Consider the following 42,750-nt stretch of genomic DNA (forward strand, 5'->3'; position numbering starts at 1 on the left):
CCGTTCCGGCGCGGATATGTCCGTCGAGCTGCGAGGTGACATAAAGAAACGCTTCGGTCTGGCCGTAGAGTTGCTTCAGGTTCAGGCCGAGCGACCGGTAGAACGAGAAAAGGTCCGGTCCAATCGCTTCGCCGGCAGTGTAGGCAACGCGGATGCGCGAGAAGCCGAGGACATTTTTGAGCGGAGCGTAGACGAGCAGATTGCCGAGCGCGTAGTTGATCCGCGCGCCGAAAGGCACCTGTTCCCCATTGAGGATTTTTTCGCCCCAGCGTCGTGCCACACCGATGAAGTGGTTGAACATGCGCCGCTTCAAGGAGCCGGCATCTTCCATGCGGATGGTGATGCGTGTGAGCAGCGCCTCGAAGATGCGCGGCGGCGCGAAATAGAATGTGGGACCGATTTCCTGCAGGTCGGCTTCTGCCGTTTCCCGGCTTTCCGGACAGGCGACGCAAAAGCCGGCAACCATGGCATGGGCATAGTTGAGGTAGTGGTCGCCGACCCACGCCAGCGGCAGGTAGGCAAGCACTTCGTCGCGATCGGTCAGCTTGTCGAATTCGACCGTATCCCGAGCCGCAGCTATCGAGCGCCCGGCGGAAAACAGCACGCCTTTCGAACGGCCGGTAGTCCCGGACGTATAGAGGATGATCGAAATATCGTCGGCGGTTCCACGATCACGCTCAGCGTCTATCGCCGCCGCCGCGGCTGGATCGGCGGCAAGCTGCGTGCGTCCTTTCTCGATGATATCATCGAGGGCGTGCAACTGGCTGTGGTCGTAGTCGCGCAGGCCACGAGGCTCGTCGTAGAGCACCACTTTCAGATTGGGTATCTTATCCTGGATGGTGATGAGCTTGTCGACCTGCTCCTGGTCCTGAACGACGGCAAAGCCGACATCGGCGTGGGCAAGAACATAGGCCATCTCGTCGGCAACGGCGTCGGCATAGACCGGTACCGGGATCGCGCCCAGCCATTGCGCGGCAAGAATTGTCCAGTACATCGCCGGTCGGTTCTCGCCGATGACGGCGATTGTCGCGCCTCGCTCCAGCCCGAGTTGGCGAAGCCCCGCTGCATAGGCGCGGATGGTCTCGGCCATTTCGCTCCAGGTCCACGTCCGCCAGATGCCGAGATCCTTGTGGCGCATTGCGGGCCGGGTGGGCCTGACACGAGCGTGCTCGCACAACAGCTTGGCGAACGTATCGAGTCGCGGCGTCTCACTCCCTTGTGCCAAGGCACGCCTCCCGTTTGTTCCCTTGACGCCGGTGTCATCCCGGCTGTTGGTTGAAGCTCGCAAGCTGGGCCCTCTTTTTCAACCTCCGGCTTGACAGACTCCAAGGCCTCATCCGATATAGGCTACCGGAGTCCGTTTCCCCTCGACAATCCAACTTTCGTTGCCGCCTTGGCTGGACGCGCTGCTATTCACCGTAGCGGCGCAGCCTTTCGAGATTGAGGATGGTGACGCCAGCACCTTCGTTGCGCAGCAGGCCGGCCTTTTCCAGTTCCTGCAAGGTTCGGTTGGCGACCTGCCTGGAAACACCTGCCAGCAAGCCGATTTCCTCCTGGCTGATATCGAGATGCGTGCCAACGGAAGGACTGATGATCGGGTTGAACAGGGAGGCGAGATTACGCGCCACCTTGGCTGTCGAATCCAGCGTCCGATCATATTCGACCAGCGCGATGAACTGGCCAAGCCGCTCATTGAACAGGCGAACCAGAAGCCGGTTGAAGGCCACGCTATTGTCGTAGAGCCACAGAAAAGTTGCCCTGTTCAACAGCGCGACTTGCGTTCGGCGCAGCGCGATCACGTCATACTGGCGCGGCTCGTCCTTGAGCAGGGAACCTTCGCCGAACCAGCACCCTGGCGGCAGGCCGGCATAGGTCACCGCCTTGCCGGAAATGGTGATGGATCCCAGCTTGAGCAGGCCGCTGACTATCCCGATCCAGTTGTCGACGCGGTCGCCGCGGTGGATGAGGTAGGTTCCGGCATCGAGAGTGCGCCATGAAATGCCACGGCGCGCGCGCTCCTGCTCGTCGCGAGGAAGTTCCTGCGCCCAAAACGTCGACGTCAGAAATTGTTCCTCGCTTATCACGCGCGCACCTCTTGCCGGGATGATGGGCGTACACTGTTCGATCCGCAATAGTCACGCATGCTGTCTGGTTCTCCCGTCGAAACAGGCCCAACAGCCGGCAAGCAGTGCCGGATTGTGGAATTTGTGAGATAAGATCAGAAGACATGTCGACATCGTCTAACCACAATAGCCATTCGCCCGGAGGCATCCATGACCAATTCGACTATCTCTGCCCGCAAGAATGCGTCCATTTCGCGCGGTGTCGGCATGACCACGCAGATTTATGCCGATCGCGCCGAGAACTCGGAGATTTGGGATGTCGAAGGCAATCGCTACATCGATTTCTCATCGGGCATTGCGGTGCTGAATACCGGACACCGTCATCCCAAGGTGATGGCGGCGGTCAAGGCGCAGCTCGACCGCTTCACGCATACCTGCCACCAGGTCGTTCCGTACGAAAGCTATGTGCATCTTGCCGAGCGGCTGAACGGTATGTTGCCCGGCAAGTTCGACAAGAAGACGATTTTCGTCACCACCGGCGCCGAGGCAGTGGAGAACGCGGTCAAGATCGCCCGCAATGCTACCGGCAGGCAGGCTGTGATCGCCTTTGCGGGCGGCTTTCATGGCCGTACCTTCATGGGCATGGCGCTGACCGGGAAGGTCGTCCCCTACAAGGTTGGCTTCGGCGCGATGCCGGGCGACGTATTCCATCTGCCGTTCCCGGTTGAACTCCATGGCGTGTCTGTCGCGGATTCCCTGTCGGCCCTCGACCGCCTGTTCAAGGCCGATGTCGATCCGGCTCGCGTTGCAGCGATCATAGTCGAGCCAGTGCAGGGCGAGGGTGGCTTCTACGAGGCCCCGCGCGAGTTGATGAGCGCTCTGCGCAAAGTGTGCGATCAACATGGCATCCTGCTCATTGCGGACGAGGTGCAGACCGGATTTGCCCGTACCGGCAAGATGTTTGCGATGGACCATCATGAGGTCGCGCCGGACCTCACCACAATGGCCAAGAGCCTTGCCGGTGGCTTCCCGCTTTCAGCCGTGACGGGTCGAGCCGAAGTCATGGACGCGCCGGGGCCGGGCGGTCTTGGCGGCACATATGGCGGCAACCCGCTGGGCATTGCCGCCGCCCATGCCGTACTCGACGTAATCGAGGAAGAAAAGCTTTGCGAGCGCGCGGATATGCTGGGCAACCGGCTGAAGCAGCGGCTGGAATCCCTGCGCAGCGATGTTCCCGAAATCGTCGATATCCGTGGCCCCGGTTTCATGAATGCCATCGAGTTCAACGATGTCAAAAAGAAACTGCCGTCCGCGGATTTTGCCAACGCCGTGCGCCTGAAGGCGCTCGACAAGGGCCTGATCCTGCTGACCTGCGGCGTCTACGGCAACGTCGTGCGCTTCCTGGCCCCCATCACCATCCAGGACAACGTCATGACCGAGGCTCTCGACAAGCTGGAAGCCTCGATCAGGGAAGCAAGGGCGTAGAAAGCAATTCCGGGAAAGGTGGAAACCGGTTTTCCGTCCGGAATTTCGCAAAAGCCGACAGCAATCAGGCCGTCGCTGGAACTGGAGTTGCGGCCTGGAAGGCGGCGAGATCGGCCTTGAGCGCATCAGCTCCGGCTGAAACGGCTGCCTTGGTCGGTGAGAAACCGGCGCCGAGCATCTTGCGTCCCATCATGTGATCGGCCGGCCGGTTGACGGATTCAATCGCCACCAGCCGCTCGTCGGCAAAGTGATAGATCGAGAACTTGTTCTCGGTCGGCTCGCCGACTGCCACGTGATTGTCTGCGCCGGTATTCAGGCCGACCATCTGCATCTTGATGTCGCCGATATCCGACCAGAACCACGGCACTGCCGAATAGGCATCAGAATGGCCGACGATCGTGCGCGCGGCCAGGCGGGCCTGATCCGTGGCGTTCTGGACGGACTCCAGCCGGACGTCGTTGCCGGTGAACCAGTGCCGATAAGACGCAACGTCGCCGATTGACAGGATTTCCGGCTCGGACGTCCGCATCTGCGCGTCAACGCGGATGCCGTTGCCGGTGGCAATACCGGCAGCCTCGGCCAGTTCTATATTTGGGACCACGCCGATACCCACGATTACAAGCTGCGCCGGCAGGCGCTCTCCACTTGCAGTGACTGCCGCCGAAACACGGCCGTTATTGCCTTCCAGCCGCGAAACGGTGGTATCGGTTAGGATGCGCACCCCTGCCGTTTCGAGCCGTTGCCTGACGTGGCTTCCAATTGCGGGCGCTACCACGCGCCCAAGCAAACGGTCGGCGGCTTCGACAACGGTGACATTGCGCCCGCCTGCCCTGAGAGTGGCGGCGATTTCCAGCCCGATAAAGCCACCGCCGAGAATGACGACGTCGGTACAGTCTGAACTCAGTTCGCGGATCAACCGTGCATCAGCGATCGAGCGCAACGACACGACGCCATCCAACTCGGTCCCGGCAATTGGCAATTTGCGTGGCCTAGACCCGGTCGCAAGGATCAATCGATCGAAAGCAAGCTGCTTTCCTCCGGAAAGTTCCAGACGCCGTCCGGCCAGATCGATACGATCGATCCACAGACCGGGCCGATAGTCGATTGCATTGCCGGTGTAGAAAGCTTCGCCGCGCAGTGGTTGGGGCTTTGCCTCGGCATCCTTGATGAAGGTCTTGGAGAGCGGCGGCTTGTGGTAGGGCAGCTCGTTCTCGTCGCCAATCAGCACGACGGGGCCTTCGAAGCCTTCTTCACGCAGGCTCGCGGCCGCCTGCACGCCGGCATGGCCGGCTCCGACGATGATCACACCGTTGTTCATGACAATCAGCTTTCCGAAGTCCGAAGAATAGAATTCCCAGCCAAGTGGCGATTGTCTGGTTCCGCCACAAGTATCGTCATTCGGGTCGCACCCGGAATGGCATGGTGTCAACCGGGGCGTTTGGCAGCCGGCGAGCCAAAGTCGGGCTCAAAAACTTGACCATATCAGTTTAGAATAGTTCTAAACTATTGTTTCAATTATCTTTTCCTGACGATTCCGGTTGACTTTGGCAATCGGCGTCGTTTTATGGGGAGAGGGCGCTACGGTGCTCGTCCTTTGATGTCTGGGCCTTTAACCCTTTCGATTGGAGGTAATCGGTGTCTTGCTTGGCCGGCTGCGCGGTATCGCGCCAATCTGGTCTTGTCCGCACTATGTGCGGTTTTCGCGACGACGTCGGTCCACCTTGTCGAAAATATCGGTCAGGCAGGCCATGGAGACCACGTTGACGCGGTTGAATGGTTTTTGGGTGTCTTCGAGGAGATGAGAGCGATGGTCAAATCAAGGGTTATAGTCCGCAACAGAGGCAGGTTGGCCGCAATTGGCGCAACGGCGTTGCTGACGGCTGCGGCATTCGTTCTGCCCGCCAGAGCTGAGACCGATGCCAAGGCGGTCGTGAAGACCTATGCCGACATCGCGCTCGCCAAATATGAGGATTCGCTGACAACGGCCAAGGCGCTTGATGCGGCTGTCGATGCGCTGATTGCCAAGCCTTCGGCGGAGACGCTCAATGCTGCACGTGACGCCTGGAAGGCATCGCGCATTCCCTACCAGCAGACGGAAGTCTACCGCTTCGGCAATCCGATCGTCGATGATTGGGAAGGGCGCGTGAACGCCTGGCCGCTGGACGAAGGCCTGATCGACTACGTCGATGGCGGCTACGGCACGGAATCGGATGAGAATTCTCTCTATACCGCCAACGTCATCGCCAACAAGAAGATCGAGATCGACGGTAAGGAGATCGATGCTTCGAAACTGACGCCGGAATTTTTGTCGGAAACGCTGCAGGAAGCCGGCGATATCGAGGCCAACGTCGCCACCGGCTATCACGCCATCGAATTCCTGCTGTGGGGCCAGGATCTGAACGGCACCGGCCCCGGCGCTGGAAACCGCCCCTACACCGACTATGACACCGCCAGCTGCACCGGCGGCAATTGCGACCGTCGCGCCGAATATCTGAAGTCTGCCAGCACGCTTCTGGTTTCCGACCTCGAAGAAATGGTCGGCAACTGGAAGGACGGCGGCGAGGCGCGCAAGGCCCTTGACGGCGAAGATGCCAAGGCCGGCCTTGCCACCATCCTGACCGGCATGGGCTCGCTCTCATACGGCGAACTGGCAGGCGAGCGCATGAAGCTTGGTCTTCTGCTGCACGATCCGGAAGAGGAGCATGATTGCTTCTCGGACAACACCTACATCTCGCATCTATATGACGCCGTCGGCATCCGCGACGCCTATCGCGGCAGCTACAAGCGTCTCGATGGATCGGTCGTCGAAGGTCCGTCGCTGGCCAATCTCGTCAAGGAAGCCGATCCGGCGCTCGATACCGAGCTTTCCGGCAAGCTGGACACTACTGTCTCCAAGATGGAGGCGATTGAGGCGCGCGCCGTTGGCGGCGAGGCTTACGACCAGCAGATCGCCGAAGGCAATGCCGAGGGCAATGCGACCGTTCAGGCGGCAATCGACGGTCTGGTCGACCAGACCAAGTCGATCGAGCGCGCCGTGGCCGCATTGAAGCTGGACGCGATCGCCTTCGAAGGTTCGGACAGCCTCGACGCGCCAGACAAGGTGTTCCAGTAACAGGAAGCCGTAATTTCCAGCTACGCGGCGCGCAACGCGCCGCCAAGCCAGACCGATAGAAAATGCTTATCTGCCATTGCAACATCATCACGGAAAAGGAAATCGAGCAGGCGATCATCGACCTGCTCGACCAGGATTCGTGGCAGTTGATTGTGCCTGCTAAGGTCTATCATTCGATGAAGAAGCGCGGTCGCTGTTGCGGCTGCTTCCCAAATGTGGTCGAAACGATAATTCGGGTAACCGAGCAGTACCACGCGCGCTCGGAGGCGGGCGCCGTGGACATCGTTTCACACTTGGATCGCGTAAGAGGCTTGCGCGTCCAATACGGGAGCATGACCCATGAAAGGCGAAAGTCAGATCATCGAGCGGCTTAATGAAGCTCTTTTTCTAGAGTTGGGCGCCGTCAACCAGTACTGGGTGCACTACCGCCTTCTCGAGGACTGGGGATACATAAAGCTCGCCAAGAAGGAGCGAGAAGAATCGATCGAGGAAATGCAGCATGCCGACAAGTTGGTCGCGCGCATCATTTTCCTCGAAGGCCATCCGAACCTGCAATCCGTTGCGCCGTTGCGCATCGGGCAGAACGTGAAGGAAGTCCTGGAATCGGACCTGGCCGGCGAATATGACGCGCGAACTTCCTACAAGAGGTCGCGCGAGATCTGTAACGAGTTGGGCGACTACGTCACCATGAAGCTGTTCGAAGAGCTGTTGTCCGATGAGGAGGGTCACATCGACTTCCTTGAGACGCAGCTCGACCTCCTTGCCTCGATTGGCGAGGAAAAATACGGACTGCTCAACGCCGCGTCGGCCAACGAGGCCGAATAGGACATGCGGGAATGCGGCGCATCTTGAATCTTATGCGCCGCGCGCGGCAGGCCCTTGCGGGTCTGCCGTCTCTCCCGGGACCAGGTCGCAGGCTCGCATGGCTGGGCGCGGCAGTTCTTGTCGCGCTCGCGTTGCCGGCTACTGCGCAGGAACCCGTTGGACTTTCGCCCGTCCGAAAGGACCTGACGCCGAAGGACCAACGCCGGGTCGAGTCCGTCACCAAGCCAACTGCCGATTTTTCCAAGCCCGAACAATTTGAGCTCATGCAAGGCGGCGCAGGCACGTCGAAGCGGCGGGTCAATGCCGATTCCTTCTCGCATTCATCGGCCAACATCACTTTTGAGGAAGAAGGCACCTTCAAGCTTGGCAACGCCATCTTCCGCAAGAATTGGGTGTCTTCCCCCTCCTCGACGCAGGCCTCGGATGGTCTGGGGCCGCTGTTCAATGCCCGTGCCTGCCAAAGCTGCCACCTGAAGGATGGGCGGGGACATCCCCCGGAGAACAGTCTCGATGCGACTTCCATGTTCCTCAGGCTGGCGCGCGAGGCGGAGACAGCGGAGGAAAAAGCTGCTGTTGCGGACCATAGGGTCTTGAACTTTCCGGACCCGACCTATGGCAGCCAGTTGCAGGATCTTGCCGTGCCCGGCCTTGCCGGTGAAGGCCGTATGCAGATCACCTATCAGGAACAGCCGGTCACTCTCGGTGACGGCACTGTGGTTTCGCTGCGCAAGCCGACCTATGCGGTGGCTGACCCTGCCTACGGGCCGCTCGATTCGCGCATCACGCTGTCGCCACGCATTGCCAACCCCATGATCGGTCTTGGCCTTGTCGAGCAAATCCATCCGGCGGATATTCTTGCCCACGCCGATCCCGACGACAGCAACGGCGACGGCATTTCCGGCAAGGCTGCAATCGTGCGCGATCCGGCAACCGGCGAATTGACGCTCGGCCGCTTCGGCTGGAAGGCGCAGGCGGCTACCATACGCCAGCAATCGGCGGATGCGCTGGCGGGCGATATCGGCGTATCTTCACCCGAAGCGCCACGGAACTGGGGCGACTGCACGGAGGCGCAAGCCGAATGCCGCGCCATGCCGACCGGCGTCCAACCACGCCTTGGCGACACCGAGGCTCCGGTGCCGGTGATGAATCTGGTTACATTCTACTCCCAGAACCTGGCCGTGCCGGCACGGCGCGACCTCGACAAGCCTGATGTCCTGGCGGGGAAGAAAGCATTCTACGAAATGGGCTGCGTTGCATGTCATGCGCCGAAGTTTGTCACCCGGCGCGATGCACCCAACAAGGCGCAATCATTCCAGCTGATCTGGCCGTATTCCGATTTCCTGCTGCACGACATGGGCGAAGGCCTTGCCGATGGCCAACAGGTTGGCGATGCTTCGGGGAGCGAATGGCGCACCCAGCCCTTGTGGGGTATCGGCCTCACTCAGCGCGTCAACGGCCACACTTTCTTTCTGCATGACGGCCGCGCCCGAAATCTCACCGAGGCCGTCCTGTGGCATGGCGGGGAAGCACAAGGGGCACGCGACAGGTTTGCGGCAGCGAGTGCTGCCGAACGTCAGGCATTGATAAAGTTTCTGGAGTCGCTGTGATGCTGAAGCGTCTCGCATTTGTAGCTTTGCCGCTCGCCTTCGCGCTTGCGCAGCCAGCGCAAGCAACCGTGAAGGCGTCGGACGTCATCGGCCAGGCGGTCGATGGCTTCATCCGCCCTGCTTATGCACAACTGCATGAGCGCGCGACGACGCTTGCCACGAGCGTAAAGGACCTGTGTGTGACACCTGGCCAGGCAAATCTCGTTGCGGCCCGCACCGCCTTTTCGCAAGCTACAAGGGCTTGGTCGCAGGTGGAGATCATCATGTTCGGGCCTGTCCGTGAGGACAACCGCTACGAACGCATGCTGTTCTGGCCCGACCGCAAGTCGATCGGCCTGAAACAGGTGCAGGCCGCTCTGGCAGGCAAGGACCCGACCGCGGCGGACACTGCCCAGTTGGCGGGCAAGAGCGTAGCCATGCAAGGATTTGGTGCGCTGGAATACCTACTTTTCGGAACCGATGCTGAGACCCTTGCCGGTAAGGATGGCGCCTACAGATGCACCTTTGGTGCCGCTGTCGCCGAAAATATCGAGACGATGAGTGGCGACATCAGCGCCGAATGGGAGAAGAAGGATGGCTTTGCGGCCATTTGGGCGACCCCGGGTGCGGACAATCCGGTCTATCGCACTGGCTCCGAGGCCGTGACCGAACTGATGGGCGTTTTCATCAATGGACTGGAGATGGTCCGCGATGTCCGCGTCAAAGGCTTCCTCGGAGGCAACCCGGACATGGACAAGCCGAAACAGGCGATCTACTGGCGCTCGCAAGGCACTGCGGCATCGCTTGCAGCCAATCTAGAAGGTATGGATCGGCTTTTCCAGAGCGCTCATCTGGCGGACGCCTTGTCGCCCGACGCGCGCTGGATTGCGGAATCGATCCACATTCAGCTTGTGAATGGCGTTGCCTCGGCGAGCGACGTCACCGGACCGATAGACGAGGCGCTTGCCGATTCGGAACGGCGGGCCAAGCTTGATCATTTCGTACTGGTGACGAGCAGCCTCTCAAATCTATTCGGTACGCGGCTCAGCGGCGAGTTTGGGCTCACGGCCGGGTTCTCGTCGCTCGACGGGGATTGAATTGTGAAGCGGGTTCTGATCGACCGCCGTGATTTCTTGCGTGCTGCAGGTGCAAGTTTCGCTGCGGCCGTGGCACCCGCCGCATGGGCAAACACGCTGGCTGCGGATGCGGTTTTCGCAACCGCCTTCGTAAGGCGCGACGGCAGCTATGGTGCCGCGGTGTTGTCTGAGGCAGGCAAGGTGCTTCACGCCATCGACTTGCCCGACCGTGGCCATGACGTCGCCTTCGACCCGGTTTCACGCCGCTCGGTGGTATTTGCTCGTCAGCCGGGCACCTTCGCCATGGTGTTCGACCATTCAGGTCGCGAAAAGCCGCGCACCATTTCCAGCATCACTGGCAGGCACTTTTTCGGCCACGGCGTCTTTTCGCGGGACGGCGCGCTGCTCTACGCCACGGAGAACGATTTCGACAAGGCTGCCGGCGTGGTCGGCGTCTACGACGCGCGTTCGAATTTCGAACGCGTAGGCGAGTTCCCCACCTACGGGACCGGGCCGCATGAATTACTCCTGCTCGGCGATGGCCGGACCATCGCCGTAGCCAATGGGGGCATCGAGACACACCCCGACTACGGCCGCGCCGAATTGAATCTCGCCACCATGAAGCCCTCCTATGTGCTCATTGATCGCATCAGCGGCGACATGATTGAAAAGCACGAACTGCCGGCCGAACTGCACCAGCTTTCTATCCGGCACATGGCGGAGGACGGCAACAACACCGTTTGGTTCGGATGCCAGTACCGTGGCCCGGTGACCGACAGGCCGCTATTGGTTGGCCGCGCGACACGTGGCAAGGACCTGTCGCTTCTCGATATGCCGGACGGTGTGCTGAATGGCTTCCGAAACTATATTGGGTCGGTGGCGACCAACCCCGATGCTGGCACGATTGCCGTATCCTCGCCGCAGGGCAATTCGCTGGCCGTGATCGAAGCCGCGACCGGAAATGTCGTTTCGACCGGCAGCCTTGTCGAAGTCTGCGGTCTGGCGCCGGATAGGGCAGGTTTCATCGCGACCACTGGCGGCGGCGCAATTGTGAGGCCGGATGGCCAGACCTCGACCGATCCCGACCATGTCTGGGACAACCACATGCTGCGGATCGAGGCATGAGAATTGGCCTCAGGCTTTCAGCAGCCACTCGTGCTCGGCGGCGTTGTTGAATTTCCAGGTACGTTTCGGCCCCGCCATGACGTTGAGGTAATAAAGGTCGTAGCCGTGGCAGGCCGCGCAGGGGTGATAGCCCTTCGGAACCAGCACCACGTCGCCGTCCTCGATGGCGACTGCTTCGTCCAGCGACCGGTCGTCAGTATAGACACGCTGGAAGGCAAAGCCCTGCGGAGGGTTGAGCCTGTGGTAATAGGTCTCTTCCAGATAGGATTCCGCCGGCAAATTGTCTTGGTCATGCTTATGCGGCGGATAGCTCGATGTGTGCCCGCCAGGGGTGATGACTTCCACTACCAGCAGGGAATCGGCCGGTTGTCCCTCCGGCAGGATGTTGGTCACATAGCGGGTATTGGTGCCCTTGCCGCGCGTCTCCTGGCCGAGTTCTTCTGGGCCGATGACGCGGACGGGCAGGTTGCCGCCGAGGCCCGGCGCTGAGCAGACGGCAAGCTCGATATCGGTCTCTGCCCGCACCCGCCAGTGAGCGCCCTGCGGCACATAGATCGACCAGGGCTTGCCGTCGAATGGCGACATGCGCTCGCCAAGCAGGCCGAAATCGCGGCCATTGGCTTCCACCGTGCCTTTTCCCGAAATGAACACCAGGCAGACCTCGCGATCGGCCATTTCTGCGGCGACCGTTTCCCCCCGCTGCAGCCGATGAAGTTCGAAACCGACGTAAGTCCATCCGGCGCTTTGCGGTGTCACGTTGACAACGCGCCCGTGTTCCTCGCGTTTTGGTCTGACGAGGAGTTTCGACATGGCGACGACCTATTCCTTCGGCTCAGCAGGGGTCGAAGGGGCGTCTTCGCCTGCCGGCTTGTAGGCGTAGAAGAACTGCCAGACCCCATAGGCTGCTGCGCCCAGTGCGATCATGCCCCAGAAAGGCGTGCCGGTGGCAAACTCGATACCCGCCCAAAACAGGCACAACGCGACAACCGCAACGCGTCGCCACAACGGTCGGAAAAAGGGGTGTTCGGAATCTTTGACCATCGAATCTTTCTCGCTCAGTCTGCCGGAAATCCTTCCGCCTCGACGGTATAGCCGGCAGCCGTCATTACGCGCATCAATTCCTTGTAGCCCACCTGCGCCATCTTGAGCGGCGGGTTTTTCCTCGGGTCCTGTTCTGCCTCGACCACGAACCAGCCTTCATAGCCATAGTCCGCGAATTTCTGCACGATAGTTCCAAAATCCAGCGATCCGTCACCGGGAACGGTAAAAGCCCCTAGCGCCACCGCGTCGAGGAACGAGCTTTTCGTCCAGTCGAGCGCCTTGATGACGTCCATGCGCACGTCCTTCACGTGCACATGGCTGATGCGCCGGTGATGATTGTCGATGGCGCGCAGTATATCGCCGCCGGCAAAGGCGAGATGGCCGGCATCGAGCAGCAGCGGAATGCCTTCACCGGAATGGTTCATGAACGCGTCCAGTTCATGTTCGAACTGCACCACTGCGGCCATGTGGTGATGGTAGGATAGTGGCATGCCTTGGTCGGCGCACCATTCGCCAAACTCTGTCACCTTGTGGGCATATGTCTTCATCTCGACGTCTGCGAGCACGGCTTTTGTGGCTAGCGGCTTCGAGCGGTCACCCTGGATCGAGCGGCCTACTTCTCCATAGACGATGCAGGGCGCGTCGACAGCCTTGAACAGTTCGATCATTGGTGCGATGCGAGCCTTGTTGGCCGCCAGATCTTCATTCACCAGCGTGCCCGAAAACCAGCCGCCGCATAGCGTTACGTCGGCTTTCCTGAGAATGGGAAGCATGACGGACGGGTCGCTGGGGAAGCGACGGCCCATCTCCATGCCGGTAAAGCCTGCCGAGCGAGATTGGCGCAGGCATTCCTCCAAAGATGCGTCGTCGCTGAGTTCAGGCAGATCGTCGTTCCACCATGCAATGGGGGACATGCCGAGTTTAGCCTTCACGTCGTCACTCCAGTTTTGGGCTAGTCACCGATATTTTGCATCTGGCGCTTTTGGTCGTAGGTCTTGCGCGCCGCCTCGACCTCTGGACGCGCACTGACTTGCGGCACCGCGACATCCCACCAATGGCCACCTGCTTCCGTCGAAGCCAGGGGATCGGTCTCGATGACGACTACTGTTGTGCGGTCGTTGGCCTTTGCCTTCGCAAGTTGGGTTTCCAGTTCAGCAATGGATGCCGCCTTGACGCCAACAGCGCCCATGCTTGTTGCATGGGCTGCAAAGTCGATGTCGGGCAGCGTCTCGTGCCGGGTGTCTTTCAAGAGATTGTTGAAGTTGGCGCTGCCTGTCGCCATCTGCAGGCGGTTGATGCAACCGAAGCCGCGATTGTCGAGCAGCACTATTGTGAGCCTCAATCCAAGCATCACCGAAGTGGTGATCTCGGAGTTCAGCATCAGGTAGGAACCGTCGCCAAGCATGACGACGACTTCCTCGTCCGGTTTCGCCATCTTGGCGCCAAGTCCACCGGCGATCTCGTAACCCATTGTAGAAAAACCGTATTCCCCATGATACGAGCCCGGCTTGCCTGCTTGCCAAAGCTTGTGAAGTTCACCGGGCAATCCGCCAGCGGCATGCAGGACAGTCGCCTCTGACCCCATGATGCGCTGGACCGCCCCGATCACCTGCGCGTCCGAAGGCAAGGCCACATTTGTCGCGGCGGTGACCCTGGCAGCCTCGACTTGCCATGCCGCTTTGCCCTTCCGTGCATTCTCCGACCAGCTGGCGGGTGCTTGCCAGCCATCCAGCGCCTCCCGCAACTCCTCAAGTCCTTCTCGAGCATCCGCCACCAACGGTAGAGAACGATGCTTGCCGGCGTCGAAAGGCTGTACATTGAGCCCGATGATGCTCTTTGTCTTGGCTTGAAACAGGGCCCAGGACCCGGTGGTGAAATCTTGAAGCCGGGTGCCTATCGCGAGCACCACGTCGGCCTCCGCCGCCAATCGGTTTGCTGCCTCGGTCCCGGTGACGCCAACGGCTGCCATGTTGAGTGCGTTGAGGTCGGGCAGCGAGGATTTTCCACCTTGTGTCTCGCACATCGGAATGCCAGTTGCCTCGACGAATTTTGCCAGTTCAGTAGAGGCTTGCGAATAAAGCACGCCGCCCCCTGCGACGATCAACGGTTTCTTGGCAGCCCTCAGCGTTTTTGCAGCCACCTCAAGTTCGGATCTATCGGGTCGGGGCCGGCGCGGAATCCAGATCCGCTCGGCGAAGAAGCTTTCAGGATAATCGTAGGCTTCGGCTTGGACATCCTGACACAGCGACAGTGTCACTGGACCGCATTCCGCCGGATCGGTTAGCACCTGCATTGCTCGGTTCAGCGCTGGAATGATCTGTTCGGGACGGGCGATGCGATCGAAGTAACGGGACACCGGTCGGAAGCAGTCGTTGGCCGACACCGTTCCGTCGCCGAAGTCTTCAACCTGCTGCAGAACGGGATCGGGAATGCGGCTGGCGAATACGTCGCCCGGCAGAAACAGGATCGGCAACCGGTTGACGTGGGCAAGAGCAGCGGCGGTGACCATGTTGACCGCGCCGGGCCCAATTGAGCTGGTTGCCGCCATGAAGCGTCGGCGGAAATTCGCCTTGGCGAAACCGATTGCAGCGTGCGCCATTGACTGCTCGTTCTGACCGCGAAAGGTCGGCAACCGATCCTTGACGGAGTGAAGCGCTTCACCAAAACCGGCGACATTGCCATGGCCAAAGATCGCCCATACGCCGCCGAAGACCGGTAACTTCCGGCCATCGATCTCGGTCATCTGTGCACACAGGAAACGGGCCAGAGCTTGCGCCATCGTCAGGCGGACCGTTTTTGCCATGATAGCTCCTCTCTGCTGCCTTATGCCGCCTTGCGGTTGCGCGCCGCAAGCCACGCTTCAGTGAGTTGCCGGAAGCGGGAGGCCATATCTAGGATGGCTTCCTCATCGGTCATGCGCCCGGAAAACCATTGCTCTGCGGCATGGATGAAAATGGTGCGGCCAACCGCGAAGCCCTTGACGATCGATGCGCCGGCAGCCGCCGCAAATGCCGTCTCCAATTCCTCCGGTGGCGCTTCGAGACCCAGCAACAAGACGCCGCGGCACCAAGGATCGTTCTCGGTGATTGTTGCTTCGATCTCTGCCCATGCCGCCGCGGATGCCTGTGGTTCAAGCTTCCACCAATCCGGCTTGATGCCGAGCGCATAAAGTTCCGCCAGCGCGCGCGAGGCGGTGCCGGCATCGATCTTCCCGTGCTTGCTGGCGATGATTTCGATCAGCAACTCGCGCCCAATCTTGCGTGCAGCTTCGTAAAGACTGCGCAGTTTCCGCTGCTGTTCGGCTTTGAGTTCGGGGGGGTCGTCGGGATGATAGAAACACAGGCATTTGATGCAGTGTTCCACCGGCCACTCGATCAATTGCGAGCCGATATCCTGCGAGAAGTCAAACCTCAGCGGCCGCGAGCCCGGTAACTCGACCGGCCGGCCGAGCCAATCCATTTTGTGCCGGTTGAACTCGAACATCGCCTTGCGGCCATGCTTCTCGTCAAGCAGCATGCCGTAGCCAGGGCGGACACCGGCGACTTCGCCGGCGGCCTTGACCGCCAGAACCTTGAAGGCCTCGACGCGCGCTAGATCGGTCCCTGCTTTCCTGGCCACCTCTTCAAGTTGGGAGCGGTGGTCACAGGCGAAAGCCATCAGCGAGGGGATTTCGCGTCGCCGCGTTGTTGCCCAATGGATGTGGTTGATTGCTTCGTCCTTGCGCAGTGCCAGATGCCGGCTGCCGTTCTCAAGGAAAGACTGCAATTCCGCGAAGGTTGGATATTCGGGCGAACACAAAAGGCGCGATACCGCGAACGCACCGCAAGCATTCGCCCATGTTGCCGCGACCTTCAGGCTTTCCCCGCTAAGCCAGCCGCGCAGGAAGCCGGACATGAAGGCATCGCCCGCACCGAGCACGTTATAGACTTCGATCGGAAAGCCGTCGCCGACGATACCGCCCTCGAGATCGTCGCTGATTGCGCCGTCATAGACGATGCAACCCATGGCGCCACGCTTGAGGACGATGGTTGCCGTCGACAGCGCCCGGATCGCTTTCAACGCGGCGAGCAGATCGCTTTCACCAGACGCAATCAGGACTTCTTCTTCGGTGCCGACGACAAGATCGCAATCCGGCAGCACGCTTTTCAGGCGTGCCGATACGCGCTCCGATTTGACATAGCGTCCAAACCCTTCGGAATGGCCCGCCAGGCCCCACAAGTTCGGGCGGTAGTCGATGTCGAAGACGACTTTGCCGTGCCTTGCCTTGATCGCCTTGATTGCCTTGCGCTGGGCGGCATCGCTGCTTGGGCGGGAAAAATGGGTGCCGGTCACCACAATGGCTTTCGCCGACTGGATGAAATTCTCGTCGATATCTCCTTCTGCCAGCGCCATATCGGCGCAATCGCTGCGATAGAAGATCATCGGTGATACGCCTTCGTCCTCCACGGATAGTAGCACCAGGGCGGTGAGGCGTTCCGGATCGGTCTTGAGGCCATCCACACAGACGTTTTCGCGCACCAGTTGTTCGCGGATGAAGCGTCCCATCTGCTCGTCGCCCACCCGGGTTAGAAGAGCTGAGCGCAATCCAAGGCGCGCCGTGCCAATGGCAATATTTGCCGGGCAACCGCCGACGGATTTGGCAAAGGAAGTGATGTCCTCAAGGCGCGAGCCGATTTGCTGCCCGTAAAGGTCGACCGAGGCGCGGCCGATGGTGATGACGTCAAGCGGCGCAGCTTGTGCTTCCACGGCTTCGCTCATGCTCAACTCCCGGCAACCTCGTCGGCTGGATGTCGGGCAACCCGGTGGTTGCGCCTTCCAATATGAAATATTAATTCCAAATTGCAGTCAACATGGAATACATGTTCTTTTATGAAATATGAACTGTGTTTCGTCTCAGCTTTCCGTGTTGCTGCGCCTTTTTTCGGCGACGCCAACTGCAAGCGCCATGGCCAGCGCCATGGTTGCGGAAAGCGAACGGAAGCCGGAAAAGTCCGCCTCCGCCACTTCGAACCATACCTTGGCGAACTGCGCCAGCGGCGAAAACGAACTGTCGGTAATGGCGATGACCGGGACGCCTTGTTCGGAGAGGAAACGGGATTCTTCCACGGTGGCTGGTGCATAGGGCGAGAAGCTGACGGCAATGGCCGCGTCCCTCGCTGTAGCAAAGCCTATCATCTCGCTGCTCAGCCCTGCGGCGGATTCGATTAACTGGTTCCTGATCCGAAGCTTGCCAAGCGCATAGGCGATATAGGAGGCGACCGGATATGAGCGGCGCCTTGCTAGGACATAGACCGTGTCGGCCTTGGCCAGCGTCGTGATGGCCTGCTCAAGATGCTCATCGTTGAGCGCGCGGGAAATGTCTTCCAGCGATGTCGTAGCCGCCGCTACGAAGCCGTCGAAAATAGCTCGGTGCCCGCCTTCCTTTTCGGCCTGTGTCCTTAGCGCCAGCAGTCTTTCATCGTAGGATGAATTGCGCTCGCGCAGGCGGTCGCGAAAGACTGACTGCAAGCTGGTGAATCCGTCGAAGCCGAACTGCTGGGCAAACCGCACCAAGGTCGATGGTTGTACGCCGGCAGTAGCCGCTATGCTGGCAGCGGTTCCGAAGGCGATATCGTCCGGATTGTCGAGCGAATAGGCTGCGATCTGCGCAATGCGCTTGGGTAGGCTGTGTCGCCGCTCCAGGATGGTGGAGCGCAATGTCTCGAAATCGCGGGGCACCCGTTCGTCCATGTCCGTTCCACTCGGTTGGTTGGCCCCTCTGTGCCCCATCATAGCGGGCCTGTGCAAGAATGTCATAGAAAATGAGTGATGCGTTCCATTGTGAAATAAAATGGACTATTCAATCCATATTGGGTTCCCGAAACGGAGAGCGGAATGGTTGGCGTGGGCCTTATCGGGACCGGCTTCATGGGCAAGTGCCACGCGATGGCATGGAACGCGGTTGGTACAGTTTTCCCGGAAGCTGGAAAGGTGAAACTCGTGCATTTAGGCGAGGCCAACGAAGAGTTTGCGCGCCGGCGGGCGGCGGAGTTCGGGTTTATCCGGTCATCCGGTGACTGGCGGGCGGTGATTGAAGATCCGGACGTCGATGTGGTGTCGCTGACGACACCCAACCAGTTCCATCCGGAGATGGCGATTGCGGCACTCGAGGCAGGCAAACATCTGTGGTGTGAAAAACCGATGGCGCCTGCTTTTGCCGATGCCGATGCGATGGTTTCGAGCGCACGCCAGTCAGGCAGGGTCGCGATCCTTGGCTACAACTACATCCAGAGCCCGGCTGTCCGTCATATCGGCAAGCTGCTCGATGAGGACGCCATCGGCGATGTCAACCATCTGCGCATCGAGATGGACGAAGACTTCATGGCAGACCCGGAAGCGCTGTTCTTCTGGAAACATGAGGCGGCGTCGGGATACGGCGCGCTCGACGATTTCGCGGTGCATCCGTTGTCGTTGATCTCGGTTCTCTTTGGCCGGGTAGCACGCGTCATGTGTGACATGGCCAAGCCATACAAGGACCGTGTGACGGACAACGGCAACAGCCGGCCAGTCGAAACTTACGACATCGCCAGCGTGCTGATGCGGCTGGAAAACGGCGTTGCCGCCACATTGCAGGTGAACCGTTCGGCATGGGGCCGTAAAGGGCGGATTGCGTTGCAGATATTCGGCTCGAAGGGCTCCATCCTCTTCGATCAGGAACGTTTCAACGAGCTTCAGCTTTATCTGACGTCCGATCGTCCATTAGAACAGGGCTACCGGACTGTCCTTATTGGCCCATCACATAGCCCTTACGGCGCATTCGTTCCGGCGCCCGGACACGGGCTTGGCTTCAACGACCTCAAGATTGTCGAGTGCCGCGAGTTGTTGGAACGCATTGCCGGCAGACCGTCGCGAACGATTGATTTCGCCGAGGGGCTCGAAATCGAGCGAACTGTTCACGCCATGGCGCGGTCGTTCGACGAAGGAAAGTGGATCGAGGTCAGATGATCCCGATCCATTGCAACTACTCCCCGACCACGCCGGCAATGTTCTGGTCGTAGTCTACCAGAGACCCGGTCATGACGCCGGATTGTGGGCTCAGCATGTAAGTGATTAGCCGGGCAAGTTGTGCAGGCTTGACCAGTTGTCCCATCGGCTGTGCAGCCTCGGCTTTTTCCAGCCAGTCCGCTGGCGCATTGTGGAATTTCGCCTGCACCATGGCTTCGCCTTCCGTGTCCATCCAGCCGGGCAGCACTGCGTTGCAGCGAATGCGGTTTGCGCGATAGGCACTCGCCACATTCTTGGTTAGCGTCATCAACGCGCCCTTGCTGGTTGAATAAGGTGTCAGGAAAGACTGGCCCGCATGTGCCGACATCGACAGAACGTTGACGATCGATCCCGGCGCTTTGCTTTCCAGCAACTGCCTGACTACGCCTTGCATGAGGAAGAACGGGCCGCGCACATTGGTGGCGAAGATTCGGTCGAACAGATCCTGCGTGGTATCGATCAGCGATCCACGGGCCGAGGTTGCTGCGGCATTGACGAGGCCATTGATGTTGCCGAAATGCTTGCAGGCCATCTCGATCACGCGCTGGCAATCGGCAACATTTGCCACGTCGGCGCTCATGAATATCGCGTCCACGCCTCTGTTGCACAAAGCCGCCGCGGCCTTGCCGCCCTTCTCCTGAGAGCGGCCCACGAGTGCCAGCGCCTTGCAACCTTCATCGGCAAGCGCCTCTGCAACGGCAAAACCGATACCTTGCGCGCCGCCGGTCACGATGGCGCGCGTTTGCGCATTGCGGCTGTCCGTTCCGTTCATGGTGCTATGTCCTTGTCAACGCGCAGCATCGACGCGCACGGTCTTGCCTTGCTTGGCCGATTTAAGCGCAGCCTCGGCCAGTTTGAGTGCTGCCAGCCCGTCCTGCCCGTCAGGGTGCACCTTCTTGCCTGCCGTTGCCGAGGCGATGAACGCGGCAATTTCGTTGGCATAGGCATCTGTATAGCGGGTCATGAAGAAGTCATGCAGGGGTGGTCGGGTGTAGCCTTTGTCGTTGGCGAGTTCGATCGATACCGGCCGCTGGTTTTCTGCCGCGATCATGCCTTTCGATCCGTGCACTTCGATGCGCTGGTCGTAGCCGTAGGTCGCGCGCCGCGAATTCGAGATCAGGCACTGCTTGCCGGATTTCGTCTCAAGGATGACGCTGACGCTGTCGAAATCACCGGCCGCGCCGATCTTCTTGTCGACCAGAACGGAGGCATGGGCGCTGACTGAAACGGGCTCTTCGCCCAGCAGGAAGCGGGCCATATCGAAGTCGTGGATGGTCATGTCGCGAAAGATGCCGCCCGAGCGGGCAATGTAGTCGAGTGGCGGCGGGCCTGGGTCCCGTGAAGTTATCGTCACTATTTCGACGGTGCCGATAGCGCCGTCGTCAATCGCCTTGCGCACTGCCGCGAAATGCGGATCGAAGCGGCGGTTGAACCCAACCATCAGCGTTGCCTTGGTCTTCTCCACCACGGCCAGGCATTTCTCCACGCGCTTGACGTCAAGGTGGATTGGCTTTTCGCAGAAGATCGCCTTGCCGGCTTTGGCAAAGCGTTCGATCAGTTCGGCATGTGTGTCGGTCGGCGTGCAGATAATGACGGCATCTATGTCATCGGCCTTCTCGATGGCATCGATGGTGCGGACCTCCGCGCCGTAGTTTGACGAGATTTCCTTGGCCGCCTTTTCGTCCGCGTCGGCGACTGCCATCAAGCGCGCTTTCGGATTGGCGGCAACAGCGCGCGCATGCACCTTGCCGATGCGGCCCGCCCCAAGCAGGCCAAATCGAATTGTCATGATTCCCTCATTTTCAATGTTTCCAAGTTCTGTCGCGTGTCCGGCTTCAGGCAAAATCGGGCGCGTCGACAGCCGCCTTCACGCCTGTGATCAAGGATACGATCTCGTTGCCGTCCGTCTTGCTGCGATCGACGGCGCCGACGATGCGGCCGCGCCGGAAAACCCAGATACGATCGACGAGGTCGAACACCTGCCTCAGGTTGTGGCTGATCAGGATAAGCGGAATGCCGCGACTTTTCAGTGTTCGAATGATGTTTTCCACTTGGGCCGTTTCCTGGACGCCAAGTGCCGCAGTCGGCTCGTCCATGATGATGAGCTTGGAAGCAAAGCTAGCTGCCCGGCTGATTGCCACGCACTGCCGCTGGCCGCCAGACATGTTGCGGATCTTGTTCCTCAGGTCCGGAATCTTGACGCCAGTCGTGCGCAAGGCGTCCTGCGCGTGCGCGAGCATCTTTCGTTCGTTGAGGATGCTGAAAGGCCCGAGGTTGAAGTAGCGTTCCTCGCGGCCAAGAAACAGGTTGGACGGCACGTCGAGGTCGTCGGCCAGCGCGAGATTCTGAAATACTGTCTCGATCCCGCAGTCCCGCGCCTCGATCGGACTTTTGAATTCGACCTTTTCGCCATCGAAGTAGATCTCGCCGGCGCTCGGTTGCTCGACGCCTGTGATCTGGCGCACGAAGGTCGATTTTCCCGCGCCGTTGTCGCCGACGATGGCGACATGTTCGCCGGCCTTCAGCTCGAAGTTGGCGTCCTCGAGCGCGTGGACGCCGCCATAGCGCTTGGCTAGCCCGACGGTCTTGAGAATCATATCTTTTTGCGTGTCGCTCATCTCAACTCCTGCCGCGATAGCGTTGGCGATAGACGTCGAGCACGACCGCACCGACAATGATCAGGCCCTTGAGCATCTCCTGATAATAGGCGTCAATGCGCAGGAAGGTGAATCCCGAAATGATGACGCCGAAAATCAGCATGCCGAGCGTCGTGCCCACGATGGAGCCGCGCCCTCCGGCCAGCGAAGTGCCGCCGATGACGGCCATGGCGATGGCATCAAGTTCATACATGACGCCCATGCCTGATTGCGCCGTCAGCCCCCGTGCCGAAAGCACGACCCCGGCAAGGCCCGCCAGAACGCCGGCGATGACGTAGACCAGAATGAGATGCCGCTCGACATTGATGCCCGAGACACGTGCGGCCTGCTCATTCGAGCCGATGGCGTAGGTGTGGCGCCCATAGATCGTGTAGCGCAGGATCAACTGGAACAGGATTGCCATGGCGATGAAGATAAGTACCGGCGTCATGCCAGCGCCGATGGCGGCATAACTATCTGTGGGGAATGAGACAGGCTGGCCCTTGGTGTACCATTTGGCGATGCCGCGCGCGGTGACCATCATGCCCAGGGTCGCTATGAAAGGTGGAATTCTGGTGTAGGCGATCAGCAATCCGTTGATCAGGCCCGCGAGCAGGCCGCAGCCGAGACCGATGGCAATCGGTACGACCACTGGCAGGTCGGTCAATCCGGGAAAGACGGCGCGCGGATAGGTGCTGACCTGCGCGAAGCTCATGGCGATCATGGCGGTCGCGCCAACGACCGACCCCGACGACAGGTCGATGCCCCCGGTGATGATGACTTGCGTCACGCCGATAGCGATGATGCCGACGACCGACACCTGCAGGATCATGATCCTCAGCCGCTCTCCGTTGGCGAGGAAGCTCTGGCCCTGAACCAGCCAGCCAAGAATTTCAAAGACAATCGCAATGACGAGCAGCCCGATCAGGACGTTGATCTCGGCTGGGCGATTGCGCCGGACCGGCAGGGCTTCGGAGGTCTTTGTCGGGTTCGCAACCTCGGTCATGATGTGCCCTCGTATCCGCTCATGTCATGGCAGCTCGACGCAAGTCAGATCAGCTCTGCCCCATCGATCACAGGCGCCAAACTGCATCCGCCGAGCTGACGTTTCGATGCCTGGGCGTGTTGTCGACGCCCAGGCAAAGCTGTCCCCAAGTTCAGTTCTTCGACAGATATTCGTCGACGTTGGCGGGCGTCACCAGCTTGAACGGGATGTAGACCTTGGTATCCACCTTCTCGCCCCTGGCAATCTTTAGCGCGGTGTCCACTGCACCTTTGCCCTGGCCCGCCGCGTCCTGGAACACGGTGACCTTCAGGTCTCCGGCTTTCATCGCGGCAAGTGCGTCTTGCGTGGCGTCAACGCCTCCGATGATTTCCTTGGTTGTGTCCTTGCCGGCGGCCTTGAGCGCCTGGATCGCACCGATCGCCATTTCATCATTGTTCGAGACGACTGCGTCGAACTGCACGCCAGCCGACAACCAGTTGGTCATCAGGTCGGAAGCCTGGGTGCGCTGCCAGTTGGCGGTCTGCTCTTCCACGATCTTCATGAATGAACATTCCGGCGTGGCGATGACGTCGTGAACGTCTTGTGTCCGCTGGCGCGCAGCTTGGTTGGAGAGTTCGCCCATCATGACGACGATGTTCGCTTCCGTTTTGCCGGCCTCTTTGAGCAGGCGGCAGATTTCCTGCGTTTCCAAAGTTCCGGATTCACGTTCGTCGGATGCGACGAAGGCCTGCTTTTCAGGCAGTTGATCGACGTTCACGGGCTCCCGGTTGACATAGACGAGAGGGATTCCGGCATCCGCGGCGATTTTGGACAGGGCAACTGTCGCGTCCGTATCGACCGGGTTCACGATGATGGCGCTGACGCCGCTGGCGATGAAATTCTGTACCTGGCTCTGCTGCTTGGCCACGTCGTTCTGTGCGTCCTCGACCTGCAAGGTCACGCCGTCGAGCGTCTTGCCGTAATCGATCATGCCGTTGCGCAGTACTGTCAGGAAATTGTCGTCGAACAGCGCCATCGACACACCGATGTTTTCAGCAAAGGCAGAGCCTGTCATCAGCGCCGAAAGCGCAGCGCCCAAAAGCAGTTTTCTCATGTCACATCTCCTCCCACTGTTGGTGTCCGGCGGCACCGGTTGTTCCGGAATCCTCGGCTGGCCGAAGAATTGCTCCCGCTTCCTCGTTACATCCGTTCCTCGCAACGGGAACGGAATGTAAGAACCAAAATTAATACGTATTGAAATATTTATTCCATTTGTGTGGCGAGCGTCAAGCCGGATTCCATGGCCATAGGGCAGGATTCCATATCTTGTGCCGCTTGATCTCTACGCGCATCGCGTGCGTGCTTTGAATTGGCTCAATGGCGTGCCGCCAAGGAGTTCGTCCCAATCGAACATCACATCGGCTGAGTGCGCAGATCACCGCAGGTGGTGGATCAGGCAGCATCCTTGGCCGCCTGGCGCAACAGCATGCCGAACAGGTCGCGGGGCTCGTCTGGATCGGCGAGCAAGTCGAGTTCATCGAAACGCTTCGTGTGGAGAAGCTGGTCGCGGACATATCGGAGTGCCGAGAAGTCTTCGATGGCGAAGCCGACTGAATCGAACAGGGTAATTTCGCTGGGATCGTGACGGCCTGCTACCTTGCCTGTCATCACCTGCCACAACTCGACCACTGGATAGTCGGCGGCAAGCTGCTGGATTTCTCCTTCGATGCGCGTCTGAGGCGGATACTCGACAACGATTTTGGAGCGCAGCAGTATATCGCGATGCAGTTCGGTCTTGCCGGGGCAATCGCCGCCAACGGCATTGATGTGCACACCGGTGCCGACCATGTTGTCGGTCAGTATCGTCGCGTACTGCTTGTCGGCTGTCACGGTGGTAATAATATGTGCGCCTTCGACCGCTTCCTGCCCGCTCGTGCATATGGCGATGTCAAAGCCGAGCCCTTTGAGGTTGCTCGCACATTTGCGGCTGGCCGAGATGTTGATGTCGTAAAGCCGCAGTTTGTTGACACCGAGCAGGGCCTTGAAGGCTATCGCCTGGAATTCCGATTGGGCGCCATTGCCGATGATCGCCATCGTGTCTGAACCCTTCGGTGCAAGGTATTTGGCCGCCACCGCCGAAGTAGCAGCCGTTCGGAGCGCCGTGAGGATCGTCATTTCGGTGAGCAGCATCGGATAGCCTGAGCCGACATCGGCAAGCACGCCGAAGGCAGTCACGGTCTGGCGGCCCTCGCGCATGTTCTTGGGATGGCCGTTGACGTATTTGAAGCCGTAGAGCTGGCCGTCGCTGGTTGGCATGAGTTCAATGACGCCGTCATGGCTATGCGAGGCGACGCGCGGCGTCTTGTCGAACAGTTCCCAACGCCGGAAGTCTTCCTCGATGTAGACGGCAAGATCGGTGAGGAAGCGATCCACGCCGATATCCAGAACCAGCTTCATCATGTTCTCGACACTGACGAAGGGCACGATGTTCAAATTGGCAATGGTCATCAAAAGCTCCTCGTAGGCCGGTCCATGATACGACGGCCCATCAGGCTTGCTGTCAGATCGACGAGCAGGATGGCGGTGCGCCCTCGCTCGTCGAGGAACGGATTGAGTTCGACCAGGTCGAGGCTGGTGACCAGCCCGCTGTCATGCAGCATTTCCATGACAAGATGCGCTTCACGAAAGGTCGCTCCGCCTGGAACGGTGGTGCCGACGGCCGGCGCAATGAACGGATCGAGGAAATCCACGTCGAGGCTAACGTGCAGGAGCCCGTTCTCCTGCCTCACTCGTTCGAGGAAGGCGCGCAGCAGCGGAGCCATGCCGTGTTCGTCGACCGTGCGCATATCGTGAACGGTAACGCCGGCGCGTGAAAGCGCCTCGCGCTCTGCCGGATCGACGCTTCGAATGCCGAGTGTACATACGCGCTTGGGATCAACGGTAGCCGCGCGAGCGGGGAAATAGCCTTCAAAGCCGGGCAGGCCGGATGCATAGGCAAGGGGTACGCCGTGCAGATTGCCGCTCGCCGTCGAATCGAGTGTATGAAAATCGGGATGCGCATCGAGCCATAGGACGAACAGGGGCCTGCCGGTTTCGGCTGCCCGGCGGGCAACACCCGACACCGTGCCTGCCGATATGCTGTGGTCGCCGCCCAGAAAGATCGGCATTGCATCGGCGCAAGCTGCATATGCGGCGTCGGCGATAGCAGCTGTCCATGCCGAGATCTCGGGCAGGGCCTTGAGAGCCTTGTTACTGTGCTGCGCCACAGGGACCGGTTTGGAAACCACCGTTCCCAAATCGGTCAACGTGTGGCCAAGCTCGACAAGCGCTTGTCCCAGGCCGGCGGTGCGCAGCGCACTCGGCCCCATTTCACAACCCATGCGGCCGGTTCCATCCTGGACCGGCGCTCCCAAAATCTTGCAATGCATATGCTGTCCTCAACGAAGGAAAGTGGCATTGAACTGGAAGGGCTTGGCGAAATGAAGTGATCCAATTGACAGCTTTGATAGAATGGGTGTCCATTCCGGTGGAATTGATTGTCAAAATGGACACCACATGGACGATTTGGACAAAGGGCTTGTAACCCTGCTGCGCCATCGTGGGCGCCGCAGCATCTCCGATCTTGCGCTCGATCTCGGTGTTTCCCGCGCCACCGTGCGTGCACGAATGGCACGTCTGGAAAAAACCGGCGACATCGTTGGTTACACTGTGATCTTGCGTGCCGATGCCGTTAGCCAGCCCGTTCGCGGTATCATGCTCATCGAGATCGAGGGACATGCTGCCGATCGCGTCATCAGGTCTCTGGGCGGATTCTCGGAAGTCTCGCAGATCCACACCACTAACGGCCGCTGGGATCTGGTCATCGAGCTTGGCACCGAGACGCTGGCGGATCTGGATGGTGTCCTGCGCAAGATCAGGCTCATCCCCGGAATCACTGGCAGCGAAACCAGCTTGCTGCTCGCAACTCCAAGAAGCACCAAGGCAAAATTGTAATCTTCGAATGAGAGTCGCGCGCAAGTTTCAAGATTTCTGCCAGCCTTGAGGCCGACCGCCGTGAGTGCCTGATCAATCAGAAACACGGCAAAGACATATCTTCCTGCGCCTTGCCGCTGGACAATCCTACTCAATAAGCTCGAATTTTCAGACTGTTACGGCATCGCTCGGCGAAGTGATCGCTTCTATCCTGCAAACGTGCCGATCTCCCAGTGAGGCCGATCCGGCTCAAGAATCGAAGCATTCAGCGGGTTTGCGAATGGCCGAAGACATCAAGCACTTGACGTCGATTTTTCATTATGCAAAATTCGCAACATAGATAGTGTATCATGCAGTTTTCGAGGGAAGCGTGGATCTGAACGGGCTGGAAGCCTATCTTGCGGTCAGCGATCTCGGCAGCGTAACCGCTGCCGCGAAGAGCTTGAATCGATCGCAATCCAGCGTTAGCCGCCTGATCCAGGAGCTGGAGCGCGATCTTGGCTATGCGTTGTTCGAGCGTTCCGGCCCCCGACTGCTTCCGACCTCGCAGGGTATGTTGCTGCTCGAGGATGCCGAGCGGGCGCTGGGCAGCATCAGGCAGATCCGTCGCCGGGCCGAACACATCGCGCGCGGCCAGCAGCGGCCGTTGAGCGTCGGCGCCATATCGGCTCTCGGTATCGGCTTGCTGCCGAAGGCATGGGCGCTTTGCGCAGACGATCTCGGCTGCGGTCTGGAAGTCCGCACGACATTACCTGGGGAAGTCCGGCATTCGGTCATCGATCGGCAGGTCGACATTGGTGCCACGAGCTTGCCGCTCGATCACCGCGACATGGATATCCACTGGATCGGCAGCGCTTCCTGCGTTCTCGCCATGCCGGCTGATGATCCATTGAGCGCAGGCAAGGGCCCTGTCCGGCTCTCAGAGCTTGCCGGACGGAAATTCGTCGGCATGGCCGAAGACTTTCGTGGCCTTCCGGCGCGCATAAGGAATGTGCTTCGGCAACAGGACGTTCCAGTCGAGACCGTCATCCAGACCAGTTCCAGCATGAACTTGCTCGGTTTCATCCGGCAAGGAGCCGGCCTCAGTATCATGGAGCCGGTGACGATTGCCGGCGTGGAAATGGAGGGCGTGGTGACGCGCCCCCTGGAAACCGCGATCCCGTTCTATTTCGGCGTCATCACGCTGGCGTCGGCGCCGCCGAACGAGGCCGGCCAGACATTCATTCGCGCAATTGCCTCGGCAGCGGCATCGCTGCTGCCGGATTTCAAGCTTCTTCAGCCTGATCAGCACGAAAAGCTGCTTCTCGAACTCGATGGTCTCGGGGAGTAGCCAAAAGCGTCGCTGATATCCCGCATAACTCTTGTCGCAGCAAACAACAAAAAGAGGGGAATGATGACACACTCGAAATTTTCCAGACGTACCGTTCTGCTTGGAACGACTATCCTCGGCGTCGGCCTATTGGCGCCTTCCCTGGCGATTGCCCAGCAGGAGCCTCGCCGCGGAGGGACGATGACCGTCCATCTCAACGCCGAACAGCGCATCCTCAACCCGGCCGTCCGCGCCGGAACCGGCGTCTACATCGTCGGCAGCAAGATCGTCGAACCTCTGGTCGACCTCGGAGCCGATGGAGAGATCGTCCCGGTTCTGGCAACCTCTTGGGAAAGCTCTGCCGACGGGCTGTCCATTACCTTCAAGCTTCGTGAAGGCGTGAAATGGCACGACGGCAAGCCGTTTACCTCGGCAGACGTGCAGTTTAGCGCCATGGAGCTGTGGAAGAAGGTTCTCAACTACAGCGTCCAGTTGCAGCTCTATCTTGATGCCGTTGATACGCCTGATCCACAGACGGCGGTGTTCCGCTATTCGCGCCCGATGCCACTGGGACTGCTGCTCAGGGCTCTCTGCGACCTGGGTTATGTAGCTCCCCGCCATGTCTATGAGGGGACCAATGTTCTGGAGAACCCCGCGAACGTGGCGCCGATCGGAACGGGCCCGTTCAAGTTCGTCGAATATCAGCGCGGGCAGCACATCATTGCCGAGCGCAATCCCGAATACTGGCGTGAAGGTTTCCCGTATCTCGACAAGGTCGTCTGGCAGGTCATCACCAATCCGTCCACGGCCGCTGCTGCGGTCGAGGCGGAGCAGGTGCTCATCAGCCCGGACATCACCATGTCCCTGGCTGATATCAACCGTCTGTCGAAGGACGAGCGTTTCGAGGTTTCGAGCCGCGGCAACGAGGGCGCGTCGTTCAACAACGACGTCGAGTTCAATTTCCGTCGCAAGGAACTGTCGGACGTTCGTGTGCGTCGGGCCATCGTTCACGCCATCGACGTACAGTTCTTCATCGACAACTTCCTGTACGGCATGGGCGAGATCGGCGTCGGTCCGATCCCGACCTTCTCGAAGAATTTCTATACCGGAACGAAGAACCCTTACCCCTTCGACCGTGCCAAGGCGGAAGCGCTTCTGGATGAAGCGGGCTATCCCCGCGGCGCAGACGGAAAGCGCTTCGCAATCAACATCGTGCCAATCCCCGGCGCCGAAGACATGACGCTGTTTGCCACCTTCATGCAGCAGTCCTTGGCGGAGGTGGGTATCGACCTTGAGGTTGTGTCGCTCGACATCGCCGGCGCTTTGAAGCGCATCTACGACGACTGGGACTTCGATCTGGCGACCGGCTGGCATCGGTTCCGTGGTGATCCGGCCGTCTCGACAACGGTTTATTATCGGTCGGGCGCCAAGAAAGGCGTGCCTTGGAGCAACCAGTTTGGCTGGCAGTCCGATGAGGTGGACAATCTCATTGACTCAGCCGCATTCGAACTCGATCCGGCAAAGCGCAAGGAACTTTACGGGCGCCTGGTCGATCTGGTGAATGCCGATCTCCCCGTATGGATGGCCACCCAGCGCACCGCCGTTTCCACGACGAACCGAAAGGTTCAGAACCACCACAACAGCGCTCGATGGGATTTCGGCAGCTGGTACGACACTTGGGTCGCTGAATAACAAAGGTCGTTGCGGTGCCTCCAAAGGGCACCGCAACGATGAACGACCAGGAAATCAAAAATGCTGAATAGTGCTGCAACTGCCAGCCCGGGGCATGGGTTGGCGGCATTGGAACTTCGTGTCGCGGAAGACCTTAGAAATCTCAACTATCCGGCAAGGAGTTGGGTTCCCAATCGCGCGCCTGTCGACAACAAGCAAGTGCAGGACGTCGTTGTCATCGGCGCGGGCATGTGCGGCCTCGTCGCCGCTTTTGCACTCAGAATGGCCGGCATTTCCAGGTTTCGGATCATCGACCGCAATCCATCTGGTCTTGAAGGACCGTGGCTGACCTATGCCCGTATGGAAACGCTTCGCTCGCCCAAGGATCTGGTTGGTCCTGCCTGCGGTATTGGCTCGCTGACCTTCAGGGCCTGGTACGAGGCTTCCTTCGGGTTGCAGGCGTGGAGCGACCTCTACCGGATTCCCCGGTCGGTCTGGATGGACTATCTGGTCTGGTTCCGCGACGTTCTTGGCCTTCCGGTCGAGAATGGTTTCGAAGTCTCTTCGATAGGCCCCGGCGAGGGAAACCTGGTCGCGGTGGATTTCGCGGACGGCCGGCCTTCAATTCAGGCGCGCAAGGTTGTGCTGGCTACAGGGCGTGACGGCGTTGGCGGGCCTGCAATCCCGTCTTTCGTGGACGGGCTGCCGAAAGCCGTATGGGCCCACACGACGGAGATGATCGATTTTAGCGCCCTTGCCGGCAAGCGCGTTGTTGTGGTCGGTGTCGGTGCTTCGGCAATGGACAACGCCGCGACCGCACTCGAGTCCGGTGCCAGCGAGGTGCGCCTTCTCGCGCGCCGCCAGATCATGCCGTGCATCAACAAGCTGATGGGAATTGGCAGCTACGGGTTGAGCGCCGGATTTTCTGCGCTTGATGACAATTGGAAATGGCGAATTTCTGAATACGCGATGCGGCAGCAGACGCCCGCGCCCCGCAGTTCTGTTTTGCGGGTCAGCCGGCACAGCAACAGCTCATTCCATTTTGGTCAGGGCATCAAGCAGATCACGCTTCAAGGCCGGGAACTCGATATCCGCACTACGTCAGGTGCTTCAATTCAAGCCGATTTTCTGATCCTCGGAACAGGTTTCGAGGTCAATCTCGATACCCGGCCGGAATTGAACAATATTGCTCGCAACGTTGCCCGTTGGCGCGATCGCTTTGAAGCCCCGAAAGGCATGGAAGCCGCGGATCTCTACCGCCATCCATATTTGAATTCCGACTTTTCATTCCGGGAGAAGACGCCGGATTCCGCGCCATGGGTTGGAAACATCTACTGCTTCAACCACGCCGCAGCGTTGAGCATGGGCAAACTGAGTAGCGATATTCCGGCCATCAGCGAGGGCGCGCAGTTGCTCGCCAAGTCGATATCCGAAGCATTCTACGTCGAAGATATCGAGCACCATTGGGGATTGCTCGAGAGTTATGAAGAGCCGGAGCTTTTCGGAGATGAATGGATTGGCTCCGAAATATAGCCCCTGCAAATTCTGAGATATTCGGGAAAATGTATCAATGCAGACCATATCGTTGGAAACCCTGATCGGGCGTCATGATAGCGTCGCCTCCGATCTGTTCGACAAGCGGCGTGAGATTATCGATCTGAGCGACGCGTGCCTGCACGCAGCAATCGCCCCGTCGGATCCCGGCGGCATTAGCCGTGGACTTCGCTGGGCGCTGGCTCTGCGGATGGCCAGGTTGCACAGCATCGATGAACTGGTCGACGTTCTCGAAACGAGCGAACCGGAGCACGAGACCTCTGGTATTCTTGGTTCGATCGCCGTGGGCTGGGAAGCTACCGGTGCCGACGTACGTACGAGCGCCATCGTTGCTCACGCCGATATGTTGGCGAACGAGCCACGCTCCGCCACCAAACAGTGCATCGTCAAGCTTATCGAAGCCGGCGTGGAGCAGGCCGACATCGTCCGCCTGTCCGAGTTTGTCGGCGTGCTGAGCTACTACATGCGCGTCGTTGCCGGCGTGAAGCTGCTGACGGGGAGGGCGTGATGACCACTGTCGTCGAGCAATTCACCACGAAGATTCCATACTGGAATCCCTACATCGTTCCCGTCGATCTGGCGACCGCGTCGCAAGAGCAGAAGGAAGCGTTGAAGATCACGCCGTCAAATATGAAGGTTTCGGAATATGTGCTGGTTCTCGCGCATGATCCTGAAACGCTTGCCGTCCGTTCCCCGCTTTTCAATGAAGTGATGTATGGCAAGGATGGCCTCGGCCGGGCTGAGCGCGAACTGGCGGCCCTCGGCGCTTCGATCTACAATGGCTGCGTCTATTGCACCGCGGTTCACTCGAGCCGCTATATCTCGCTGTCGAAGCGCCCGGAAGTCGTGGACGAGATATTCGCCAGCGGAATTGACGCCGAACTGGACGAGAATGCGTCTGCCCTTTTTGACCTCAGTGTAAAGCTTTCCAAGGCGCCGCCTGAAATCCCGGAAGGCTCGATCGGCGACCTCAGGGCGATGGGTTACTCGGACCTCGAGATTTTCGACCTGATCTTGTCGGCCGCGATGTTCGGCTGGGCGAACCGGCTGATGCATTCACTGGGCGAGCCGTTGATGTCGAAACCTTAGCCCGCGGCAGAGCCAGGAAGGCATTCCATCGCGTGGCGGACAAGCCGCTCATCGTTGAGCGGCAGACGAACAAGTGAGAAAGTGAAAATGAAACCATCTTCCATAGCGGTCTCAGTCGATGTCGGCGGCACTTTCACCGATATCGTCTACCTTTCCGGTGACAACAAACTGAATGTCCTGAAAGTGCCCACCAGCAGGCCGAGCCCTTCCGACGGCATGCGGCAGGGGCTGCTGGAGATCGCTGGTAACGACGAAGGCTTTCTCAAGCGGGTCGATCGCTTTGTTCATGGCACGACGGTTGCCACCAACGCCGTTCTGGAACGCAAGGGCTCGCCCACGGGGTTGCTGGTAACCGAAGGTTTCCGGGACGTGCTTGAGATCGGTCGGTCCTTTCGCCCGAACATGTACGACGTGTTTGTCGACAGCGGAACGCCGATTTTCCTCGCCGGGCGCTCCCGTCGTCTCGGCGTCAAGGAAAGGGTAGGTCCCAGGGGAGAAATCATCCAGGCTCTCGACGAGGCCAGTGCCCGTGAAGCAATTCATCAACTCGTCGACGCCGGCGTCGAGGCGATCGCCGTGGCGTTCCTGTTTTCTTTCGTCAACCCCGAGCATGAACTGAGGGTGGCGGAGCTTATCGCAGAGATCGCGCCGTCCATGCATGTGTCGTTGTCTCATCAGGTCGATCCGGCATTCCGCGAATTCGAGCGGACCTGCATCACCGCGTTCGACGCCTATGTGAAACCAAAGCTCAGCCATTATCTGAAAACCGTGTCGGAAGATCTGGCCAGCGTCGGCGTTCCGGCAAGCCTGCAGGTGATGCAGTCGCGTGGCGGTCTGAGCAACGCCGGCACCGCTGTGCAACGGCCGGTGCGTCTCTTCCTTTCGGGACCGGCAGGCGGTGTTATGGGTGCACGCGGTTGCGGCGGCGTTGCCGGCGAGCATGATCTCATTACTTTCGACGTCGGCGGCACCTCCTGCGATATCGCGCTGATTCAGGATGGCCAGCCTTTGGTCAAGCCGACCAGTTCCATCGACGGATACATGGTCCGCGTTCCCATGGTTGATGTGAACGCAATTGGATCGGGCGGCGGAAGCATTGCCTGGCTCGATGTTGGTGGTGGTCTGCGCGTCGGCCCGCATTCGGCAGGCTCGGTTCCGGGGCCTGCTTGTTACGCCAAGGGCGGCGAAGAGGCGACGGTGACCGATGCCTCCGTCGTGCTGGGTTACATCAATCCGGACTATTTTGCTGCCGGTTCGCTCAAGCTCGATCCAAAACTTGCGCACAAGGCGGTAAAGGAAAAGATCGCGGACCCGCTCGGCATGTCTGTCGTTGAGGCAGCACTTGGCATTCATCGTGTGGTCAACGCGCAGATGTCGGAAGGCATTCGCCTGATTTCGGTAAAGCGTGGCATCGATCCCCGCGATTTCACGCTTGTGCCTCTCGGCGGCGGCGGTGGCATGCATGCGACCGCGCTGGCGGACGATCTTGGCATGGATCGCATTCTTGTGCCCGTTTATCCGGGCGTTCTGGCCGCCTGCGGCTTGCTCGTATCGCCGGTCCAACATGAAGCTTCCGTCTCGTTCCAGAGCCGGATCGAAGACACGACGCTTGAACAGATCGAGCAGAAGCTGGCTGGTCTGGTCGAACAGTGCCGCGAGTTGATGGCGCTCGAAAATGCCGCCTCCGATTTCGAGCTGAACTATTCGGCAGACATCTGCTTCGTGGGGCAGTCCCATACGCTTGCCATCCCGCTCGACCTTGAGGCGCTGCGCGCCGACGGCGGTAGCCTGCGCTCGCTGAGCGAAGCATTCGTTCAGGAACACCGCCGCATCTACGGCCACGGCGAGCCGGGTCCGACCCGGATCGTCAATCTCGGCGCCGTGGCATCTGTTTCCCCGCCTTGGTCCTTCGACAAGGTCTCCTATGAGACGGTCGCGGCAACGCGTGGCGGAACCTTCCGGGAAGCAATCTTCAACCTTGAGGCCGGGCCGGTAAAGGCAAAGGTGGTCGAGCGCCATTCGCTGGCTGTCGGCGACGTGGTCGTGGGGCCTGCTATTCTGGAACAGAGCGATACCACGACACTGGTAAGCCCAGGCTGGACTGCGACGGTCATCACCGGCGGTAACATCATGATGGAGCGGAACTGACATGCTCAACACCACCATAAGAGCAATGGACCCGGTCACCATCGAGGTGACGCGTAACAAGCTGGACAGCATCGCGGACGAGATGGAATGGACGCTGCTGAGCGCGTCGTTCTCACCCATCGTCAAGGAGGGTCTCGATGCTTCGGCTGCCCTCTTCCTGCCCGACGGCACCACGCTTGCCCAGGCTTGCGCCATTCCGATCCATCTCGGCTCGCTCATCCCCAGTGTCGGCAACATCATCCGCGTGTTCCCGATCGAGACGATGCGCGATGGCGACGTCTACTGCATGAACGATCCCTATGCAGGCGGCACTCACATACCGGACGTGGCGGTCGTCATGCCGGTGTTCCACCATGGGCAGGTCATCGCGCTCAGCGTGACCATGACGCACCATCAGGACATCGGCGGCATGGCGCCCGGATCGGTGCCGACAAACGCGACCGAGATCTATCAGGAAGGCCTGCGTATTCCTGCGCTGAAGCTGATGTCGGACGGCCGCTACAATGAGACCCTCATTCAGCTCATCCGCCTCAACGTCCGCACGCCGGACTACTTCATGGGCGATCTCAATGCGCAGATCGCGGCTTGCACCGTCGGTGCGCGCCGGATTCGCGAACTTGCCGACAAGGTCGGCGGCAGCGAGAGCTTCGTGCAGATAACGGACACCCTCATCAAGCGCTCGGAGATGCTCACCCGCGAGGCCTTGCTCAAGCTGCCGCGCGGCACCTACCGGTCGGTCGACTACATCGACAATGACGGCGTCGACCTCGACCAACCCGTCAAGATTGAAATCGCGGTCACCATTGGCGAAGGCACGATGCACTTCGACTTCACGGGCACCAGCCCGCAGGTGCGTGGCCCGTTCAACTGCGTGCCGTCGGGCCCGCAGTCCGCAGCCTACTACACCGTTCGGGCTTTGACGGACCCAACGATTCCCACCAATGGCGGCTGCTTCAGGCCGGTTACGCTGCACCTGCCGCGAGGTTCGCTGGTCAATCCGATCGAGCCTGCTCCGGTCAATGCCCGTTCGATTTCGATCAAGGCCTTGGCCAACAACATGATGGGTGCCTTGGCTCCTGCTGCGCCCCACCTGGTGCCGGGGTTCAACGCCAATCTCCATCTCATCACCTTTGGCGGCCAGCGTTCCGACGGCTCCAATTTCGTCGTGGGCGAACTCGTCTCCGGAGGCATGGGCGCCACGTCGAGGAATGACGGCAACAGCGTCATGGAAGGCGACGTCTCCAATGGCATGAACATGCCGATCGAGGCCATGGAACTCGACTATCCGATCCGCATGGTCAGTTCGGAACTTCGCACGGATTCAGGCGGCGAGGGCCGCTGGAGGGGCGGGCAGGGGTACTCGCGCGAGTACCTTGCGCTTGCCGACGGCATAACGCTGACTCACCGCGGTGACCACCACCGCCAGGGTCCGCGCGGTACCGCAGGCGGCGGATATGGCCTTAACGCATCGTCATGGATCATCCGGGCCGACGGGCGGCGCGAGGAGATCAAGTCCAAGCTTGTCACTCATCTCAACAAGGGTGACCGGCTCTTCCTCAATACCGCCGGTGGCGGCGGGTTTGGCGATGTCGCCGAACGGCAGCCGGGCCTGATCAGCAGGGATCTCGCCGACGGCAAGGTCTCGCAGCGTTTAGCAGACGACTGGATGAAGAAGCAGAAAGTTGCGCAATGATCCTGCGTGTCCTCGTTCGACGGCTGATAAGCAGCATTCCCGTGCTGCTTATCGTTCTCATCGGACTGTTCGTGCTGTTGCAGTTCGCTCCCGGCGATACCGTGGATGCGTTGCTGGCCCAACTGGGTGGCGGAGGCAGCGAGGAACTCGCTGCCGAACTGAGGCGCATGTACGGCCTTGATGTGTCGTCGACGGCGCGCGCGCTGAACTATCTCTGGAACCTCGTTCGGTTCGACCTCGGCTATTCCGCCATCTACGGCAAGCCTGTTGCGGATGTCATATTCGAGCGCGTGCCCTTGTCGCTGCTGATGATGGGGTCGGCGCTTTGTTTCGCCTTCTCCATCGGCGGAGCGTTGGGTGTCCTCGCCGCCAGATATGTCAATCGTTGGCCCGATACGCTGGTATCCACCGTTGGCCTGATTTTCTACGCAACGCCTGCCTTCTGGTTCGGCCTGATGGGCATCGTCGTCTTTGCCGTGAAACTCGCCTGGCTGCCTCCGGGCGGCATCGAGCAGATCGGCTCCGGCTTCACCGGAATAAGGCGCGTGCTGGATATTGCCTGGCACCTCGTCCTGCCCGTCTCCTCGCTTGCGCTCATTTTCCTGGCCACGCACCTGCGCATCATGCGCGCCTCCATGCTTGAGGTCATGACCCTCGATTTCGTGAGGACGGCACGCGCGAAAGGTGTCCGCGAAAGCGCCGTCATCTACCGTCACGTCCTGCGCAACGCATTGTTGCCAATGGTGACATTGCTCGGCCTTCAAGCGGGCACCATGCTCGGTGGTTCGGTGGTGATCGAGAGTGTGTTCTCGGTGCCGGGGTTGGGCCGCCTCGCCTACGAGTCGGTCGTTCAGCGCGACCTGAACACGTTGCTCGGTGTAGCCCTGATTTCGAGCATCCTCGTAATCGTGATCAATCTGTGCGTGGACCTTCTCTACGCATGGCTCGACCCGCGCATAGTTGCGAGGTGACCCCATGGAATTCCTGAAGCTCTACAGACGCTCGCCTGTTGCCATGTTCGGGCTGATCCTGCTGCTCATCTTCATCGCCATGGCGCTGGTTGCGGGCATTGTCTTCCCGAAAAATCCCCTTGCCCTGGTTGGGCGTCCTCTCCAGTGGCCGTTCACCAATCCGCAGTTCCTGCTGGGCACGGACAATCTGGGCCGGGACATCGCGGCGCAATTGTTCTACGGAGCGCGGGTATCGCTCCTCATCGGCCTTGTGGCGACGTCGATATCGATCGGCATCGGCGTGGTGATCGGCGCCCTGTCCGGTTACTACGGAGGGTGGGTGGACGATGTGCTGATGCGCATCACGGACGCCTTCCAGACGCTTCCCAGTTTTATCCTTCTTCTTGTCGTCGTTGCCGTCTTCGGTACGGACCTGAAGACCGTTACCATTGCGATCGGTCTTGTCTCCTGGCCATCGCCCGCCCGCCTGACCCGTGCGGAATTTCTCACGTTGCGCACGCGTGAATTTGTCGAGTCGTGCCGGCTCATCGGCTTGCGCGACCGGCAGATCATTTTCCGCGAAATACTTCCAAACGCGCTCCCCCCCATCATCGTCTATGCCAGCGTCATCATGGCGACGGCGGTGATCCTGGAGAGCTCGCTTGCGTTCCTGAACCTGTCCGATCCGAACATCGCGTCATGGGGCAACATGATCGGAGCCGGTCGTGCGGTCCTGCGCAGCGAATGGTACGTGGCCGCTCTGCCCGGCGTTGCAATTCTTCTGATCGTTCTTGCCGTGTCTTTGGTGGGCCAGGGCTTGAACGACATGCTCAATCCGAGGTTGAAGCGCCAGTGACCCAGCCCCTGCTTGAAATCGATGGGCTGAATGTCCGCTTGCCGGACTGGGCCGATCGCGCCTATGCGATCAAGGATCTGTCCTTGACGATCAACCGTAACGAGATCGTTTGCCTTGTTGGCGAAAGCGGCTCCGGAAAGTCCCTGACTGGAACCGCAGTCATGGGCCTGTTGCCGTCCAGCATAAAGGTGGAATCCGGCCGTGCCGTCTTCGATGGAACGGACTTGTTGAAGCAAGCGCCCGAAACGATCCGCCGGCTTCGTGGATCGCGTATCGCGATGGTCTTCCAGGAGCCGATGACGGCTCTCAATCCCGTTCGGACGATCGGCGACCAGATCGGCGAAATGTTCCGCTCGCACGTGAAGCTATCGAGACGGGAGATCCGGAAAAGATGTCTGGCGCTGCTGGACGAGGTGCGCATTCCCGACCCTCAGCGGGTCATCAACGCCTATCCGCACCAGATGTCGGGCGGCCAGCGGCAGAGGGCCATGATCGCCATGGCGCTGGCGCTGGAGCCTGACCTTTTGATCGCAGACGAGCCCACCACGGCTCTCGATGTGACGACGCAAAAGCAGATCATCAATCTGATGCAGGAGATACAGCGGCGCAAGGGGATGTCCATCCTCTTCATCACGCACGACCTCGGCGTTGTTGCCGATATCGCCCATCGCGTCGCGGTAATGCAGGGCGGTGTCTTGGTTGAAACGGGAACAGTCAAGGAGGTTCTGGACAATCCGAGCCAAGACTACACCAAGCGCCTTCTCGCTGCGGTTCCTTCCATCGAGCCCCCGCCGAAAAGGCAGCAGAATGAGGCCGAAGTCCTGTCGGTCAAGGCGGTATCCAAGACCTACAGCAGCAGGGGATGGTTCGGACGTCCCGCTCGCACGACCTACGCCGTGTCGGACGTCAGCTTTTCTCTGGCCAGGAACTCGACACTGGGAATCGTGGGCGAAAGCGGCTCCGGCAAATCCACGCTTGCGCGATGCATCGTCGGTCTGCTCAAGCCGGAACTCGGCGAAATGCGGCTTGATGGCCAATCGCTGCTCGGCATGAACCGTAGGCAGGCACGCGAAAATGCCCGTCGCGTGCAGATGGTGTTTCAAGATCCCTTCGCTTCGCTCAATCCACGCCGCAAGGCGGGCGAGCTCGTCATGCAGGGTTTGCTGGTCCACGGCACGCCGAGGGCTGAAGCGCGCCGCCGCGCGGAGGAAATGTTCACGATGGTGGGCCTGGACCCCGCATCGATGGACAGGTATCCGCATGAATTCTCCGGCGGTCAGCGCCAGCGTATCGGTCTTGCCCGCGCCTTGACGCTGGGGCCGGAACTGCTTGTCGCGGACGAGCCGGTCTCGGCGCTCGACGTGTCGGTTCAGGCGCAGGTCCTTGACCTGCTCGTTTCCCTGCGCGAGCGGCTTGGCCTGACGATGGTCTTTATCACCCATGATCTGCGGATCGCCGCGCAGCTTTGCGATGAAATCGCGGTCATGAAATCCGGCAAGATCGTCGAACACGGACCCGCTGCCGACGTTTTCGCCAATCCCCAGCACGCCTATACGCGCGAACTGATGGACGCCATTCCGGGGCATGACTGGTTTCTCAGGAAGAAGCGCGTTTCAGCGCCGGCTACTTAACCGCGGATATTCAGGACGACCGACATGTATCCAGAACTCTTCCTTTTTATCGACGGTATCAGGTACGGCGTCGAAAGCCGTGCGCAGGAACGGGTCATCAATCCGGCCACCGGCGAGACAATCGGAATGCTGCCGCTTGCCGGCGAGGCCGACCTGCAAATGGCGCTGGAGGCGGCGGACCGGGCTTTCAAGACATGGCGTCTTGTTCCTGCGGCAGAGCGTTGCCGGATTTTGCGCAATGCCGCCGGTTTGCTGCGTCAAAGGGCAGGTGAGCTTGCCTTGCGCTTGACCCTGGAACAGGGCAAGCCGCTGCGCGATGCGGCAGCCGAGTTTATCGGGGCGGCTGAAATATTCGAATGGTACGAGGAAGAAGGCCGGCGCGCCTATGGTCGGGTAATTCCGGGCCGTGCGGTGGGCTTGCGCCAGATTGTGATCCGGGAACCGATTGGCCCGGTCGCGGCGTTTTCGCCTTGGAACTTCCCGGTCATCACCTCGGCAAGAAAGATTGCGGCCAGCCTTGCAGCCGGTTGCACCTGCATCCTCAAGCCGTCCGAGGAAACGCCGTCGTCGGTACTGGCCGTGGCTTCCATCCTTGAAGAGGTTGGTCTGCCTGCGGGCGTTCTCAACATCGTTTTCGGAGTGCCTGAGAAAGTCTCGACGACGCTCGTGCGTTCCCCGCTGGTTCGAAAGGTAAGCCTGACCGGCTCGACAAGGGTCGGGCGGGAGCTTGCGCGTCTTGCGGCCGAAGGCCCGAAACCGGCTACCATGGAACTGGGCGGTCATGCCCCCGTCATCGTTGCCGCCGATGTCGATGCACGCGTGGTTGCGCGCCTGTCGGCTATGGCTCGTTTCAGGAATGCAGGGCAGACCTGCATCGCGCCGACCCGGTTTTACGCGCATAAATCCATTGCCGCGGATTTCGTCGAAGGCTTTGTCGAGCAGGTCAAGACCATCAAGCTTGGCGACGGTCGCGATGACGATGTCACGATGGGTCCTCTCGCCAACGCCAGAAGGGTCGAGACGATCAGCGAACTTGTCGATGACGCGGTGCAAAAAGGTGCCAAGGTCGCGCACGGCGCCAAGCGCGCCGGCAATCGCGGCTATTTCTATGAGCCTACGGTGCTCGTCGATGTTCCCGTCGATGCGCGCATCATGAGCGAGGAGCCGTTCGGTCCTGTTGCGATCATCAATTCCTATGACGATCTGGACGGCGTCATAAGAGAGGCAAACGGGCTGCCCTATGGCTTGGCCGCCTATGTCTTCAGCAACTCTGATCCTCTTCTGGCCAGGCTTGTTCGTGACATCGAAGCAGGTGCGATTGGTATCAACAGTTTCGGCGTGTCGTTGCCGGAAGCACCCTTCGGGGGCGTCAAGTCGAGCGGCTATGGCACGGAAGGCGGCTATGAGGGCCTCGATTCATATCTGGTCACCAAATATGTGAACCACGCGCTCATGCCCCAACCCGGTGCCTGACACGGTTTCTTTGGCCGGAAAAGACTGGATTTTCCGGCAAGCCGGCTACCCGTAAAAGCTGCAAAGTATCACGACATCGACGGACCGATTCGCGAGGCGTGTCGGCCGCCATCGACTTGGCCGACCACTATTGAACGGCTCCGACTGCAACAATTTTAGTATTATCTTAAGTATTAACCAGCTCCAAATATTCCGCATTTCGACATAACCCCTTATATTGCCTTGCGCTCCTCCCCATTGATCAGCCGCGAATTTCATGGATTCGGTGCCTCTAGTAAAAAGGGGTTTGGCGATGGCTACCGAAAGCTTCACTGAGAATCTGTCTTCCGATACGGCGCACGAGCAGGTTGAGCGCCCGATCTCGTTCCAGGGTGAACAGCAAATCCAGGTTGCACAGGCTGAAACAACGCCTGCTACCGCCGCTGAAGCTGCGGCGCCGAGCGGAACCCCTGCCGTGGTGGTTGTTGCCGTTGCGGAAAACAACACCGTCAAGCTGCCGGCTGGCACCTCCATCGAGCGTATCGAGATCGATGGCGACAACCTGGTGCTGGTTCAGCCCGATGGCACCCGCATTGTCATCGAGCATGCGGCGCTGCATGTGCCCACCTTCGTCATCGACGATGTCGAGATTCCCCAGGAAGCTCTCGTCGCTGCGCTTCAGGCCAATGATATCAACGTGGCAGCCGGCCCCGACGGTGCGCTCACCGCATCGGCATCTGGTTCCGAAAGCGCCGGCGGCAACTTCGATCTGCCGTTCCCCGGAATCGGCGATGCGGGTCCCATCATCGACCTCCTTCCTCCGACCGCGCTGCAATTTCCTGAGCTCGAACGGCGTGAACTTTTCCCGGGCCGTATTAATAGAGGCCCATCGATCGATCCGGATCCCAGCAATCCGAACGATCCCAACAATCCCGGCGGCATTGGCGTAAGCGATCGTATCGTCAACGAAGCCGGTCTCCCGGCTGGATCGGCGGCAGGCAACGGCAGCGCCGTTGTGCATGGGATATTCCAGCTCTCCGATCCGGATGGCGTGAGCGATATCGTCAGCATCACCATCGACGGTCAAACCTTCACTGTCGGTCAGCTTGCAGACAACTCGGTCGTCAAATCTGTAGTTGGCGATTTCGGCACTCTGACCATCGACAGCTATGACCCAGCGACCGGCAAGGCGACCTATACCTACACTTTGACCAATCCTGTCGATGGCCCCGACGCAAACAACGGAACCAACCTGGAAGACAACAAGGATGTGTTCCAGCTGACGGTCACCGATGTGGGCGGGCTGACCGGTTCCGCAACACTCAACATCGATATCGTCGACGACGTTCCSGTKGTGACGGTTGACGGSGCTGTGACGGTTGTCGAGGGAGCTGCTGCGGTTGGCGGCACGTGGTCGCTTGCGCCGGGTGCGGACGGYGTTGCGCCGTCGCAGTTCACGATCTCGATC

38 protein-coding genes (1 of these 38 cut by a window edge) are annotated in these 42,750 nt (G+C 59.9%); 21 read left to right on the top strand and 17 right to left on the bottom strand.

Going from position 1 to position 42,750, the window contains the following annotated elements; all coding sequences use genetic code 11:
• Together ASD50_RS03755 and ASD50_RS03760 are read right to left on the bottom strand one after the other, a co-directional pair.
• On the bottom strand, positions 1–1,225 hold the 5' portion of the coding sequence (locus ASD50_RS03755) for an AMP-dependent synthetase/ligase (RefSeq protein ID WP_056236387.1). Its footprint begins 749 nt before the window's first position; the window shows 1,225 of its 1,974 coding nt (coding positions 1–1,225); its start codon is at positions 1,223–1,225; its stop codon lies beyond the left edge, outside the window.
• Positions 1,226–1,409: 184 nt separating this feature from the next.
• Positions 1,410–2,084: a Crp/Fnr family transcriptional regulator gene (locus ASD50_RS03760; RefSeq protein WP_056236494.1), complete on the bottom strand. Its 675-nt coding sequence runs from the start codon at positions 2,082–2,084 to the stop codon at positions 1,410–1,412.
• A 189-nt stretch (positions 2,085–2,273) separates the two neighbouring features.
• Here ASD50_RS03760 and ASD50_RS03765 point away from each other — a divergent pair, with 189 nt between their 5' ends.
• Positions 2,274–3,548 carry a 4-aminobutyrate--2-oxoglutarate transaminase gene (locus ASD50_RS03765; protein WP_056236389.1) on the top strand — a complete coding sequence of 425 codons (1,275 nt, stop codon included), beginning with the start codon at positions 2,274–2,276 and terminating at the stop codon, positions 3,546–3,548.
• Positions 3,549–3,612: 64 nt separating this feature from the next.
• Here ASD50_RS03765 and ASD50_RS03770 read toward each other — a convergent pair whose 3' ends face one another.
• Entirely contained in the window at positions 3,613–4,866 is a 1,254-nt protein-coding gene (locus ASD50_RS03770) for an NAD(P)/FAD-dependent oxidoreductase (protein WP_056236390.1), read from the bottom strand.
• Positions 4,867–5,355: 489 nt separating this feature from the next.
• Between ASD50_RS03770 and ASD50_RS03775 the strand changes: the two genes are divergently transcribed.
• Complete coding sequence (locus tag ASD50_RS03775; RefSeq protein ID WP_056236496.1) at positions 5,356–6,660, top strand: imelysin family protein; 1,305 nt, start codon at positions 5,356–5,358, stop codon at positions 6,658–6,660.
• A gap of 20 nt (positions 6,661–6,680) precedes the next feature.
• Here the strand turns inward: ASD50_RS03775 and ASD50_RS23725 are convergent, their stop codons facing one another.
• Complete coding sequence (locus tag ASD50_RS23725; protein ID WP_244484421.1) at positions 6,681–6,875, bottom strand: hypothetical protein; 195 nt, start codon at positions 6,873–6,875, stop codon at positions 6,681–6,683.
• On the opposite strand from ASD50_RS23725, the gene ASD50_RS22250 reads away from it, so the two are divergent.
• The 5 genes from ASD50_RS22250 to ASD50_RS03800 are packed head-to-tail and all read left to right on the top strand — an operon-like array spanning position 6,783 to position 11,272.
• Positions 6,783–7,034, top strand: a complete 252-nt coding sequence (locus ASD50_RS22250; protein ID WP_244484422.1) for a (2Fe-2S)-binding protein — start codon at positions 6,783–6,785, stop codon at positions 7,032–7,034. The genes ASD50_RS23725 and ASD50_RS22250 overlap by 93 nt on opposite strands.
• On the top strand, positions 7,000–7,485 hold the full coding sequence (gene bfr / locus ASD50_RS03785) for a bacterioferritin (protein ID WP_056103540.1): 486 nt from the start codon (positions 7,000–7,002) through the stop codon (positions 7,483–7,485). The genes ASD50_RS22250 and bfr overlap by 35 nt, the downstream gene beginning before the upstream one ends.
• Before the next feature lie 11 nt (positions 7,486–7,496).
• A complete protein-coding gene (locus ASD50_RS03790) occupies positions 7,497–9,092 on the top strand; it encodes a di-heme oxidoredictase family protein (RefSeq protein ID WP_056236393.1) in 1,596 nt (531 codons plus the stop codon).
• Positions 9,092–10,168, top strand: coding sequence for an imelysin family protein (locus tag ASD50_RS03795; protein ID WP_056236396.1), 1,077 nt, complete (start codon positions 9,092–9,094; stop codon positions 10,166–10,168). Before ASD50_RS03790 ends, ASD50_RS03795 begins: the two co-directional genes overlap by 1 nt.
• Positions 10,169–10,171: 3 nt before the next feature.
• Positions 10,172–11,272 carry a DUF1513 domain-containing protein gene (locus tag ASD50_RS03800; RefSeq protein ID WP_056236398.1) on the top strand — a complete coding sequence of 367 codons (1,101 nt, stop codon included), beginning with the start codon at positions 10,172–10,174 and terminating at the stop codon, positions 11,270–11,272.
• 9 nt (positions 11,273–11,281) lie between these two features.
• Here the strand turns inward: ASD50_RS03800 and iolB are convergent, their stop codons facing one another.
• From iolB to ASD50_RS03830, 6 genes are all read right to left on the bottom strand, one after another.
• Positions 11,282–12,082: a 5-deoxy-glucuronate isomerase gene (gene iolB, locus ASD50_RS03805; protein ID WP_056236399.1), complete on the bottom strand. Its 801-nt coding sequence runs from the start codon at positions 12,080–12,082 to the stop codon at positions 11,282–11,284.
• A 9-nt stretch (positions 12,083–12,091) separates the two neighbouring features.
• Positions 12,092–12,313, bottom strand: a complete 222-nt coding sequence (locus ASD50_RS03810) for a DUF3329 domain-containing protein (protein ID WP_056236402.1) — start codon at positions 12,311–12,313, stop codon at positions 12,092–12,094.
• A 14-nt stretch (positions 12,314–12,327) separates the two neighbouring features.
• Positions 12,328–13,245 carry a myo-inosose-2 dehydratase gene (iolE, locus tag ASD50_RS03815; RefSeq protein WP_056236403.1) on the bottom strand — a complete coding sequence of 306 codons (918 nt, stop codon included), beginning with the start codon at positions 13,243–13,245 and terminating at the stop codon, positions 12,328–12,330.
• 20 nt (positions 13,246–13,265) lie between these two features.
• The gene (gene iolD, locus ASD50_RS03820) at positions 13,266–15,116 is read right to left on the bottom strand and encodes a 3D-(3,5/4)-trihydroxycyclohexane-1,2-dione acylhydrolase (decyclizing) (RefSeq protein ID WP_056236406.1); all 1,851 of its coding nucleotides are present in this window, start codon (positions 15,114–15,116) and stop codon (positions 13,266–13,268) included.
• A 20-nt stretch (positions 15,117–15,136) separates the two neighbouring features.
• Positions 15,137–17,071 carry a bifunctional 5-dehydro-2-deoxygluconokinase/5-dehydro-2-deoxyphosphogluconate aldolase gene (locus ASD50_RS03825; RefSeq protein WP_056236408.1) on the bottom strand — a complete coding sequence of 645 codons (1,935 nt, stop codon included), beginning with the start codon at positions 17,069–17,071 and terminating at the stop codon, positions 15,137–15,139.
• A gap of 135 nt (positions 17,072–17,206) precedes the next feature.
• Complete coding sequence (locus ASD50_RS03830; RefSeq protein WP_056236410.1) at positions 17,207–18,043, bottom strand: MurR/RpiR family transcriptional regulator; 837 nt, start codon at positions 18,041–18,043, stop codon at positions 17,207–17,209.
• 144 nt (positions 18,044–18,187) lie between these two features.
• On the opposite strand from ASD50_RS03830, the gene ASD50_RS03835 reads away from it, so the two are divergent.
• Positions 18,188–19,297 (top strand): Gfo/Idh/MocA family protein, encoded by a 1,110-nt coding sequence (locus ASD50_RS03835; protein ID WP_056236412.1) that lies wholly within the window; start codon positions 18,188–18,190, stop codon positions 19,295–19,297.
• 16 nt (positions 19,298–19,313) lie between these two features.
• Here ASD50_RS03835 and ASD50_RS03840 read toward each other — a convergent pair whose 3' ends face one another.
• From ASD50_RS03840 to rocF, 7 genes are all read right to left on the bottom strand, one after another.
• The gene (locus ASD50_RS03840; protein WP_056236413.1) at positions 19,314–20,108 is read right to left on the bottom strand and encodes an SDR family oxidoreductase; all 795 of its coding nucleotides are present in this window, start codon (positions 20,106–20,108) and stop codon (positions 19,314–19,316) included.
• A 15-nt stretch (positions 20,109–20,123) separates the two neighbouring features.
• Complete coding sequence (gene iolG / locus ASD50_RS03845) at positions 20,124–21,125, bottom strand: inositol 2-dehydrogenase (RefSeq protein WP_056236416.1); 1,002 nt, start codon at positions 21,123–21,125, stop codon at positions 20,124–20,126.
• A gap of 46 nt (positions 21,126–21,171) precedes the next feature.
• Positions 21,172–21,954: an ATP-binding cassette domain-containing protein gene (locus tag ASD50_RS03850; RefSeq protein WP_056236419.1), complete on the bottom strand. Its 783-nt coding sequence runs from the start codon at positions 21,952–21,954 to the stop codon at positions 21,172–21,174.
• A 1-nt stretch (position 21,955) separates the two neighbouring features.
• Positions 21,956–22,978: an ABC transporter permease gene (locus tag ASD50_RS03855; protein ID WP_056236421.1), complete on the bottom strand. Its 1,023-nt coding sequence runs from the start codon at positions 22,976–22,978 to the stop codon at positions 21,956–21,958.
• A gap of 151 nt (positions 22,979–23,129) precedes the next feature.
• A complete protein-coding gene (locus ASD50_RS03860; RefSeq protein ID WP_056236423.1) occupies positions 23,130–24,071 on the bottom strand; it encodes a sugar ABC transporter substrate-binding protein in 942 nt (313 codons plus the stop codon).
• 338 nt (positions 24,072–24,409) lie between these two features.
• Positions 24,410–25,465: an ornithine cyclodeaminase gene (locus ASD50_RS03865; RefSeq protein WP_056236425.1), complete on the bottom strand. Its 1,056-nt coding sequence runs from the start codon at positions 25,463–25,465 to the stop codon at positions 24,410–24,412.
• Positions 25,465–26,385, bottom strand: a complete 921-nt coding sequence (gene rocF / locus ASD50_RS03870; RefSeq protein WP_056236428.1) for an arginase — start codon at positions 26,383–26,385, stop codon at positions 25,465–25,467. The genes ASD50_RS03865 and rocF overlap by 1 nt, the downstream gene beginning before the upstream one ends.
• A gap of 127 nt (positions 26,386–26,512) precedes the next feature.
• Between rocF and ASD50_RS03875 the strand changes: the two genes are divergently transcribed.
• The 13 genes from ASD50_RS03875 to ASD50_RS03935 all read left to right on the top strand — a co-directional run.
• Entirely contained in the window at positions 26,513–26,950 is a 438-nt protein-coding gene (locus ASD50_RS03875; protein ID WP_056236430.1) for an Lrp/AsnC family transcriptional regulator, read from the top strand.
• Positions 26,951–27,299: 349 nt separating this feature from the next.
• Positions 27,300–28,259, top strand: a complete 960-nt coding sequence (locus tag ASD50_RS03880) for a LysR family transcriptional regulator (protein WP_056236498.1) — start codon at positions 27,300–27,302, stop codon at positions 28,257–28,259.
• Positions 28,260–28,322: 63 nt separating this feature from the next.
• Entirely contained in the window at positions 28,323–29,930 is a 1,608-nt protein-coding gene (locus tag ASD50_RS03885; RefSeq protein WP_056236500.1) for an ABC transporter substrate-binding protein, read from the top strand.
• Positions 29,931–29,990: 60 nt separating this feature from the next.
• The gene (locus ASD50_RS03890) at positions 29,991–31,442 is read left to right on the top strand and encodes an NAD(P)-binding domain-containing protein (RefSeq protein ID WP_056236432.1); all 1,452 of its coding nucleotides are present in this window, start codon (positions 29,991–29,993) and stop codon (positions 31,440–31,442) included.
• Between the two features lie 37 nt (positions 31,443–31,479).
• Positions 31,480–31,971 carry a hypothetical protein gene (locus tag ASD50_RS03895; RefSeq protein WP_056236434.1) on the top strand — a complete coding sequence of 164 codons (492 nt, stop codon included), beginning with the start codon at positions 31,480–31,482 and terminating at the stop codon, positions 31,969–31,971.
• Positions 31,971–32,552 carry a peroxidase-related enzyme gene (locus ASD50_RS03900; RefSeq protein ID WP_056236436.1) on the top strand — a complete coding sequence of 194 codons (582 nt, stop codon included), beginning with the start codon at positions 31,971–31,973 and terminating at the stop codon, positions 32,550–32,552. The genes ASD50_RS03895 and ASD50_RS03900 overlap by 1 nt, the downstream gene beginning before the upstream one ends.
• 87 nt (positions 32,553–32,639) lie before the next feature.
• On the top strand, positions 32,640–34,700 hold the full coding sequence (locus tag ASD50_RS03905) for a hydantoinase/oxoprolinase family protein (protein WP_056236438.1): 2,061 nt from the start codon (positions 32,640–32,642) through the stop codon (positions 34,698–34,700).
• A 1-nt stretch (position 34,701) separates the two neighbouring features.
• The gene (locus ASD50_RS03910; RefSeq protein WP_056236441.1) at positions 34,702–36,393 is read left to right on the top strand and encodes a hydantoinase B/oxoprolinase family protein; all 1,692 of its coding nucleotides are present in this window, start codon (positions 34,702–34,704) and stop codon (positions 36,391–36,393) included.
• The gene (locus ASD50_RS03915) at positions 36,390–37,364 is read left to right on the top strand and encodes an ABC transporter permease (protein ID WP_056236442.1); all 975 of its coding nucleotides are present in this window, start codon (positions 36,390–36,392) and stop codon (positions 37,362–37,364) included. Before ASD50_RS03910 ends, ASD50_RS03915 begins: the two co-directional genes overlap by 4 nt.
• Before the next feature lie 4 nt (positions 37,365–37,368).
• On the top strand, positions 37,369–38,199 hold the full coding sequence (locus tag ASD50_RS03920) for an ABC transporter permease (RefSeq protein ID WP_056236444.1): 831 nt from the start codon (positions 37,369–37,371) through the stop codon (positions 38,197–38,199).
• The gene (locus ASD50_RS03925; protein WP_056236445.1) at positions 38,196–39,830 is read left to right on the top strand and encodes an ABC transporter ATP-binding protein; all 1,635 of its coding nucleotides are present in this window, start codon (positions 38,196–38,198) and stop codon (positions 39,828–39,830) included. Before ASD50_RS03920 ends, ASD50_RS03925 begins: the two co-directional genes overlap by 4 nt.
• A gap of 24 nt (positions 39,831–39,854) precedes the next feature.
• Positions 39,855–41,303 (top strand): NAD-dependent succinate-semialdehyde dehydrogenase, encoded by a 1,449-nt coding sequence (locus tag ASD50_RS03930; protein WP_056236447.1) that lies wholly within the window; start codon positions 39,855–39,857, stop codon positions 41,301–41,303.
• A gap of 292 nt (positions 41,304–41,595) precedes the next feature.
• On the top strand, positions 41,596–42,750 hold a 1,155-nt coding region (locus ASD50_RS03935; RefSeq protein WP_200952372.1), incomplete at its 3' end, for a hypothetical protein.

Source organism: Mesorhizobium sp. Root552, assembly GCF_001427285.1.
GTDB lineage: Bacteria > Pseudomonadota > Alphaproteobacteria > Rhizobiales > Rhizobiaceae > Mesorhizobium.

Bases quoted from the DNA above. Each gene is read 5' to 3' on its own strand.
- ASD50_RS03830 (WP_056236410.1), bottom strand. From the start codon at position 18,043: ATGGACGAACGGGTGCCCCGCGATTTCGAGACATTGCGCTCCACCATC.
- ASD50_RS03840 (WP_056236413.1), bottom strand. From the start codon at position 20,108: ATGAACGGAACGGACAGCCGCAATGCGCAAACGCGCGCCATCGTGACC.
- ASD50_RS03765 (WP_056236389.1), top strand. From the start codon at position 2,274: ATGACCAATTCGACTATCTCTGCCCGCAAGAATGCGTCCATTTCGCGC.
- ASD50_RS03790 (WP_056236393.1), top strand. From the start codon at position 7,497: ATGCGGCGCATCTTGAATCTTATGCGCCGCGCGCGGCAGGCCCTTGCG.
- ASD50_RS03855 (WP_056236421.1), bottom strand. From the start codon at position 22,978: ATGACCGAGGTTGCGAACCCGACAAAGACCTCCGAAGCCCTGCCGGTC.
- bfr (WP_056103540.1), top strand. From the start codon at position 7,000: ATGAAAGGCGAAAGTCAGATCATCGAGCGGCTTAATGAAGCTCTTTTT.
- ASD50_RS03770 (WP_056236390.1), bottom strand. From the start codon at position 4,866: ATGAACAACGGTGTGATCATCGTCGGAGCCGGCCATGCCGGCGTGCAG.
- ASD50_RS03865 (WP_056236425.1), bottom strand. From the start codon at position 25,465: ATGACCATTGCCAATTTGAACATCGTGCCCTTCGTCAGTGTCGAGAAC.
- ASD50_RS03895 (WP_056236434.1), top strand. From the start codon at position 31,480: ATGCAGACCATATCGTTGGAAACCCTGATCGGGCGTCATGATAGCGTC.
- rocF (WP_056236428.1), bottom strand. From the start codon at position 26,385: ATGCATTGCAAGATTTTGGGAGCGCCGGTCCAGGATGGAACCGGCCGC.
- ASD50_RS03890 (WP_056236432.1), top strand. From the start codon at position 29,991: ATGCTGAATAGTGCTGCAACTGCCAGCCCGGGGCATGGGTTGGCGGCA.
- iolD (WP_056236406.1), bottom strand. From the start codon at position 15,116: ATGGCAAAAACGGTCCGCCTGACGATGGCGCAAGCTCTGGCCCGTTTC.
- ASD50_RS03920 (WP_056236444.1), top strand. From the start codon at position 37,369: ATGGAATTCCTGAAGCTCTACAGACGCTCGCCTGTTGCCATGTTCGGG.
- ASD50_RS03900 (WP_056236436.1), top strand. From the start codon at position 31,971: ATGACCACTGTCGTCGAGCAATTCACCACGAAGATTCCATACTGGAAT.
- ASD50_RS03835 (WP_056236412.1), top strand. From the start codon at position 18,188: ATGGTTGGCGTGGGCCTTATCGGGACCGGCTTCATGGGCAAGTGCCAC.
- ASD50_RS03905 (WP_056236438.1), top strand. From the start codon at position 32,640: ATGAAACCATCTTCCATAGCGGTCTCAGTCGATGTCGGCGGCACTTTC.
- ASD50_RS03885 (WP_056236500.1), top strand. From the start codon at position 28,323: ATGACACACTCGAAATTTTCCAGACGTACCGTTCTGCTTGGAACGACT.
- ASD50_RS03875 (WP_056236430.1), top strand. From the start codon at position 26,513: ATGGACGATTTGGACAAAGGGCTTGTAACCCTGCTGCGCCATCGTGGG.
- ASD50_RS03930 (WP_056236447.1), top strand. From the start codon at position 39,855: ATGTATCCAGAACTCTTCCTTTTTATCGACGGTATCAGGTACGGCGTC.
- ASD50_RS03910 (WP_056236441.1), top strand. From the start codon at position 34,702: ATGCTCAACACCACCATAAGAGCAATGGACCCGGTCACCATCGAGGTG.
- iolB (WP_056236399.1), bottom strand. From the start codon at position 12,082: ATGTCGAAACTCCTCGTCAGACCAAAACGCGAGGAACACGGGCGCGTT.
- ASD50_RS03915 (WP_056236442.1), top strand. From the start codon at position 36,390: ATGATCCTGCGTGTCCTCGTTCGACGGCTGATAAGCAGCATTCCCGTG.
- iolG (WP_056236416.1), bottom strand. From the start codon at position 21,125: ATGACAATTCGATTTGGCCTGCTTGGGGCGGGCCGCATCGGCAAGGTG.
- ASD50_RS03825 (WP_056236408.1), bottom strand. From the start codon at position 17,071: ATGAGCGAAGCCGTGGAAGCACAAGCTGCGCCGCTTGACGTCATCACC.
- ASD50_RS03775 (WP_056236496.1), top strand. From the start codon at position 5,356: ATGGTCAAATCAAGGGTTATAGTCCGCAACAGAGGCAGGTTGGCCGCA.
- ASD50_RS03850 (WP_056236419.1), bottom strand. From the start codon at position 21,954: ATGAGCGACACGCAAAAAGATATGATTCTCAAGACCGTCGGGCTAGCC.
- ASD50_RS03860 (WP_056236423.1), bottom strand. From the start codon at position 24,071: ATGAGAAAACTGCTTTTGGGCGCTGCGCTTTCGGCGCTGATGACAGGC.
- ASD50_RS03810 (WP_056236402.1), bottom strand. From the start codon at position 12,313: ATGGTCAAAGATTCCGAACACCCCTTTTTCCGACCGTTGTGGCGACGC.
- ASD50_RS03795 (WP_056236396.1), top strand. From the start codon at position 9,092: ATGCTGAAGCGTCTCGCATTTGTAGCTTTGCCGCTCGCCTTCGCGCTT.